Below are 48,097 nucleotides of genomic sequence, written 5' to 3'. Positions count from 1 at the left end.
TTTTATCCGCCAGTGACAGCGCCAGCTCCGCCGCCTGCGTCGCCATGGTGACGATAGGGTAGCGCACCGTGGTCAGGCGCGGTCGCACATAGCGGGAGATCAGAATGTCATCGAAGCCAATCAGCGAAATATCTCCCGGCACGTCAATGCCGTTATCGTTCAGCACCCCCATCGCTCCGGCGGCCATCGAGTCGTTGTAACAGGCGATCGCCGTAAAGTTACGCCCGCGTCCCAGCAGCTCGGTCATCGCCTGCTCGCCGCCGCGCTCGTCAGGTTCACCATAAGTGACCAGGCGATCGTTGCAGGGCAGGTCGTTCTCGCGCAGCGCATCGTAGTAGCCCTGCAGCCGATCTTCGGCATCCGAAATGGGGTGGTTGGAGCAGAGATAGCCAATACGGGTATGCCCCTGCTGGATCAGATGGCGGGTGGCAAGCCAGGCGCCGTAGCGATCGTCCAGCGCCACGCAGCGCTGCTCATAGCCGGGAATAATGCGGTTCACAATCACCATGCCGGGGATCTGCTTCATCAGATGCACCAGCTCCTCATCCGGCAGCTTTTTGGCATGCACCACCAGCGCCGCGCAGCGATGGCGGATCAGCTGCTCAATCGCCTGACGCTCTTTCTGCTCGTTGTGGTAGCCATTGCCGATCAGCAGAAAGTTGCCGGTCTGGTAGGCGACCTGCTCGACAGCTTTGACCATCGCGCCGAAAAAGGGATCGGAGACATCGCCCACCACCAGCCCGACGGTATCGGTGGACTGCTGAGCCAGCGCGCGGGCGTTGGCGTTGGGGTGATAGTTCAGGGATTCCATGGCAGTCAGCACGGCCTGGCGGGAGGTTTCACTGGCTTTTGGGGAGTTGTTGATCACACGTGAAACCGTGGCGACGGAAACACCCGCCAGTCGGGCCACATCCTTTATTGTCGCCATTCTCTACCTTCTTGTTAGGGTAAGCGTTTACACACTCAATAGTGTTGCGGAAAAGTGAGGTGTATTCAAGCGCAGGGCGGTGAGGCAATTCACAAAGGTGAGAAACGCTGGCGGAAACGGTGTAATCGTTACACAGCGAAGCGTGACAGAAGAGGGTGAATTTGAATCTTTGGTTACACTTTGCCTCAGGCTGTTGCGATTGTCTGCTGGCAGGGGTTTGGGCCGCGTTGCTACATTTGAGATCCCAGAGGTATTGATAGGTGAAGTTGACCCCGGGTTAACTGACACGCTTTACACCAGCCTGCGTTCTTACGCAGGTTTTTTTTGCTTGTTGTTCAACATGTAACAGCTATCGATAAAATTCACACCTGGTTGCACTTCGGCTCATTCCCTTGCTTTTTTGCGCTGGTGAAGTGGATTGCCCGGAGCCACAATCAAGATCCCAGAGGTATTGATTGGTGAGAATTCTTAGTACGTACTGCGTACTCATCTCTTGCACCAACCTGCGCAGATGCGCAGGTTTTTTTTTGTCTCTATCCGGTTGTCGCTCCCACCGCACTTCTCGTGTAATCTGCCACAATTTACCGTAACCCGGCTAATTGAAAGGCAAAGGGAGTTGAAATGTTATTTGGGTTTTTCCGCACGCTGTTTCGTATCCTCTTTCGCGTCCGTCTGACTGGCGACACCCAGGCTCTGCACGCAGAACGCGTTATTATTACCCCCAATCATGTCTCTTTTATTGACGGCATTCTGCTGGCGCTGTTTTTACCTGTGCGCCCGGTCTTTGCGGTCTACACCTCCATCAGCCAGCAGTGGTACATGCGCTGGCTGTCGAGCGTGATTGAGTTCGTTCCGCTCGATCCCACCAAACCGATGATGATCAAACATCTGGTGCGACTGATCGGGCAGGGACGCCCGGTGGTGATCTTCCCGGAAGGGCGCATCTCCATCACCGGCTCGCTGATGAAAATTTATGACGGCGCGGGCTTTGTGGCAGCGAAATCGGGCGCCACTGTGGTGCCGGTGCGCATTGAAGGCGCAGAACTCACCTTTTTCAGCCGCCTGAAAGGGCTGGTGAAGCAGCGCCTGTTCCCGCGTATTACCCTGCATCTGCTGCCGCCAACCACCTTGCCGATGCCCGATGCACCCCGCGCCCGCGACCGGCGTAAGATCGCCGGGGAGATGCTGCATCAGATCATGATGGAAGCCCGGATGGCGGTGCGTCCGCGTGAAACGCTGTATGAGTCGCTGCTGACGGCGATGTACCGTTATGGCGCGAAGAAAAACTGCATCGATGACATTAATTTTGCGCCTGATACTTATCGCAAGCTGCTGACCAAGACGCTGTTTGTCGGCCGTATTCTGGAGAAATACAGCCAGCAAGGGGAGAAGATTGGCCTGATGCTGCCGAACGCCGGGATCAGCGCGGCGGTGATCTTTGGTGCCGTCTCCCGTGGCCGTGTCCCGGCCATGCTCAACTACACCGCAGGGGTGAAAGGGCTCAGCAGCGCTTTCACCGCCGCGCAGATCAACACCGTCTTCACCTCACGCACGTTTCTCGATAAAGGCAAACTCTGGCATCTGCCGGAGCAGCTTACTCAGGTACGCTGGGTCTTTCTGGAAGATCTTAAGGCGGAGGTTACCCTCGGCGATAAGCTGTGGATCTTTGCTCACCTGCTGATGCCGCACCTGGCGCAGGTAAAACAGCAGCCGGAAGATGCCGCCGTGATCCTCTTTACCTCCGGCTCGGAGGGGAACCCGAAAGGGGTGGTTCATAGCCATAAAAGCCTGCTGGCTAACGTCGAGCAGATAAAGACCATCGCCGACTTCACCGCCCGGGATCGCTTTATGTCGGCGCTGCCGCTGTTTCACTCCTTTGGCCTGACGGTGGGACTGTTTACGCCGCTGCTGACCGGTGCCGAAGTGTTCCTCTACCCGAGCCCGCTGCACTATCGCATCGTACCGGAGCTGACCTATGACCGCAACTGCACGGTGATCTTCGGCACCTCGACCTTCCTCGGCAACTACGCCCGCTTTGCCAATCCGTATGATTTCCATCGCGTGCGCTACGTGGTAGCCGGAGCGGAAAAATTGCAAGAGAGCACCCGCCAGCTGTGGCAGGATAAATTTGGCCTGCGCATTCTGGAGGGCTACGGCGTCACCGAGTGCGCGCCGGTGGTCTCTATTAACGTGCCGATGGCGGCCAAACCGGGAACGGTAGGACGCATTCTGCCGGGAATGGATGCCCGTCTGCTTGCTGTGCCGGGCATTGAAGAGGGCGGACGTCTGCAGCTGAAAGGGCCGAACATCATGAACGGCTATCTGCGGGTCGAAAATCCGGGCGTGCTGGAAGCGCCAACGGCGGAAAACGCCAACGGCGAGGTGGAGACCGGCTGGTACGACACCGGCGATATCGTGCGCTTCGATGACCAGGGCTACGTGCAGATCCAGGGGCGGGCGAAGCGCTTCGCCAAAATCGCCGGTGAAATGGTCTCGCTGGAGATGGTGGAGCAGCTGGCGCTGGGGGTATCCCCTGACAAAATGCACGCCACCGCGGTGAAGGCCGACGCCAGTAAAGGTGAAGCCCTGGTGCTCTTTACTACCGACAGCGAGCTGAAACGCGAGCGACTTCTGCAACAGGCGCGCGAACATGGCATCCCTGAGCTGGCCGTGCCGCGTGATATTCGTTATCTCAAGCAACTTCCGGTGCTGGGCAGTGGTAAGCCGGATTTTGTCACCCTGAAAGGCATGGTTGAACAGGAGGAGCCGCATGATGAGTGAGTCAGTACCCACTAACACATCCATCTGGTCGAAAGGGATGATGGCGGTTATCGCCGCCCAGTTTCTCTCTGCCTTTGGTGATAACGCGCTGCTGTTTGCCACTCTGGCGCTGCTCAAATCCCAGTTTTACCCGGACTGGAGCCAGCCGATCCTGCAGATGGTGTTTGTGGGCGCTTACATCATTTTTGCTCCTTTTGTCGGCCAGGTGGCGGACAGCTTCGCCAAAGGGCGGGTGATGATGTTTGCCAACAGCCTTAAACTGCTGGGAGCGGCGAGTATCTGCTTTGGCGTCAATCCGTTTGTAGGCTATACGCTGGTGGGCGTCGGGGCGGCAGCCTACTCCCCGGCTAAATATGGCATTCTCGGTGAACTCACCACCGGCGATAAGCTGGTGAAAGCCAACGGGCTGATGGAGGCCTCCACCATTGCGGCGATCCTGCTGGGCTCGGTAGCCGGCGGCGTGCTGGCAGACTGGCACGTGCTGGCGGCGCTGGGGGTTTGTGCCGTGGTGTATGGCGGGGCGGTGATCGCCAATCTGTTTATCCCGAAACTGCCGGCGGCGCGTCCGGGGCAGTCCTGGCGCTTTACGCCAATGACCGCCAGCTTCTTTAACGCCTGTCGCGTGCTGTGGCGTAACGGCGAAACCCGTTTCTCGCTGATGGGCACCAGCATGTTCTGGGGCGCAGGGGTGACGCTGCGCTTCCTGCTGGTGCTCTGGGTGCCGACGGCGCTGGGCATTACCGATAACGCCACGCCGACCTATCTCAACGCCATGGTAGCGGTGGGGATCGTGCTGGGCGCGGGGGCCGCGGCGAAGCTGGTGACGCTGCAAACCGTTGCCCGCTGCATGCCTGCCGGGGTCCTGATCGGTCTGGTGGTGTTGATCTTCGCCCTGCAACATGCGCTGTTGCCTTCCTATGCGCTGCTCTTCCTGATGGGGATCTGCGGGGGCTTCTTTGTGGTACCGCTGAACGCGCTGCTCCAGGAGCACGGGAAGCATACCGTCGGCGCGGGAAATGCCATCGCGGTGCAAAATCTCGGCGAAAACGCCGCCATGCTGCTGATGCTCGGCCTTTACTCGCTGGCGGTGAAGGTGGGCGTACCTGTGGTGGGCATTGGCGTCGGGTTTGGCGGGCTGTTTGCGGTGGCGATAGCGGCGCTGTGGGTGTGGCAGCGTCGGCGGTGATGTGGTGGCGGCTACGAAATCCGCCTTTGTCCTTGTAGGCCCGGCAAGCGAAGCGCCGCCGGGCAACCATGCGACACCGGAGCGACTTGTCGAATGGCGGCTTCGCCTTACCCGACCTGTGAAACTAAAAAGGCAACTGTCGTTGCCTTTTTGCGTTTATTACGGTGCCGGATAGGTATATACCTGATGCACCGCCTCAATCTCCGCTAACACCTCTTCGCTCAACTCCAGATGGAAGCTTTCGATATTCGTTTTCAGCTGCTCCATGGTGGTCGCGCCCAGCAGGGTGCTGGCCACAAACGGCTGACGGCGCACAAAGGCCAGCGCCATCTGCGCCGGATCGAGCCCGTGACGTCTGGCGATATCGACATAGGCCGCCACCGCTTTTTGCGTCTGCTCGCCGCTGTACCGGGTAAAGCGGCTGAACAGGGTATTACGCGCTCCCGCCGGTTTTGCGCCGTTAAGATACTTACCGGTCAGCGTACCAAAGCCCAGGCAGGAGTACGCCAGCAGCTCAACGCCTTCATACTGGCTCACCTCCGCCAGACCCACTTCGTAGCTGCGGTTCAGCAGGCTGTATGGGTTCTGAATGGTCACGATACGCGGCAGGTCGTGCTTGTCTGCCAGGTGCAGATAACGCATCACGCCGAACGCCGTTTCGTTAGAGACGCCAATGTAGCGGATTTTGCCTGCGCGCTGGCACTCGGTTAACGCTTCCAGGGTTTCCAGCAGCGTGACAACGGGCGCACTGTCGCTCCAGCTATAGCCCAGTTTGCCAAAGCAGTTTGTTGCGCGCTGCGGCCAGTGAACCTGATAGAGATCGAGATAATCGGTCTGCAGACGCGTCAGGCTGGCGTCCAGCGCGGCGCGGATGTTTTTACGATCGAGGACCTGATTCGGGCGAATGCCGCTATCGTTATTGCGGGAGGGACCGCTGACCTTGGAGGCGACAATCAGCTTTTCGCGATTACCGCGCTTTGCCAGCCAGTTGCCGACATAGGTTTCAGTTAAGCCCTGTGTTTCAGGACGCGGCGGCACCGGGTACATTTCCGCGACATCAATCAGGTTAATGCCCTGGCTGACGGCGTAATCGAGTTGTGCATGGGCATCGGCTTCGCTATTTTGTTCACCAAATGTCATCGTGCCCAACCCCAGTTGGCTTATCTCAAGAGCGCTATGGGGGATACGGTGATAATGCATAGCCGGCTTCCTTATTTGACATGTTATCGGCGTCAGGAAATTCCCGACAAAGGACTATAAACATGACAGAGGGGAAGAGAAAAATCAAAAGGCCAGCAAGCCGCTGACCTTTACTATTATCTTTCTATAATCTGTGAAACTTCGTCGCGGTTAATCTGCATATTGTTACCCTGCTGATCGCGGTAGCTGACCAGCCCGGTATCATCGTCGACTTCGGGTTTGCCGTCGGTCAGAATCATACGACCATCTTTGGTCGCCATGACGTAGTCGCTGCTACAACCAGAAACGGCAAACGCTAAACCAACTGCCGAGATTATCACTGCCCATTTCTTCATTCTTGTTACCTCCGCCTGGCTCGTGTTAGTTATCAGTGTAGTAATAACTCTGCCGTTGTTTTTCTGAAAGTGGTCAATTCTGAAAAAACAGGGAAATATGTGATAAAAAGCAACATTCTGGCTAAAAAGTCAGGTATTCAACAGAAAGTGACGTGCCAGCAACGCGCCCGTGAAGTTTTTTTTCAGATAAAAGCCCCGGGGCAGGGTGAGGATCGGTTCGCCGCGTGCGCCAATGGCTTCGGTGAGCGCTTTACTGTTTGCGGCTTTTGGCCGTAGCTGGAGCACCTCGCCGTGGCGGGCAGTGATGCGCTCAACCTGACCCAGGACGATCATGTCCATCAACTCCTCCCAGTCCAGACGCAGCTGACGATCTTCTTCTTCGTTCGGGCTCCAGATCAGCGGGGCTCCCACGCGACGGGCGGCCAGCGGGATCGCGCGATCCCCCTCAACCGGGATCCACAGCACGCGTTTCAGCTTATGCCGCACGTGACTGCTCTCCCATGTGATCCCCGTATTGCCGGTTAGCGGCGCCACGCAGACAAACGTCGTCTCCAGGGGGCGGCCTGCGCTGTCGATGGGGATGGTCTTGAGCTCTACCCCCAGGGCGGCAAAATCCTGTTCAGGCTTACTGCCCGCGCTGGCACCCAGCCACAGCTCCAGCAGAACGCCTGTCCAGCCTTTATCGCGCTTAAGATCGGGCGGAATGGGCAGGCCTGCCAGGGCAGCGAGTTCACCCAGCGAATAGCCCGCCAGACGCTGCGCTTGTTGCAGTAACACCGCTTCTGTAGCAGGAGGCGAAGAGAGGGGAGCGAGGGGAAGCATGATAATTGCCTTTTGGTTAAAAAATGAACAGCAGTTTTCCACCGCACTGAGAGAGTTTATCTTTTTCTTTTTGCATGTGCCAGGTTAATGATTTATATGTATTTTTATGGCCACTTTCTACTGCGCTGCCGGTCGGTTATCCAGGTTGTCCAAATCTGGTCACTGACAATAAACAGGATCTTACACCCAGTTATCCACAGAAAAATGGGATAACTGGGAATAACCCCCACTACTGTTTCCATTTACAGCCTTGACGCGCGACGAAAATCGAAAATTCAGACAAAATGTGCCTAACTTATTGGCACAATCTGTGGATAAAACCGACGTTGCTCGATCTTTCATCAGCACAACGATCTTTCAGGTGACCTGCATCACACAATGCTGTGCATTTCACAGATAATCTCGTTTAAGCTAATGAAAAATAGAGAGTTGTAAAAAATGTCAATCTCTGCAATATTCAGAGTGATCTGGGTTGTCCATCGGTAATTCCATACTTCTTCACAACTCTATCCACAGAAAAAGTGTATAAAATTGCCCTTCCGGGCGGTCATCTGTTTATAACTCCGATGATAATTGTGAGTTATTCAAATGTTATTCGGCTCCAGGCCCGAAAGAGAGTGGTTTACCGCCTCACTGGAGTGTGAAACAATCATTTATATATAAGGTTTAGTTTGGGGTAGTCCGGTGATTGATGACGATGGCTACCGCCCGAATGTAGGTATCGTAATTTGTAATCGCCAGGGGCAGGTCATGTGGGCCCGGCGATATGGTCAGCACTCCTGGCAATTTCCCCAAGGGGGGATTAACCCTGGAGAGTCCGCAGAGCAAGCGATGTATCGGGAGCTGTTCGAAGAAGTTGGCTTAAGCCGCAAGGATGTTCGCATTCTGGCTTCGACCCGCAACTGGTTGCGTTACAAGTTACCGAAGCGTTTGGTGCGTTGGGACACAAAGCCGGTATGTATCGGCCAGAAACAGAAATGGTTTCTTCTGCAATTGGTGAGCAGCGATGCGGATATCAATATGCAAACCAGCAGCACGCCTGAGTTTGATGGCTGGCGCTGGGTCAGCTACTGGTATCCCGTTCGGCAGGTCGTGTCGTTTAAGCGCGATGTTTACCGCAGGGTGATGAAAGAGTTCGCAAGTGCCGTAATGATGCTTCAGGAGGTTCCTCCTAAGCCCCAGAGCGCACCTGCCTGGCGACGTAAAAGAGGTTAAGCTACGCACATTATGCTCACCCGCCTGCGCGAAATAGTCGAGAAGGTGGCCAGTGCCCCACGGCTCAACGAGGCGCTGGATATTCTGGTCACTGATATCTGCCTTGCGATGGAAACCGAGGTCTGTTCGGTCTATCTGGCCGACCACGACCGCAGGTGTTACTACCTTATGGCCACGCGCGGATTGAAAAAACCGCGTGGTCGCACCGTTGCGCTGGCGTTTGATGAAGGCGTTGTGGGTCTGGTCGGGCGTCTGGCCGAACCCATCAACCTTGCCGATGCGCAAAAACACCCCAGCTTCAAATATATCCCCTCCGTAAAAGAGGAGCGTTTTCGCGCCTTCCTGGGCGTACCGATCATCCAGCGTCGCCAGCTGCTGGGCGTGCTGGTTGTGCAGCAGCGCGAACTGCGTCAGTACGACGAAAGCGAGGAGTCATTCCTCGTTACGCTGGCCACGCAAATGGCGGCTATTCTCTCCCAGTCCCAGCTCGCGGCACTGTTTGGTCAGTACCGGCAGACGCGCATTCGCGCCTTGCCGGCCTCACCCGGCGTCGCGATCGCCGAAGGCTGGATGGACGCCACGCTGCCGCTCATGGAGCAGGTTTACGAAGCCTCCACGCTGGACACCGCCCTTGAGCGCGAACGTCTGACCGGCGCGCTGGAGGAGGCTGCCAACGAGTTTCGCCGCTACAGCAAGCGCTATGCCGCAGGTGCGCAAAAAGAGACGGCGGCGATCTTCGATCTTTATTCACACCTGTTGTCTGATGCCCGGCTGCGCCGGGAGCTGTTTGATGAGGTCGACAGGGGCTCGGTGGCGGAGTGGGCCGTCAAAAAGGTCGTCGAAAAATTCGCCGAACAGTTTGCCGCCCTGACCGATGGCTATCTCAAAGAGCGTGCCGGGGATCTGCGTACCTTAGGTCAGCGCCTGCTGTTCCATCTCGATGACACCATTCAGGCTGCCAATACCTGGCCGCCGCGCTTTGTGCTGGTTGCGGATGAGCTTTCCGCCACCACGCTCGCGGAGTTGCCGCAGGACAGACTGGCCGGGATCGTGGTTCGCGACGGCGCCGCCAACTCCCATGCCGCCATTATGGTGCGGGCGCTCGGGATCCCGACCGTAATGGGGGCCGATATTCAGCCCTCTGCACTGCACCGCCGAACGCTGGTGGTGGACGGTTATCGCGGCGAGCTGCTGGTTGATCCTGAACCGGTGCTGTTGCAGGAATATCAGCGGCTTATCAGCGAAGAGAACGAGCTGAGCCGTCTGGCGGAAGATGACGTCAACCAGCCCGCGGCGCTGAAAAGCGGTGAGCGCATCAAGGTTATGCTCAATGCCGGGTTAAGCCCGGAACATGAAGAGAAGCTCGGCAGCCGTATTGATGGTATCGGTCTCTACCGCACCGAAATCCCGTTCATGCTGCAAAGCGGCTTCCCCTCTGAGGAGGAGCAGGTAGCGCAGTATCAGGGCATGCTGCAGATGTTCAACGACAAGCCGGTGACGCTACGTACGCTGGACGTTGGCGCAGATAAGCAACTGCCCTATATGCCCATCAGCGAAGAGAATCCCTGCCTGGGCTGGCGCGGGATCCGCATTACTCTCGATCAGCCGGAGATCTTTTTGATCCAGGTGCGCGCCATGCTGCGTGCCAATGCGGCGACCGGCAACCTCAGTATTTTGCTGCCGATGGTCACCAGCATTGACGAAATCGACGAAGCCCGACGCCTTATTGAGCGCGCCGGACGCGAAGTCGAAGAGATGATCGGCTACGAAATACCGAAGCCGCGAATTGGCGTGATGCTGGAAGTTCCGTCGATGGTCTTTATGCTCCCGCAGCTGGCCACGCGCGTCGACTTTGTTTCGGTGGGCACCAACGACCTGACCCAGTACATGCTGGCGGTGGATCGCAATAACACCCGGGTGGCGAGCATCTACGACAGCCTGCATCCGGCGATGCTGCGCGCGCTGGCAATGATTGCCCGCGAGGCGGAAGCCAACGGTATTGATCTGCGTTTATGCGGCGAGATGGCGGGCGACTCAATGTGTGTAGCGATCCTGATTGGTCTCGGCTTCCGCCACTTGTCCATGAACGGACGTTCCGTTGCCCGCGTGAAGTATCTGCTGCGCCATATCGACTTTGAAGAGGCTCAGCAGCTGGCGAAACGCAGTCTTGAAGCCCAGCTGGCAACGGAGGTGCGTCATCAGGTGGCGGCCTTTATGGAGCGTCGCGGCATGGGCGGGCTGATCCGCGGCGGACGTTAGGCACCAGGTATCCCTCAGCGTCTGCGCCGGGGGATACAAACCCCTATACACATCTTTTACATCTCTGGCGCAACCTCCACGCTCGCTTGTGCTATGATTCGCAACTTTGGAGCGCAGGGTACTCCTCTGCGCGCTTCTCTACCGCTGTCCACTTTCAGCGGAATAACAACATCTTGTGGTGACAGATGAACAGTGGCTATCTGCATTTTCCGGAGTTTGATCCGGTCATTTTCTCAGTAGGACCCGTCGCGCTGCACTGGTACGGATTGATGTATCTGGTCGGTTTCGTCTTTGCCATGTGGCTGGCTGGCCGTCGCGCCAAACGCCCGGGCAGCGGCTGGACCAAAGACGAAGTGGAAAACCTGCTGTATGCCGGTTTCCTCGGCGTTTTCCTCGGTGGACGTATCGGCTATGTGCTCTTTTACAACTTCCCGGTCTTCCTGAACGATCCGCTCTACCTGTTCCGCGTCTGGGATGGCGGCATGTCCTTCCACGGTGGCCTGATTGGCGTCATTCTGGTGATGGTCATTTTCGCGAAGCGCACCAAACGCAGCTTCTTCCAGGTCTCTGACTTTATTGCCCCGCTGATCCCGTTCGGTCTGGGCGCAGGCCGTCTCGGTAACTTTATCAACGGCGAGTTGTGGGGCCGTGTCGACCCGAGCGTGCCGTTTACCATGCTGTTCCCGCAGTCCCGTGCCGAAGATATGGCCCTGCTGCCGTCGCATCCGGAATGGCAATCGATTTTCGATACCTACGGCGTCCTGCCGCGCCATATGTCGCAGCTGTATGAAATGGCGCTGGAAGGGGTGGTGCTGTTTATCATTCTGAACCTCTTCATCCGTAAACCGCGCCCGACGGGCTCTGTATCTGGCCTGTTCCTGATCGGTTATGGCGCGTTCCGCATTATCGTGGAATTCTTCCGCCAGCCGGATGCGCAGTTTACCGGGACGTGGGTCCAGTACATCAGCATGGGGCAGATCCTCTCCATTCCGATGATCGTCGCGGGTATCGCGATGATGGTCTGGGCGTACCGTCGTCCACAGCAACAGGTCTCCTGAGGAATCATGAAACAGTATCTTGAACTGATGCAAAAAGTGCTCGATGAGGGCACGCCAAAAAACGATCGTACCGGCACCGGTACCCTCTCCATTTTTGGGCACCAGATGCGCTTCAACCTGCAGGAAGGCTTTCCGCTGGTGACAACCAAGCGCTGCCACTTACGCTCAATTATTCACGAGCTGCTCTGGTTCCTGCAGGGCGACACCAACATCGCTTACCTGCGCGAGAACAATGTCTCTATCTGGGACGAATGGGCAGACGAGAACGGCGATCTGGGCCCGGTATATGGCAAGCAGTGGCGCGCCTGGCCGACGCCGGATGGCCGCCACATTGACCAGATCACCACCGTGATGAACCAGCTGAAAAACGATCCCGATTCACGCCGTATCATTGTGTCGGCCTGGAACGTGGGCGAACTGGATAAAATGGCCCTGGCTCCGTGCCATGCCTTCTTCCAGTTCTATGTCGCGGATGGCAAGCTCTCCTGCCAGCTCTATCAGCGCTCCTGCGATGTCTTCCTCGGCCTGCCGTTCAACATCGCCAGCTATGCGCTGCTGGTGCATATGATGGCCCAGCAGTGCGATCTGGAAGTGGGTGATTTTGTCTGGACCGGGGGGGATACCCACCTCTACAGCAACCATATGGAGCAGACCCATCTGCAGCTGACCCGCGAGCCGCGCGCGCTGCCGAAGCTGATTATCAAACGTAAGCCGGACTCCATTTTCGACTATCGCTTTGAAGATTTCGAAATTGAAGGCTACGACCCGCACCCGGGGATCAAAGCGCCTGTAGCGGTCTGATGCTGCAATCCTGACACAACCGGCGCACTCTGCGCCGGTTTTTTTATGCCTGTCGTCGCCTTTTGCGAGCCTGCGTCCGCGAGGATTGCAACGAGCTGCAATCCCTCATAAAGCGCGGAAAGTGCCTCGTAATTCGCTTAACGCCGCCTCGACCTGTTTCTTTCCCCCCGGCACACTGCCGCCATGAAAAAGGAAAAGGGGTTCACCCTCATGGAAATGCTGATCGCCCTCTCGCTCATCATGACGCTGAGCGCTGCGGGGCTGTACGGCTGGCGATCCTGGCAGCAGCAACAGCAGCTATGGCAGACGGCGCGCCAGGTGCGCGATTTTCTGGTGGTGCTACGCAATGATGCCTGGCGAAATAACCGCGACCATATCATCACACTCAAACAGGACGGCAAGCGGTGGTGCCTGTTAAAGACGGGGATTCCTGCGTGTGAGGCGGAGAGCGCCTTTGTGCTAATCCCGCAGTGGGCGGATATCAGCCTTACCGAGTTAACGCCGGGGTTGGGATTTTACGGTTTGCGGGATACCGCCTGGGCCGGAAGGGTGCGTCTGCAAAGCCAGGCCGGCGAGTGGCTTATTCTCATCTCCTCGTGGGGACGTATCCGGATGTGTAACGGCAAGGGGGCGTTCGCATGCCGGTAAAGCAGCGGGGATTTTCCCTCACGGAAGTGCTGATCGCGATGGCGATAAGCAGCGTGCTGCTGTTAAGCGCAGCGCGGTTTTTGCCCGCGCTCCAGCAGTCAGTCACGCGGCTCACGAAACAGCAGGAGCTTGAAGAAGAGCTTTGGCTACGTATAACCACTATCGGTAAACATCTGCAGCGGGCGGGGTATTGCGCGGGCGAGTGCACTGGCGAGGCGTTAAAAGTGGGGCAGGGTGGTGAATGTGTCATTGTGCAGTGGGACGAAAACAGCAATGGCCGCTGGGAAACCTCCCCGCCTGCTGCGGCGGAACAGACCGGGTTTCGCCTGAACGGCGGTGCGCTGGAAACAGTGCGCGGCGCGACAGAGTGTGGCGGCAAGGGGTGGGAGAGAATAACCGATCCCGACCGGATCACGGTCCTGCGTTTTCAGGTGCAGCGCATTGCCCGCTCAGACTTTGCGCCGGAACTGAGTCTGATGCTGTCGGCCGCCGTCAACGGAGAGCATGACGGCGGCGTTGAGATGCGCCACATCGTTACCGGGTTTAATTTATGAGCCGCGAGCGGGGAATGTCATCGCTGGCGCTGGTGCTCCTGCTGTTAATTCTGGGTAGCCTGATGCTGGCGGGACTTAACCAGCAGCTTGACGCGCTGCTGCGTATCGTCAGTGCAGAACGCCAGGCGATACAGCATCAGGCTGCCGCCCAGTCAGCGCTGGAGTGGGGAAGAACGCTCGACTGGCGAACGCAGGTGGACTATGCGTGCCAGCAGCATCCTCTGCACCCCTGGCGAGTCTGTTTGCGTCTGACCGGGGAGCGCGCACTGCTTATCGCCAGCAGCGACAGCATCACGTTGTGGCGTCTGGGCGAGGTAAAGGCAGACGGCGTACATTTTTTGCCCCACGGCTGGAGCGATTTTTGTCCCCTGAAAGAGAGAGCGTTATGTCAGCCACCGTAGCCAGACAGAAAGGGTTCAGCATCGTGGAGGTTCTGCTGGCAATGGTGCTGATGGTCATGGTCGTCACCGCGCTGGCAGGTTACCATCGTGTTTTAGCCAGTCGGTTTGTCGCGCTTGAGCAGTATCGCCAGCTCTGGCGTCATGCTCAGATGCTGTCCCAGCTGAGCGCCGGGGATGCGCCTGGCGGCTGGCAGGTAAACAGGATGCAGACAACACAGGCTGGATGTGTCAGCATCTCGGTCAAACTTATTTCTCCTCTGGGTCGGCAGGGTCAAATGACACGCCTGCACTGCCCGGTTAGCCAGTAGTTGGAGCAGCAATGTTAAGGGTCTACCACTCAAACCGTCTTGATGTGCTGGAAGCACTGATGGAATTTATTGTCGAGCAGCAGCGGCTCGACGATCCCTTTGAACCAGAGATGATCATGGTTCAGAGCACCGGTATGGCGCAGTGGTTACAGATGTCCCTTTCACAGAAGTTTGGTATCGCCGCCAATATTGATTTCCCGCTGCCGGCCAGCTTTATCTGGGATATGTTTGTCCGCGTACTGCCGGAGATCCCAAAACAGAGCGCATTCAGCAAACAGAGCATGAGCTGGAAGCTGATGTCGCTGCTGCCTGAGATGCTGACCCATGACGAGTTTGTCATGCTGCGCCACTATCTGAATGACGATACCGATAAACGGAAGCTGTTCCAGCTGGCGTCGCGTACGGCGGATCTCTACGACCAGTATCTGGTCTATCGGCCGGAGTGGTTAACGCGCTGGGAGGCGGGCGATCTTGTCGACGGTCTTGACCAGGCGCAAATCTGGCAGGCCCCGCTGTGGAAAGCGTTGGTCGCCCATACTGAAGCGCTGGGTCAGCCGCAGTGGCACCGCGCAAATTTATATGAGCGTTTTATCGCGACCCTGGAGTCCGCCTCTGAGACGCCTGCCGGTTTGCCGTCCCGGGTCTTTATCTGCGGGATATCCGCACTGCCGCCGGTCTACCTGAAAGCGCTGAATGCGCTGGGCAGGCATATCGACATTCATATTCTCTTCACCAACCCCTGCCGCCATTACTGGGGAGATATTCAGGATGCCCGCTGGCTGGCCCGCATGGTGACGCGCCAGCGTCGTCGCCTGTTTGACGACGGCACGGTACCGCTGTTTAAAGACAGCGAGACGGCCTCTGAACTCTTTGACGAACAGGGGATCCAGCACTTGCCGAACCCGCTGCTCGCCTCCTGGGGCAAGCTGGGGCGCGACTATATCTATATGCTCTCAGAGCTGACCGCCTCCGGTGAAGGAGATGTCGACGCCTTTGCGGATATCACCCCGGACAGCCTGCTGCATAACATACAGCGGGACATTCTGGAGCTGGATAACCGCGCGGTGACAGGCATCACCGCTACGGAGTTTGCCCGCAGTGACAGCAAACGCCGGCTCGATCCTGACGATCGCAGCGTGACCGTTCACCTGTGCCATAGCCCGCAGCGCGAAGTAGAGGTGCTACACGACAAACTGCTGGCGATGCTGGAGGAGGATCCACAGCTGACGCCGCGCGATATCGTGGTGATGGTGGCGGATATCGACAGCTACAGCCCCTATATCCAGGCCGTTTTTGGGAGTGCGACGGGCGACCGCTACCTGCCGTTTGCCATATCAGACCGTCGTGCGCGTCAATCGCACCCGGCCCTGCAGGCGTTTGTCAGCCTGCTTTCCCTGCCGGATAGCCGCTTCGTCCCGGAAGATGTGCTGGCCCTGCTGGACGTGCCGGTCCTGCCGGCTCGTTTTGATATTGACGAGGAGGCGCTGCGCTACCTGCGCCAGTGGGTTAACGAGTCGGGCGTGCGCTGGGGCATGGACGATGACAACGTGCAGGAGTTTGAGCTGCCCGTCACCGGCCAGCACACCTGGCAGTTTGGCCTGACGCGTATGCTGCTCGGGTACGCCATGGAGAGTAGCCAGGGGGAATGGAATGCCGTGCTGCCTTATGATGAGTCCAGCGGCTTAATTGCCGAGTTGGTCGGGCATCTGGCGTCACTGCTGATGCAGCTTAACCGCTGGCGTCGGGAGCTGATGAAAGCCCGCCCGCTCGACGAGTGGATGCCGGTATGTCGCGAGATGCTCAATGATTTCTTCCTGCCGGATCAGGAAACCGAAGCGGCGATGGCGTTAATCGAGCAGCAGTGGCAGGCGATCATCGATGAAGGGATCTCCTCGCACTATGGTGAAGCGATCCCCCTGTCATTGTTGCGGGATGAGTTAACCCTGCGTCTCGACCAGGAGCGTATCAGCCAGCGTTTTCTCGCCGGGCCGGTAAACATCTGCACCCTGATGCCGATGCGATCCATCCCTTTTAAGGTCGTCTGCCTGCTGGGCATGAACGACGGCATTTACCCGCGCGCGCTGGCGCCGCTGGGCTTTGATTTAATGAGTCAGAATGCGCAGCGCGGCGACCGCAGTCGTCGCGATGATGACCGCTATCTGTTCCTTGAGGCGCTGATCTCCGCGCAACAGCAGCTCTATATCAGCTATATCGGCCGCTCTATCCAGGACAACAGCGAACGGTTCCCCTCCGTGCTGGTGCAGGAACTCGTGGACTACATCGGGCAAAGCCACTACCTGCCGGGCGATGAGGCGCTCAACTGTGATGAGAGCGAAAAGCGCGTAAAAGCGCATATCACCTGTTGTCACAGCCGTATGCCGTTTGATGCGGAGAACTACAAGGCTAACGAGCAGCAGAGCTATGCCCGGGAATGGCTGCCCGCCGCGAAACGGGAGGGCGTAGCCCATGGCGACTTTATCCAGACGCTGAAGCCGTTGGCGCTTGATACCGTTTCCTTTGAACAGCTTCAGCGTTTCTGGGCGCACCCGGTGCGGGCGTTTTTCCAGATGCGGTTGCAGGTTAACTTCCGCTCCGAAGAGAGCGAGATCCCGGATGCCGAGCCGTTTACGCTGGATGGCTTAAGCCGCTACCAGCTCAATCAGCAATTGCTGAATGCGCTGGTGGAGCAGGAAGATGCCCAGAAGCTGTTCCGTCACTATCGCGCGGCAGGTCAACTGCCCTATGGCGCCTTCGGTGAGATCGTCTGGGAGGCTCAGTGTCAGGAGATGCAGGCCCTGGCTGGCCGGGTGATTGAGTGTCGTCAGCCGGGTACGAACATGGAGATCGATCTCAACTGCAACGGTGTGAACCTGACGGGGTGGCTACAGCACGTGCAGCCCGACGGGCTGCTGCGCTGGCGACCATCGATGCTTAGCGTTTCGCAAGGTCTGCAACTTTGGCTGGAACACCTTGTCTACTGTGCGAGCGGTGGCGAAGGTGAGAGCCGGTTATTTGTCCGCAAAGAGGGTGAATGGCGCTTCCCGGCGCTCTCTGCTGAACAGGCCATGAACTATCTGTCGCAGCTGGTTGAGGGTTACCAGCAGGGGATGAACACGCCGCTGCTGCTGCTGCCAGAAAGTGGGGGGGCATGGATTAAAACCTGTTATGACGCCTCAAATGATGCCATGTTAACGGATGAGGCGACCCTGCAAAAAGCGCGCAGCAAATTTTTGCAGGCCTACGAAGGCAACATGATCGTCCGCGGGGAAGGTGACGACGTCTGGTATCAACGCCTGTGGCGAACCCTTGAACCGGAGTACTTCGAGGCCATCACCAACGAGGCCCGACGCTACCTGTTACCGCTCTATAAATTTAATCAGTCCTGACGGCTGTATAAAAATTGCACGGATTTGGGCATTCATTTATGATGCGCAACTTGTCATGGACTGATGTACCAAAACAAAGAGATGCTGGCGTGTCCGGCACGAAGCTTGTTAATGATGATGTCCGTGATGAAGAGGTAGTGAATGCCAGGCAGCACCTTATTGAAAACGTTAGTTTTGTTCGTCGCTCTTTGGGCCCCCCTCAGTCAGGCAAATACCGGTTGGCAACCCGTTCAGGAAACGATCCGCAAAAGTGATAAAGATACCCGTGAATATCAGGCGATCCGCCTTGATAACGGGATGGTCGTGCTGCTGGTTTCCGATCCGCAGGCCGTAAAGTCACTGTCGGCGCTGGTGGTGCCGGTGGGCTCGCTGGAAGATCCTGAATCGCATCCCGGTCTGGCCCACTATCTTGAACATATGACCCTGATGGGCTCAAAGAACTATCCGCAGCCTGACAGTCTGGCCGAATTTTTAAAGATGCACGGTGGCAGCCATAACGCCAGCACCGCGCCGTACCGCACGGCTTTTTATCTTGAAGTGGAAAACGATGCGCTGGAAGGTGCCGTCGATCGTCTGGCGGATGCCATTGCTGCCCCGCTGCTGGATAAAAAATATGCCGATCGTGAGCGCAATGCCGTTAATGCGGAGCTGACGCTGGCGCGTACCCGGGACGGGATGCGGATGGCGCAGGTCAGCGCCGAAACCATCAACCCCGCGCACCCTGGATCGCGTTTCTCCGGCGGAAATCTTGAGACGCTGAGCGACAAGCCGGGCAGCCCGGTGCTTGATGCGCTGCACGCGTTTCGCGACAAATACTACTCCGCTAACCTGATGAAGGCCGTGGTCTACAGCAATAAGCCGCTGCCGGAACTGGCGCAGCTGGCTGCCCAGACCTATGGCCGGGTGCCGAATAAAAATATTACCCGCCCGGAAATCACCGTGCCGGTGGTCACCGACGCGCAGAAAGGCCTGATCATTCACTACGTTCCCGCGATGCCCCGCAAGGTGCTGCGCGTGGAGTTCCGTATTGATAACAATACGCCGCAGTTTCGCAGTAAAACCGACGAGCTGGTTAACTACCTGATTGGCAACCGTAGCCCGGACACCCTCTCCGACTGGCTGCAAAAGCAGGGGCTGGTGGAAGGTATTCGCGCCGACTCCGATCCCGTCGTTAACGGCAACAGCGGTGTGCTGGCGATCTCCGCCACCTTAACCGATAAAGGTCTGGCCCATCGCGATGATGTCGTCGCCGCGATTTTCAGCTACCTTTCCCTGCTGCGTGAAAAAGGGGTGGATAAACGCTACTTTGACGAGCTGGCGCACGTGCTGGATCTCGACTTCCGTTATCCTTCCATTACCCGCGATATGGACTATGTCGAGTGGCTGGCTGACACCATGATCCGCGTGCCGGTTGAGCACACACTGGATGCGGTCAATATCGCCGATCAATATGATGCCGACGCCGTCAAAGCCCGACTGGCGATGATGACGCCGCAGAACGCCCGTATCTGGTATATCAGCCCGAACGAGCCGCATAACAAGACCGCTTACTTTGTGAACGCCGACTACCAGGTGGACAAAATCAGCGAGCAAACTTTTGCCGACTGGCAGAAGCGAGCCGCCGGGATCGCCCTTAAGCTGCCGGAGGTGAACCCTTACATCCCGGACGACTTTACCCTTATCAAACCGACTAAAGATTATCCACAGCCGCAGCTGATTGTGGATGAGCCTGACCTGCGCGTGGTCTATACCCCGAGCCGCTATTTCGCCAGCGAGCCAAAAGCCAACGTCAGCATGGTGCTGCGTAACCCTGCGGCGATGAATACCGCTAAAAACCAGGTGATGTTTGCGCTGAATGACTATCTGGCCGGTATCGCGCTGGATCAGCTCAGCAACCAGGCCGCGGTAGGCGGGATCGGTTTCTCCACCAACGCCAATAATGGCCTGATGCTCAACGCCAACGGTTACACCCAGCGTCTGCCGCAGCTCTTTAAGGCGCTGCTGGAAGGCTATTTCAGCTACACCGCCACCGAGGAGCAGCTGGAGCAGGCTAAGTCCTGGTATGCGCAGATGATGGATTCCGCAGAAAAAGGCAAAGCCTTCGATCAGGCTATTATGCCGGTGCAGATGCTCTCGCAGGTTCCCTACTTCCAGCGCGAGGAGCGCCGGGAACTGCTGCCGTCCATCACGCTGGACGACGTAATGGCCTACCGTGCCGCGCTGAAGACCAATGCCCGTCCGGAGTTTCTGGTGGTGGGCAACATGAGTGAAGATCAGGCGAAAACCCTGGCGCAGGATGTGCGTACTCAACTGGGTGCGAAGGGGTCCGAATGGTGTCGTAACCAGGACGTGCTGGTCGAAAAACAGCAGAACGTGATTTTCGAAAAAGCGGGCAGCAGCACGGATTCCGCTCTGGCAGCGGTCTTTGTCCCGACCGGCTATGACGAATACGCCAGTTCAGCATACAGCGCCGTACTCGGACAGATCGTGCAACCCTGGTTCTACACCCAGTTACGTACCGAAGAGCAACTGGGCTATGCCGTCTTTGCCTTTTCGATGAACGTTGGTCGCCAGTGGGGGATGGGCTTCCTGCTGCAAAGCAGTGATAAACAGCCAGATTATCTCTGGCAGCGTTTCCAGGCCTTCTTCCCGCAGGCAGAAGCGAAGCTGCGTGCGATGAAGCCGGAAGAGTTTGCCCAGATTCAGCAGGCGGTCATTGCCCAGATTATGCAACCGCCGCAGACGCTGGCTGAAGAAGCATCAAAAATCAGCAAAGATTTTGATCGGGGTAATATGCGCTTCGATTCGCATGATAAAGTAGTGGCCGAGATAAAACAGCTCACGCCACAGAAAGTGGCCGACTTCTTCCACCAGGCCGTGGTCGCCCCGCAGGGGATGGCTATCCTGTCACAGGTTTCCGGTAGCCAGAGTAAGAAAGCCGATGTCACCCCGCCTGCGGGCTGGACGGTATGGAAGAGCGTGAGCGCATTGCAGCAATCTTTGCCCAGGAGTAAGAACGAATGACCGATACCGCTGAGTCCCTTAACCCCTTACGTTTACCGTTACAGGGGGAGCGACTGATAGAGGCCTCAGCGGGAACCGGAAAAACCTTCACCATCGCTGCACTCTATCTGCGACTGCTGCTCGGTCTGGGCGGCAGCGCGGCGTTTAGCCGCCCGCTCAACGTGGAAGAGCTGCTGGTGGTGACCTTCACCGAAGCCGCGACGGAAGAGCTGCGCGGACGTATCCGCGCCAACATTCATGAGCTGCGCATCGCCTGCCTGCGACAGAGTACAGATAACCCGCTGTATGCCAGCCTGCTGGATGAGATTGACGATAAACAGCAGGCGGCACAGTGGCTGCTGCTGGCGGAACGGCAGATGGATGAGGCTGCCGTGTTTACTATCCACGGCTTCTGCCAGCGCATGCTCAGCCTGAATGCGTTTGAATCAGGCATGCTTTTTGAGCAGCAACTTATCGAAGATGAATCCCAGCTGCGCTACCAGGCGTGCGCCGACTTCTGGCGTCGCCATTGCTACCCCCTGCCACGTGATATCGCCGAAGCGGTACACAATCTCTGGAAAGGCCCGGACGAGCTACTGCGGACCATCGATCGCTATCTGCAGGGGGAAGCCCCGGTCATCAAATCTGCCCCGCCTGCGGACGAAACGCTGGCTTCACGCCATGAGAAGATTGTCGGCCTGATCGCCGCCATGAAACAGCAGTGGTCTGACAGCGTGGCGGAAATCGAGGTGGTGATTGAACGCTCCGGCATCGATCGGCGTAAATTCAACCGCGGCAACCAGGCAAAATATATCGAGCGCGTTACGGCCTGGGCTCAGGAAGAGAAGCACAGCTATCAGCTGCCTGACGCGCTGGAAAAATTCTCCCAGTCGTTCCTTGCCGAGCGCACGAAAGCGGGCGGCGAGGTACCGGAACACCCGCTCTTTTCCGCCATCGATAACCTGCTGGCAGAGCCGTTAACCCTTAACGATCTGATGATCACCCGTGCGCTGTCGGAGATCCGCGAAGCGGTGGCGCGGGAAAAGCGCCGTCGCGGTGAGCTGGGCTTCGACGATATGCTCAGCCGTCTCGATGACGCCCTGAACAGCGACAATGGCGAGGCGCTGGCCGCCGCCATCCGGACCCGTTTTCCGGTGGCGATGATCGATGAATTTCAGGATACCGATCCCCAGCAGTACCGGATTTTCCGCCGCATCTGGCGCCAGCAGCCGGATACCGCCCTGCTGCTGATTGGCGACCCGAAACAGGCGATCTACGCCTTCCGTGGGGCGGATATTTTCACCTACATGAAAGCGCGTGGCGAAGTGGCCGCGCACTATACGCTGGATACCAACTGGCGCTCGGCCCCCGGCATGGTGGAGAGCGTGAATACGCTCTTTTCACAGATGAACGACGCTTTCATGTTCCGTGAGATCCCCTTCTTACCGGTCAAATCTGCCCCGAGAAACGCCACGCTGCGCTTCGAGTATAAAGGCGATTTCCAGCCCGCGATGCGCATCTGGCTGATGGAGGGCGAGGGGTGTGGCGTCGGAGATTACCAGACCTTTATGGCCCAGCACTGCGCGGCGCAAATCCGCGACTGGCTGAGCGCTGGCGTGCGCGGCGAAGCCATTCTGCACCGGGGCGACGATGCCCAACCGGTGAAGGCGTCAGACATTACGGTGCTGGTGCGCAGCCGTCAGGAGGCGGCGTTGATCCGTGATGCGCTGACCCTGCTGGGCATTCCTTCGGTCTATCTCTCCAACCGCGACAGCGTATTTGAAACGCTGGAAGCCCAGGAGATGCTCTGGCTGTTGCAGGCGGTGCTGGCGCCGGAGCGTGAAAGCACCCTGCGCAGCGCCCTGGCAAGCGCCATGCTCGGCCTTAACGCCCAGGATATCGATACGCTGAATAACAGTGAGACACTCTGGGATGAGGCGGTGGAAGAGTTTACCCGCTACCGTGAGCGCTGGCAGAAGCGGGGCGTAATGGCGATGCTGCGCGACCTCATGACCCAGCGCAACATCGCCGAAAATATGCTGGCGACCGCCGGAGGGGAACGCCGCCTCACCGATATTCTGCATATCAGCGAACTGTTGCAGGAGGCGGGGGCCCAGCTTGAGAGTGAATATGCCCTCGTGCGCTGGCTGGCGCAGCACATTGCCGAGCCGAACAGCAACGCCTCAAGCCAGCAAATGCGTCTCGAAAGTGACAAGCATCTGGTTAAAATCGTCACCATTCACAAATCGAAAGGGCTGGAGTATCCGCTGGTCTGGCTGCCCTTTATTGCCAACTACCGGGTTCAGGATCAGGCCTTTTATCACGATCGTAAGACCTTCGAAGCGGTGCTCGACCTCAGCAAGGCCGATGACAGCGTGGAGCTGGCCGAAGCTGAACGGCTGGCGGAAGATTTACGCATGCTCTATGTGGCACTGACCCGTTCGGTGTGGCACTGCAGCTTAGGCGTGGCGCCGCTGTTCCGTCGGCGTGGCGAAAAATCGGGTGACAGCGACGTCCACCTGAGCGCGCTTGGACGCCTGATCCAGCGCGGCGAGCCGAAAGATGCCGCCGGTCTGCGCCAGTGTCTGGAGGCGTTATGCAATGACCACATTGCATTGCAGGTTGCCGATGTGGCAGACGCCGCCCGCTGGCATATGCCGGATCCGGTGATGCCGGATCTGCAGGCGCGGCAGGTGGCTCGCATGCTGTATGACGACTGGCGTGTCACCAGCTATTCCGGACTTCAGCAGCACGGGCACAGTATCGCCCAGGATCTGATGCCGCGCCTCGATGTTGATGCCGCAGGCACCGGCGAAGTGCCGCAGGAGCCAGAGCTGACGCCGCATCAGTTTCCGCGCGGCGCCTCGCCGGGCACCTTTTTACACAGCCTGTTTGAAGCACTCGATTTTACGCAGCCCGTCTCCCCGGAGTGGGTGCTGGAGATGCTGCAAAAAGGGGGGTACGATGCCCGCTGGGAGCCGGTGTTAACCCGCTGGATCGCGCAGGTGCTGGAAACTCCGCTCAATGAGGAGGGGATCTCACTGAGCCAGCTGACAGCCGCTGATAAGCAGGTTGAGATGGAGTTTTATCTGCCCATCGCCGGGCCGCTCACCGCCGGGGCGCTGGATGCGTTGATCCGCGAGTACGATCCACTCTCCCGGGGCTGCCCGCCGCTCGATTTTCGTCAGGTACGCGGCATGCTGAAAGGCTTTATCGACCTGGTCTTCCGCCATAATGGCCGCTATTACCTGCTGGACTATAAATCCAACTGGCTGGGTGAAAACAGCGAGGCCTATACCCCGCAGGCTATGGCCCGGGCGATGCAGTCGCACCGCTACGATCTGCAGTACCAGCTCTACACCCTGGCGCTGCACCGATATTTACGTCACCGTATTGCCGACTATGACTATCAACACCATTTCGGTGGGGTGATCTACCTGTTTTTACGTGGCGTCGATGGCAGCTCGCCGGGCGCCGGTTGCTTTGCCACCCGTCCGGATGAAGCGTTAATCGAACAAATGGATAGCCTGTTTTCCGCCAGCAACGAGGAGCTAACACAATGACGATGCAGGAACACTTGCTGGAAGCCGTAGAGCAGCGCGTGCTGCGTCGTCTGGATGTACAGTTTGCGATGATGGTAGCAGGGAACGACGAACCGGCGGTGATGCTGGCGGCGGCAATCTTAAGCCGTGATGCGGGAGAAGGGCACGTTTGCCTGCCGTTGTCCCGGCTGCGTGCCGAGGCGAAAAGCGCCGCGCTGCAGGCCTGTTTTGCGCTGTTTGACCAGGAGCCGGACTGGACCGCTACGCTGCTGCGCTCCCGCGCGGTGAGTGCAGGGGATGAACCGACGCCGCTGGTGCTCACCGGCGAACGGCTCTACCTCAACCGGATGTGGCGCTATGAGCGGGCGGTGGCCCGCTTCTTTAGCGAAGCCAACCAGCCTTTGCCCCATGACAGCGCCGACGTTCAGCGCACGCTGAATGCGCTGTTCACCTCTGATGAATCCGTCAACTGGCAAAAGGTGGCTGCGGCAGTCGCGTTAACGCGGCGTATTTCCGTGATCTCCGGCGGGCCGGGGACCGGCAAAACGACAACCGTTGCCCGCCTGCTGGCGGCGCTGATCCAGATGGCGGGAGAGGAGAAATGCCGGATCCGGCTGGCGGCCCCCACCGGTAAAGCGGCCGCTCGTCTGACCGAATCCCTGGGCGGCGCGCTGCAAAAACTGCCCCTGACCGAGGCCCAGCGCGCGCGATTCCCGACGGAAGCGAGTACGCTGCACCGTTTGCTTGGCGCGCAGCCTGGCAGCCAGCGCCTGCGTTACCATGCAGGTAATCCACTGCACCTGGATGTGCTGGTGGTGGATGAGGCGTCGATGATTGATCTGACGATGATGTCGCGTCTGATCGATGCCCTGCCGCCTCATGCCCGGGTTATTTTCCTCGGCGATCGCGACCAGCTGGCCTCCGTCGAAGCGGGCGCGGTGCTGGGTGACATCTGTACCTGGGCCAGCGCCGGCTTTACGGTCCGGCGCGCGCAGGAGCTTGCCAGCATGACGGGATGCGAGATGGAGGGCAACGTCAGCCCGGTCGCGGGTGCGCTACGCGACAGCCTGTGCCTGCTGCAAAAAAGCTACCGTTTTGGCAGCGATTCTGGCATCGGGCAACTGGCGGCCGCGGTCAACCGGGGCGATCGCCACGCTATCCGCTCGGTATTTGATGGCAAATTCAGTGATATTGAGAAAAAGCAGCTCCAGAGCGGGGAAGAGTATCTGGCGATGCTGGAAGATGCCCTGCAGGGGTATCAACATTTTCTCGACAGCGTGCAGCAGCAAGCCTCCGAAGCGGAGATCCTGGCGGCATTTGGCCGCTACCAGCTGCTTTGCGCCTTACGGGATGGCCCCTTCGGCGTCGCCGGGCTCAATGAAAAGCTCGAGCAGGTCCTGGCGCAAAAAAGCCGTATTGGCCGTCAGCCGCATTCACGCTGGTATGAAGGCAGGCCGGTGATGATTTCACGTAACGACAGCGCGCTCGGCCTGTTTAACGGCGATATCGGGATTGCGCTGGACCGGGGTCAGGGACTGCGCGTCTGGTTCCAGATGCCGGATGGCAGCGTGAAGTCCGTGCAGCCCAGCCGCCTGCCGGAACATGAAACCGCCTGGGCCATGACGGTGCATAAATCCCAGGGCTCTGAGTTCGATCACGCGGCGCTGATTTTACCTAACCAGATGTCGCCCGTCGTGACCCGCGAGCTGGTCTATACCGCCATTACCCGCGCCCGTCGGCGGTTGTCGTTGTATGCGGATGAAGGGGTGCTGACCCAGGCTGTCACTACCCGTACAGAGCGACGCAGCGGCCTGAGCGCGATTTTTGAAGCCTTATAAGCGTGTGAAAAGCCGGGCGGCGTTTGCCCGGCCTGTGGGTGATGACCGTTATCCCAGGTCCGCCATCAGCACTTTTGAACGGCGCTGGTAGTTGTACATCTCTTTCTTGGTTTCCGGCAGCGAATCAATATCCACCGGCGTGAAACCCCGCTCCTGGAACCAGTGAATGCTGCGGGTCGTCAGCACAAACAGCTTGCTCAGCCCCATCTGCCGCGCCTGGAGGGCGATCCGCTCCAGCAACACTTCGCCGCGCGATGAGCTGCGGTAATCCGGATGTACCGCCACGCAGGCCATTTCACCGATCTTCTCTTCCGGGAAGGGGTAGAGCGCCGCACAGGCGATGGTGAGGTTATCGCGCTGAATAATGGTGAACTTGTCGATCTCCATCTCCAGCTGTTCGCGGGAGCGGCGCACCAGGATCCCCTGCTGCTCCAGCGGGCGGATGAGTTCCAGAATGCCGCCGATGTCGTTGATGGTGGCGCGACGGATCTGCTCGGCGCTCTCCATCACAATCTGCGTCCCGATACCGTCGCGGGAGAAGAGCTCTTGCAGCAGGGCGCCATCTTCCTGATAGCTGATCAGATGGCTGCGACGCACGCCGCTGCGGCAGGCTTTGATTGCGCCCCGCAGAAAACGCACGGTACCGGAGTAGTAGTCCCCCTGCGCCTCAAGGGCATCGACGCGTGCCTGAGCCTCGTTAGGGAACAGCTCAGAGACAATATTCCCGAGCTCGTTCATCACCCCCTGCGAGGAGCAGAAGCCGATCATTTTTTCTGCTTTCAGCTTGATCGCCAGCTGGGTGGCAATCTCTTCGGAGGTGAGGTTGAAACTTTCGCCCGTGACAGAGACGGCCACCGGGCCGGTCAGCACAATCGCGCCGCCATCGAGCTGACGGTGGATTGCCTCTTCATCAATACGACGAATACGTCCGCTGTGGCAGTAATCCACGCCATCATCCACGCCGAGCGGCTGGGCGATAATAAAATTACCGCTGACCACATTAATATGCGCCCCCTGCAGCGGGGTGTTGTTAAGGCTCATCGACAGGCGCGCGGTGATGTCCAGCTGCAGCAGACCGGCGGCCTGCTTAACCAGCTCCAGCGTTTTAGCGTCGGTGACGCGGGTATGTTTGTGGTAGATCGGCTTGTGATGATGCGCGGCCAGATTCGCCTCGATCTGCGGGCGAGCGCCATACACGACAACCAGACGAATACCCAGGCTATGCAGCAGGCCGATGTCATTGACAATACTGGAGAAATTCTCATGCTCAATGGCTTCGCCACCCAGCATGACGACAAACGTCTTTCCCCGATGGGCGTTGATATAGGGAACAGAATGGCGGAATCCCTGGACCAGTTCGATTCTACGTTCCTTCACCACGGCACAACCCCTTAATGAATGTTTATTCGTAATTTTTGTATTTTTATTCGATTATCGCTCTATGCGCAAGCCAAAATTTTCTGCGAAGCAAAGAAAAGATTCAGCTAAGTTATCGTTAACGCATGATTGTTTACCCTTTTAGGGATGACAGGTTATGCATCATTCGTTAAAGTTTTCGGTCAATTTGGACGTTATGAAAAGTTATTCGATATCTTTGCTCGGGAGAAGCATGTCGGGATCCAGTAAAGCATTAAGTCGTCGTCGCCTGTTACAAGGGGCCGGAGCAATGTGGTTGCTTAGCGTCAGTCAGGTCGGGTTTGCCGCTGTCAGCCAGGTTGTTGCGGTGCGCGTCTGGCCGTCTTCGACCTATACGCGCGTGACGGTCGAGTCAAACCGGGTGCTGAACTATAAGCAATTCGCGTTGAGCAACCCGGAGCGGGTGGTGGTGGATATCGAAGGCGTAAATCTTAACTCGGTGCTGAAAGGAATGAGCGCCCAGATCCGCGGCGACGATCCCTTCATCAAATCCGCGCGGGTAGGGCAGTTTGATCCGAAAACCGTGCGCATGGTGTTTGAGCTCAAGCAGAACGTCAAACCACAGCTGTTTGCCCTCGCACCGGTGGCCGGTTTTAAAGAACGTCTGGTTATGGATCTCTATCCTGCCAACGCGACCGATATTCAGGATCCGCTGCTGGCCCTGCTGGAAGATTACAACAAAGGCGATCTGGAAAAACAGGTACCGCCTGCGCAAAGCGGCCCGCAGCCCGGCAAAGCGGGACGCGATCGTCCGATTGTGATCATGCTCGATCCGGGGCACGGCGGCGAGGACTCCGGCGCGGTAGGCAAATACCGGACCCGGGAAAAAGATGTGGTGCTGCAAATCGCCCGTCGCCTGAAGGCGATGATCGACAGAGAAGGCAACATGCGCGCCTACATGACGCGCAACGAAGATGTCTTTATTCCGTTAAAAGTGCGTGTGGCGAAAGCGCAAAAGCAACGTGCGGATCTCTTCATCTCTATCCATGCGGACGCCTTTACCAGTCGCCAGCCCAGCGGGTCATCAGTGTTTGCCCTCTCCACCAAAGGGGCGACCAGTACCGCAGCACGCTATCTTGCCGATACCCAGAACGCCTCCGACCTTATCGGTGGGGTAGGGCGGAGCGGCGATCGCTACGTCGACCACACCATGTTCGATATGGTCCAGTCGCTGACCATTACCGACAGCCTGAAGTTTGGTAAAGCGGTGCTGGGCAGGCTCGGGCATGTGAACAAGCTGCATAAGAACAGCGTCGAGCAGGCCGGATTTGCGGTGTTAAAAGCGCCGGACATCCCGTCGATTCTGGTGGAAACCGCCTTTATCAGTAACGTGGAAGAGGAGCGCAAACTTAAAACGGCTAAGTTCCAGCAGGAAGTGGCGGAGTCGATACTGGCGGGGATTAAAGCCTATTTCTCTGACGGGGCGACGCTGGCGAGACGCGGATAAGATCAACACTGCCCGGCGGCGCTGCGCCTGCGCGGGCCTACGGGTGGGCTGACGACAAAAACAAAAAAACACCCGGAAGGGTGTTTATTGTTTTAAGAAGTGTTGGTTGCGGGGGCCGGATTTGAACCGACGACCTTCGGGTTATGAGCCCGACGAGCTACCAGGCTGCTCCACCCCGCGTCACCGTACTGCTTGTACTTCATCAAATTTTAATTGGTTGCGGGGGCCGGATTTGAACCGACGACCTTCGGGTTATGAGCCCGACGAGCTACCAGGCTGCTCCACCCCGCGTCCGTGGATGCGCACTATACTCTGCTGACTTTTTGTTGCAACCCTTTTTCGTAAAAATCACCAAATTAGACGTTGAATTGCCTGCTCTGCCGTCGATTTGGCTGTTTTTTACGCAAAATTTGCCTAAGGGGAGGCAATCGCATTTCAATACCTTTGCCGGTTTGTTATCTTCGTTGCGCAGAATGGGGCAACTTGAAGATGGGATATATGAAAGGACGTTGGGCGAAGTATCTGATGACAGGCGCAATGGTAGCAATCCTCGCCGCCTGTTCCTCCAAACCGACCGATCGCGGTCAGCAATATAAAGACGGGAAACTGACCCAGCCTTTCTCTTTAGTAAACCAGCCGGATGCCGTGGGTGCACCCATCAATGGCGGTGACTTCGCGGAGCAGGTAAGCCAGATCCGCACCGCATCGCCGCGGCTGTATGGCTCGCAGAACGCCGTCTATAACGCAGTACAGGACTGGCTACGCGCCGGGGGCGATACCCGCACCATGCGCCAGTTCGGCATTGATGCCTGGCAGATGGAGGGCACCGATAACTACGGTAACGTCCAGTTTACCGGCTACTACACCCCGGTGGTACAAGCCCGCCATACCGCTCAGGGTGAGTTCAAATACCCTATCTACCGCATGCCGCCAAAACGTGGCCGCCTGCCGTCCCGGGCCGAAATCTACTCGGGCGCGCTGAGCGACAACTATGTCCTCGCTTACAGCAACTCGCTGATGGATAACTTCATCATGGATGTGCAGGGCAGCGGCTATATCGATTTTGGCGACGGCAGCCCGCTTAACTTCTTCAGCTATGCGGGTAAAAACGGCCATGCCTACCGCAGTATCGGTAAAGTGCTGATCGATCGCGGAGAAGTGAAACGCGAAGATATGTCGATGCAGGCGATCCGCGAGTGGGGCGAGAAGCACAGCGAATATGAAGTGCGTGAGCTGCTTGAGCAGAACCCGTCGTTTGTCTTCTTCAAACCGCAAAACTTTGCCCCGGTGAAAGGCGCCAGTGCGGTGCCGCTGATTGGCCGCGCGTCGGTCGCCTCTGACAAGACAGTGATCCCGCCGGGTACCACGCTGCTGGCCGAAGTCCCGCTGTTGAATAACGAAGGCAAATTCAGCGGCCAGTACGAGCTGCGCCTGATGGTGGCGCTGGATGTGGGTGGCGCGATTAAAGGCCAGCACTTTGATATCTATCAGGGCATTGGCGCCGATGCCGGCCACCGCGCGGGCTGGTATAACCATTACGGCCGCGTGTGGGTGCTGAAAACCGCTGCAAGTACGGGCAACGTCTTTAGCGGCTGAGTGTGGTAATATTGACGCTATGTTTTCCGGGGTGAGGGGTAACTCTCACCCTTTTTACATCTGAGGTCTTATGTCTGTGGTAATGAGCGAAGCCTGGCGCCAGCGTTTTGGTGGCACCGCACGTTTATATGGTGAAAAAGCCCTGCAACTGTTTGCCGATGCGCACATCTGCGTGGTCGGCATTGGCGGCGTCGGCTCATGGGCAGCGGAAGCGCTGGCACGAACCGGGATCGGCGCCATTACGCTTATCGACATGGACGATGTCTGCGTCACCAACACTAACCGGCAGATCCACGCCCTGCGCGACAGCGTCGGGCTGGCGAAGTCAGAGGTGATGGCGGATCGCATTCGCCAGATCAACCCGGAGTGTCGCGTCACCGTCATTGATGATTTTGTGACCGCCGATAACGTGGCGCAGTATATGGGAGCTGGCTACAGCTACGTGATTGACGCCATCGACAGCGTGCGCCCGAAAGCGGCGCTGATCGCCTGGTGTCGCCGCAATAAAGTGCCGCTGGTGACCACCGGCGGCGCGGGCGGGCAGATCGACCCGACGCAGATCCAGGTGACGGACCTGGCGAAAACCATTCAGGATCCGCTCGCGGCCAAGCTGCGCGAGCGTCTGAAAAGCGATTTTGGCGTGGTGAAAAACAGCAAAGGCAAGCTCGGCATCGACTGCGTCTTTTCAACGGAAGCGCTGGTCTATCCGCAGGCGGACGGTTCAGTCTGCGCCATGAAAAGCAGTGCGGAAGGGCCAAAACGGATGGATTGTGCCTCCGGGTTTGGCGCGGCCACGATGGTGACCGCGAGCTTTGGTTTTATCGCCGTCTCTCATGCGCTGAAAAAGATGATGGCGAAGGCGGAACGTCAGGCCTGACGTGCCGCTTCCAGTACCGCGTCACTGAGCGCAGCCAGCCCCTGGCTGCGCGAGGCGCTAAGCTGGCCGCGTAGCCCCAGCGCATCGAACAGCGCCAGCGGGTTCTCCTCCAGGATCTGCGCGGCGCTTTTCCCCTCAATGGCCGTCAGCAGCACGGCCAGCAAGCCGCGAACAATCCGTCCTTCGCTGTCGCCATAAAAATGCAGCTTATCCCCAATTTTTGTAACGCCAAGCCAGACGCGGTTCTCGCAACCGGGGATCTCTTTCGCCTGCGTTTTGAGTTCATCGGACAGCGCAGGGAGCTGTTTGCCCAGCAGGATCAGCTGGCGATATTTGTCTTCCCACTGGGTCAGCGGGGCAAAGGTCTGTTTTAACGTCTCTTCAGTGATGACGGTGCCGAACGGATGTCCGGCCAGGGTTGGGCTTGTCATTAATCCACCAGTAAAGCTAGAGCGCGATCGACGGCGGCAACCAGCGCGTCGACATCGCTTTGGGTGTTATAGGGAGCAAACGAGGCGCGCAACGTGCCGTTGACGCCCAGCGCCGCCAGCAGCGGCTGGGCGCAATGCTGGCCGGCGCGCAGGGCAATGCCATACTCCGCCAGCAGCGTCACCATGTCGCTGTGATAAACCCCGGCAAAATCGAATGCCAGCAGGCTCGAATCCTGTACCCGGAAGGAGCGAAAACCGGGGCGTTGTTTCAGCGCCTCTTCCGCCAGCGTTGCCAGCCCGCGGCTCCAGCTCTCTGCCTGTTGCAGATCGATATCCGCCAGCCACTCCAGCGCCGCGCTCAGGCCAATGACGCCTGCGACATTTGGCGTCCCGGCTTCCAGACGATAAGGCACCTGCTGAGTTTTAAAGCCCTCGAAAGTCACCTCGGTGATCATCTTGCCGCCGCCGAGCCACGGGGTCATCTCCTCCAGCAGCGCCGCTTTGCCGTACAGTGCGCCAATACCGGTAGGACCGTATAGCTTATGTGCGGAGAAGGCATAGAAATCGATATCCAGCTGCTGTACGTCCGCCGGGAAGTGGACCACACCCTGGGCGCCATCCACCATCACCACCATCCCGCTCTCATGGGCGAGGCGGATGGCGCGGGCCAGATCCGGGCAGCCGCCGGTGACGTTGGACATCTGCCCGAGCGCGAGAATGCGGCTACGCGGGGTGATCAGCTCAGGCAGGCGAGCCACATCCGCCAGGCAGTCTGTGCCAATCGGGAGCTTAACCACCTTTGCGCCGGTCTGTTCGGCCACCATCAGCCACGGCACGAGATTAGCGTGGTGCTCCGCCTCGCTGACGATAATCTCATCGCCCGGCTGCAGGCGCGGGCGGGCATAACATTGCGCCACCATGTTGATGGCTTCGGTGGTGCCCCGCGTCCAGACAATATTTTTGCCGCTTTCAGCGTTAAGCAGACGGGCAACCTGATCGCGCGCCGCTTCATAGCGTGCGGTTAAGCGCTGCGCCTCGGCAAACTGGCTGCGATGCACATTGCCAGCGCTCAGGCTGTAAAACTGGTTGGTGGCCTCAATCACTGCCTGAGGCTTAAGGGCTGTCGCAGCGCTATCAAGATAGACACCGGCATCGGCCAGGGCCGGAAACTGGGCGCGAAAATGGGCAGGGCTGAATGCGTTCATGGAATTCCTCTTCGTGATGATGAGATCGTCGCGCAAATTCCGCAGCAGGGCAAGAAGGTTGATCTCTATCGGAATTGTCTGTTTATCCTGGCGCAACAGACGAAGCAGGTTATGCTGAAATAGAGTCAGGAGAATGTCTTAGCCTGTTAATAAACACGCTTGAAATAGCATTAATTGCTGAAGGAGAAGAAAATGAAAAAGACTATCGCAATCGCCTCTGCCTGTATGCTTACCTTTGCCCTGAGCGCCTGTTCTGGCAACAACTATGTCATGCACACTAACGATGGCCGCTCTATCGTATCAGAAGGTAAGCCGCAAACTGATAATGATACCGGCATGATCTCGTATAAGGATGCTAACGGGAATAAACAGCAGATTAACCGTAGTGATGTGAAAGAGATGGTTGAGCTGAATAAGTAAGGATACAGCAGACAAAAAAAAGCACCGCAATTGGGCGGTGCTACATTAATCACTATGGACAGACAGGGTAAATGTACAGGAAGTGAAAAGGTGGTAGTTTTCCTACCGTGGTCTGAATCGCAGACCAATTGCAAACACAACAACACAACATCACAACCGTAAGCCAAAAGCCCATCAGAACACGCATTCCAAAAAAAGCTTTTCGTTCCGGCTCAGGAAGTGCCGCCACTATAGGTATTTGCTGGTAGTTCCTCAACGGACAATTTATAATGGCTCAGATAAAAAAAACTAATAGGTTAAACGTTGTTTCCTGTTTGTTAAAAGCCGTTAACATCTAAGCCAGATAACCATGTCCAAGCGATTACCACCACTTAATGCATTACGTGTATTTGATGCTGCTGCGCGCCATCTGAGCTTCACGCGCGCGGCCGATGAGCTTTTTGTGACGCAGGCCGCAGTCAGTCATCAAATCAAGTCTCTTGAGGATTTTCTGGGCCTCAAGCTGTTCCGCCGCCGCAACCGTTCCCTGCTTCTGACGGAAGAGGGGCAGAGCTATTTTCAGGATATCAAAGAGATATTTTCCCAGCTTACCGAGGCTACCCGTAAGCTGCAGGCGCGCAGTGCCAAAGGGGCACTGACGGTCAGTTTATTGCCAAGTTTTGCCATTCAATGGCTGGTGCCGAGACTCTCAAGCTTTAACTCAGCTTATCCGGGAATCGACGTTCGCATCCAGGCGGTCGACCGTCAGGAAGAGAAGCTGGCAGACGATGTCGACGTAGCGATTTTTTATGGCCGGGGCAACTGGCCAGGGCTGCGTGTTGAAAAATTGTACGCAGAATATTTGCTGCCGGTCTGCTCGCCACTACTCTTAACAGGCGAAAAAGCGTTAAAAACGCCGGACAATCTGGCGCAACACACGCTTTTGCATGATGCTTCTCGCCGCGACTGGCAAACGTATACCCGGCAGCTTGGTCTTAACCATATCAATGTGCAGCAGGGGCCCATCTTCAGCCACAGTGCGATGGTGTTACAGGCTGCCATCCACGGACAGGGCGTGGCGTTGGCAAACAACGTGATGGCGCAGTCCGAAATTGAGGCTGGCCGCCTGGTCTGCCCTTTTAATGATGTTTTGGTCAGCAAGAACGCATTTTATCTGGTTTGTCATGACAGTCAGGCAGAACTGGGTAAAATAGCCGCGTTTCGCCAGTGGATCCTGGCAAAGGCGGCCAACGAGCAAGAAAAATTCCGCTTTCGGTACGAGTAACACTTTCTTTTGCGTGCAGGGCGCGCATAACTTCAGGACAGAAACATGACCAGCCGTTTTATGCTGATTTTCGCCGCGGTGAGTGGCTTTATTTTTGTTGCGCTGGGCGCCTTTGGCGCACATGTATTACGCAAATCCCTGGGTGTGGTGGAGATGGGCTGGATCCATACCGGTCTGGAATATCAGGCGTTTCATACCCTGGCAATCTTCGGACTGGCTGTGGCGATGCAGCGTCGCATCAGCATCTGGTTTTACTGGAGCAGCGTATTTATGGCGCTGGGCACCGTGTTGTTCAGCGGTAGCCTCTATTGCCTTGCGCTGTCGCATTTACGCCTGTGGGCGTTTGTTACCCCGGTGGGCGGCGTCAGCTTCCTGGTCGGGTGGGTATTAATGTTAATCGGTTCGTTCCGTCTGAAACGCAAGGGCGTTGTTCATGAATAAAGTTGTCTTATATTGTCGCCCGGGCTTTGAAAAAGAGTGTGCCGCGGAAATTACTGATAAAGCCGCGAAGCGTGAAGTCTTTGGTTTCGCTCGCGTGAAAGAGAATGCGGGCTACGTTGTTTTCGAATGCTATCAGCCCGAAGATGCCGATAAACTGGTTCGCGAACTGCCGTTCAGCTCGCTGATTTTTGCCCGTCAGATGTTTGTGGCCGGTGAGCTGCTGCAGGATCTGCCGCCAGAGGATCGTATTACCCCTATTGCCGGTATGCTGCAGGGCGTTGTGGAGAAGGGCGGTGAGCTGCGCGTTGAGGTGGCCGATACTAACGAAAGCAAAGAGCTGATGAAGTTCTGCCGCAAATTCACCGTGCCGCTGCGCGCCGCACTGCGTGACAGCGGCGTGCTGACCAACTACGAGACGCCAAAGCGTCCGGTGGTGCATGTCTTCTTTATCGCCCCGGGCTGTTGCTACGCCGGGTATTCCTATACCACCAACAATTCGCCGTTTTACATGGGGATCCCGCGTCTTAAGTTCCCGTCCGACGCGCCGAGCCGTTCCACCCTCAAGCTGGAAGAGGCGTTCCATATCTTTATTCCGGCCGACGAGTGGGATGAGCGTCTGGCAAACGGGATGTATGCGGTGGATCTGGGGGCCTGTCCGGGGGGCTGGACCTATCAGCTGGTGAAACGCAACATGTGGGTCTACTCCATTGATAATGGCCCGATTGCGCAAAGCCTGATGGACACAGGCCAGGTGACCTGGCTGCGCGAGGATGGTTTCCGCTATCGTCCGAACCGCAATAACATCTCGTGGCTGGTGTGCGATATGGTAGAAAAGCCGGCCAAGGTGGCCGCGCTGATGGCTACCTGGCTGGTCAACGGCTGGTGCCGCGAGGCGATTTTCAACCTCAAGCTGCCGATGAAAAAGCGCTACGAAGAGGTTTCCCAGAACCTGGCATACATCCAGACCCAGCTTGCAGAGCATGGCATCAATGCGGAGATCCAGGCGCGTCAGCTGTACCACGACCGCGAAGAGGTTACCGTGCATGTACGCCGCTGGTGGGCTGCCGTAGGTGGCCGTCGCGACGAGCGGTAATCTGTACAATGCCCGGAGGCGCTGCGCTTACCGGGCCTACAACACCCCTCGTCCCGTAGGCCCGGTAAGCGCAGCGCCACCGGGCATGACGTCACACTCGCTCTAACCTGAGCTGCTGCAAATTCCCGTCTAGCTGTAAATCCGTCTGCAATCGCGCCACGTCCCGGCAGATAAAGGCCATCTCTTTGTGCGCCTCCAGCTTTTTGCGCCACTTCTCCGGCACCTCATCCAGACGGGCGTAAATCCCTTCCAGATCCTGAAAATCAGCCAGCAGTTGGGCGGCACTTTTCGGGCCAATGCCCGCCACGCCCGGCACCCTTGAGCTGCTGATCCCCGCCAGTCCCCAGTAATCCGGCAGCTGCTGGGGTGATACGCCAAACTCACTGGCGATAAAGGGCGCGTCGAGCCAGCGTTTCTGAAAATAGTCGCGAATGCGAATGGTGGGGGAAAGCAGCTGACAATAGCCTTTGTCTGTCGAAACAATGGTAGCCTGATGGCCTGCACTGGCCACTTTGACCGCCAGAGTCGCCGCGAGATCGTCGGCTTCGTTGCCCTGAGCACCCCAGCAGGGAACCCCTCGCTGCTCAAAGGCGGCGCGTATCACAGGCATTTCGGCGTGCAGATCGTCCGGCATCGGCGCGCGGCCAGCTTTGTAATCCGGCAGACGCTGGTGACGCCAGCCGCTGTTGCGGGCTTCATCGTCAAAAACGGCAACCGCATGGCTGGGCTGGCTGTGACGAATAAGCTGCTCCAGAGCATGCAGGCAGGTATCCTTGCAGGGAGTGCCCTGTACCGCATGAATGCGGCGGATAAGATTCAGCGCGTCGACAATAAGCAAATGAACAGCCACAGATAATCCCTCTTATATCCAGTGGATTAAGGGTAACACCGTCGGCAGAATGAAACTACGAGAGGCGGGAAGAACGGGAAGGAGCCTCGCAAAACAAGGCTCCTTTTGAGGCTTAGTCGCAGGTCACGATCTTCATCGCCAGACCACCGCGAGAGGTTTCACGGTATTTGGCGTTCATATCTTTACCGGTTTCATACATGGTCTCGATCACTTTATCGAGGCAGACGCGCGGCTCGCTGGTGCGGCGCAGCGCCATACGTGCGGCGTTCACCGCCTTCACGGAGGCAATGGCATTACGCTCGATACAGGGCACCTGCACCTGGCCGGCAACCGGATCGCAGGTCAGACCGAGGTTATGTTCCATGCCAATTTCTGCCGCAATGCAGACCTGCGCCGGACTGCCGCCCAGCAGCTCTGCCAGACCCGCTGCCGCCATGGAGCAAGCCACGCCCACTTCGCCCTGACAGCCCACTTCGGCGCCAGAGATCGAGGCGTTCATCTTATACAGCGAGCCAATGGCGCTGGTTACCAGCAGATAGCGGGCCAGTGAGTTGGCGTTTACTTCGCGGATAAACTTGTCGTAATAAGCCAGCACCGCAGGAACGATACCGCAGGCACCGTTTGTTGGGGCTGTTACTACGCGGCCACCCGCGGCGTTCTCTTCGTTCACCGCCAGCGCGAACATATTGATCCAGTCCACGACCGCCATTGGATCGCTGGTGGTTTTATCGCTGCTCACCAGCATACGACGCAGGGCCGCAGCACGGCGTGGAACACGCAGTTTACCGGGCAGCACGCCCTCGGTGGTGATACCGCGCTCAATACCGCCGCGCATCACTTCCCAGACGTTAGCAAAGTGCTGTTCCAGTTCTTCTTTGCTGTGTAGCGCCAGCTCGTTTTTCATCATCAGGCCGGAGAGGGAGAGGCCGCTCTCCTGGCAATGACGCTGAAGGTCGGCAGCCGTTTTATACGGATACGGCACCGCGACAGGCGCGCTCTCTGGCTGCCCAAAATGGTCTTCGTCGACGATAAAACCGCCGCCGATAGAGTAATAGGTTTGGCTGTAAATCGCCTTGTCGCCTGCCAGCGCGGTGATGCGCATACCATTTTCGTGCAGCGACAGGTTGTCGGCGTGGAAATTCATGCAGCGATCAACCGGGAATTCAACTTCATGCTCACCGTTGGCCAGCAGCAGTCGGCCATGGGTGTTAACGTCCTGGATAAAGCCCGGGATGGCGTCAATATCAACACTATCCGGCAGGTTGCCCGCCAGGCCCATAATGATGGCGATATCGGTATGGTGACCTTTGCCGGTCAGCGACAGGGAGCCATAGACATCTACAACCACGCGGGTGGTGTCGTGCAGTATTCCGCGCGCAATAAGATCGTCCGTGAACTGTTTACCTGCTTTCATTGGCCCGACGGTGTGCGAGCTGGAAGGACCAATACCAATTTTAAAAATATCGAAAACGCTAATCATGATGCGTCCGTTGCTTTACGTCAGAGGAGTAGATTGCGCCATCCGAAGATGGCGCGGGAGGCATTACGCGAACAGCGAATAGAAGATAGCGGAGATAGCAATCAGACCCATAACCACAACGAAGACGTTGCTGATCTGGCCGCTGTATTTACGCATCGCTGGCACTTTCTGAATGGCGTACATCGGCATCAGGAACAGGATCATCGCGATGACCGGGCCGCCCAGGGTTTCGATCATGCCGAGGATGCTCGGGTTCAGGGTCGCAACCGCCCAGGTGGTCAGCAGCATGAACAGCGCAGTGATTTTGTTCAGCTTGTTGATTTCAATGCTCTTACCTTTGCCACGCAGAGATTTAATTACCATACCGTTAAAACCTTCACGTGCGCCCAGATAGTGGCCGAGGAAGGATTTAGTGATAGCGATAATGGCAATGATTGGCGCCATCCAGGCAATCACCGGGGCATTAAAGTGGTTCGCCAGGTAAGAGAGAATCGAGATGTTCTGCTCTTTCGCTGCCGCCAGATCCGCCGGGGAGAGGCTCAGTACGCAGCTGAAGACGAAGAACATAACGGTCAGCACCATCATCACGTGAGCGCGAGCCAGGATACTGGAGCACTTCTTCTCGGCGCCCTGGCCGTACTCTTCACGCTTCGCCACGGCGAAGGAGGAGATGATCGGCGAGTGGTTAAAGGAGAAGACCATTACCGGGATTGCCAGCCACAGGGTCATCCACAGGCCATTACCGGTGGCGGACGCGCTGCTCAGGGAGAGGGTTTCCAGCGCTGCGCCGTTCCACTGAGGGATCAGGTAGCAGGCCAGCACCATCAGGGCGATAACGAACGGGAACACCAGCACGCTCATCGCTTTTACAATCATCTGCTCACCGAAGCGCACGATAGTCATCATGCCGACAATCAGGATCAGCGACAGAATGGCGCGCGGTGGCGGCGTCATGCCCAGCTGGTGGGTCATAAAGCTGTCAACGGTGTTGGTGATAGCCACGCTATACACCAGCAGGATTGGGTAGATGGCAAAGAAGTAGAGCAGGGTAATCAGCTTACCTGCGCCAATCCCGAAGTGCTCTTCAACCACTTCAGTGATGTCTTCGCCCGGATTTTTGCCGGATAGCACAAAACGGGTCAGGCCGCGGTGTGCGAAGTAGGTCATCGGGAACGCAATGATTGCCATGATGATCAGCGGAATTAAGCCGCCAACACCCGCGTTAATAGGCAGGAAGAGAACACCAGCGCCGATTGCTGTGCCGTACAGGCCAAGCATCCACATGGTATCGGTTTTACGCCATCCGCTTCGGGTTTCAATCGAAGCAACGGTGCTGGTTTGAGTGGTTTCCATCTGTGTCTCCAGGAAGTAGCTAATGTCAGGTTTCTGGTCAAATTCGATGCAAAAAGGGCTAATCGTAATATGAAATTCGCTCAGTGACGGTTTTTATATAATTTTTCTCCGTAACTATCGGCGGGCGGAAAGATACATTTTCGTAATGGATCTATCAGTGATCCCGATCTCAAATGCAATAATCTACTTTTGAGGTGGATATCTTTAGACCATTTATCTGCTAATAAAACATCACAGCGAATTTCTGGGCGCGAAGGCTAACATTAACGATATGTAGCGTGATTGAGAGCCCGGTAATATAGGTGTCATACGCTGTAAAAGTGAGTTTTTAGAGGATTTTTTCGTGATTTAAGACGTTTGTAGCTAATAAATAACGCTTAGAAATTGTACGTAATCGTTTGCGTTTGGTTATCTAAACGCAAAAAGATAAGTTACGGTGATATCTCAAGCCACGCCATGTGGCTGAAGGGAATAAAAAAGCCGGGCGGCTGAAGGCGATTCCCGGCGGGGGAGAGTGAGAAGGTGCCCGACACGCAGCCGGGCACGGGTGTTATGCGCAAATCTCGTAGCAGGGGATGTAGGCGCTGCCCGGAAGTTTCATACGATGCTGAGCGACAAAGCCCTGGAGCAGATCGTCCATGCGGCGCATCATTTCGCGGTCGCCATGAATTTTATAGGGACCAAACTCCTCGATGGCCTGGATACCTACCTCTTTAACGTTACCGGCCACGATGCCCGAGAAGGCGCGACGCAGATCGGCGGCCAGCGTTTCAACCGGCTGATCGGGGTAGAGCTTCAGGTTAGCCATATTTTCATGGGATGGCTCAAACGGGATCTGCAGATCGGGCGAAATACGGATCGACCAGTTAAAGCTGTAGGCATCCCCGGTATCCCGGCGGTTCTCTTTCACCAGCGGCATGGCCTTTTTCATCTGGCGTGCCACTTCTGCGGCATCGTCAATAATAATGCGATAGTGACGACGGGCCGTTTCCCCCAGCGTATGCACAATGAACTCATCCAGGACGCGGAAGTAGTCGGCGCTCTCTTTCGGGCCGGTGAGGATCAGCGGCAGCACCTGATCGTGGTTTGCCGGATGCATCAGAATGCCCAGCAGATAGAGCAACTCTTCTGCTGTCCCTACGCCGCCCGGGAAGATGATAATCCCGTGGGCGATACGGACAAACGCCTCCAGACGTTTCTCAATGTCCGGCATGATGATCAGTTCGTTAACCAGCGGATTGGGTGGTTCAGCGGCGATAATAGACGGCTCGGTCATACCGATGAAGCGGCCCTCTTTGTAGCGCTGCTGCGCATGGCCCACTGCCGCTCCCTTCATTGGCGCCTCCATCGCACCCGGGCCACAGCCTGTGCAGATGTTCAGCTCGCGCAGACCCAACTGGGTGCCCACGCGACGGGCGTAGAGATATTCGGTTTCGTTAATGGAGTGACCACCCCAGCACACCACCATGCTTGGCGCTTCGCCCACGTGCAGAGCACGGGCGTTACGCAGAATAGAGAAGACCAGGTTGGTAATATGAACGGAGCTTTCCAGGTTCAGATGCTGAAAACGACCGGCGTTATTGATCTGGCCGTTCACAAACAGGATATCGCGCAGGACCGCAAACAGGTTGGCCTGCAGCGCACGAATGATGCGCCCGTCAACAAAGGCCTCTTCTGGCGGGTTAATCAGTTCCAGCTTTACGCCACGTTCGCGGCGCAGGACATTGATATCAAAGCTTTCAAAGCGCGACAGCAACTCTTTGCTGTTGTCGGTGAGGCTACCGGAGTTCAGAACGGCAAGTGAACAGTTGCGAAACAATTGATAAAGATCGCTGCTGGCCGTGCTCTTGAGCATGTCCACTTCCAGCTGCGACAACATATCCATTGAGCCAAGCGGGCTAATATGTGTAATCAAGTGAGCTCCTTACGGGACGTTTATCGTCTTTCCCCGTTGATTACAATAGCCCTGGCTTATGACCTTTCACAACCTAAAGCGCGGAACATACCGCGCATATTATGAATTTATTTATTTTACTGACGCACTAACCGACCGATGGCAGGAACAAAATCGGTATTGCTGCGCCACGGGTTGATATCCAGTCCGCCGCGTCGGGTATAGCGGGCATAGACGCTGAGCGCCTCCGGCTGGCAGAAATGAAGAATATCGTTGAAGATGCGCTCCACGCACTGCTCGTGGAACTCATTGTGGTTACGGAAGGAGACCAGGTAGCGCAGCAGCTTCTCACGATCGATTTTTGCCCCGCGATACTGGATCTGCACCGAACCCCAGTCAGGCTGATGGGTAATCAGGCAGTTGGATTTGAGCAGGTGGCTGACCAGCGTCTCTTCCACCACTTTGCCGCTGGCACTCTTTTCCAGCCACGCGGTGTCAAACTGATAGTTGTCGATCTCAATATCTTGATCGTCGATGCAGGTGCCGTGGAAGTGGGCGATGGGCTGGCCTTCAAGCTCATCAATCCGGTAGAGTGCCACCGTGACCTTGCCCTGGGCACAGGCGCTTAAATCCCTCTCCAGAGTGCGCTGTACCGCTTCCCAGCTCTCAAAGCGGGTCTGGTTAAAGCTGTTGAGGTAGAGCTTAAAGCTTTTGGACTCCACCAGATTGACGCTGGTGTAATCCAGCTCAACATGACCCACTGCCACCTGCGGTAAACCGCGGGCGTTAAGCCAGGAGAGCTCGTAGAGCGTCCAGATATCGCCGCCGTGGAAGGGCAGGGCATCGGCCTTCAGGCCCAGCGGATCGCGGTTGAGGCTGCGCGGCACACCCTGCAACAGGCTGGCATCGTAGATGTCGCGGTAGGCTGTGCTTTTGCCCAGCGTCAGGCCCGATAAGGCATCATGGTTTTCGTAAGACATGTTTCATTGTCACTTTAAAGGTAAACTATGGGCTGAGTGTATCCTGGCTTATATGAAGAGAGAAACCGGTGGATAAAGAGACTGCTGCTGCGTTAACCGCATTTACCACGCGTTACTGTGACGCCTGGCATGAACAGAAAGCGTCATGGCCGCAAAGCGAAGAGCTGTACGGCGTGCCTTCACCCTGCATTATCACCTCTTCCGGCGAGACCGTGACCTGGCAGCCGCAGCCGTTTACCGCTGAGCAGAGTGTAAAAGCCATTGAACGTGCTATGGACATTGTGGTACAACCTCCGGTTCACGCGTTCTATACCACACAGTTCGCCGGGGATATGTGCGCTCGCTTTGATAATGAAGCGATGACGCTGCTGCAAACCTGGAGCGAAGAAGACCTGCTGCGCGTGCAGGAGAACCTGATTGGGCACCTTGTTACCCAGAAGCGCCTGAAGCTATCGCCAACGTTGTTTATCGCCACGCTCGACAGTGAAATGGACGTTATCTCTGTCTGCAACCTTACAGGTAACGTGATAAAAGAGACGCTGGGTACGCAGAAGCGTCAGATCCTCTCCGCTTCCCTTGCGGATTTTCTTAATCATCTTCATCCCGTCGTGTAATCCTGCATACTACTGCGCGTGTGAGAGATCTCTTACAGAGTTTGTGAGAGATCGCCCTTATTAGTTGAATGCTTTAACCATCCCGCTATTTAATAATCACTAATTTATCAGTGACTTGTCTTTTTAAAACGCTTAGCACAGATACGCAAACTTTTTAATTTGGCTTACGTAGTACCTTGTAAGACGAAGCGGAATCATGGATTCTATCTCCGTCGACAGGAAGCCGACACAAGAAACGAACATCAGGATGATGACGTTTCTTAATAAGGACACGTCAGGAAGACGCTACAAGGAAGGCTTCAGGATGAAGCAAGAGGATCACGCAGGACGCGTTGAAGGACACCTCCAGGAAGGAGAATGAGAGCCGGTACAGATGTCCGGTGGGTCAGGAAGACCAGGACGCTTCAGGAAGAAGCAGTCACATCAGGACGATGTGCGCAGGATGCAGCGGTCAAGGGAAGACCAGGCCTTAGGGTCAGAGGAAAAGTTGTCACGGATGAGCAGGGAGCACTAAAAGTAGCTGGATTGCTACGAAACGAACCGGGAGCACTGTTTTTACAGTGCTCCCTTTTTTTATTTCTGCGTGGTCTTTGCTATGCTGCGCGCCGTTCACATTTTCAGTTGAGGTTTGTATGACCCATCACGACAACGTGCGCGCGCAACTGCACGCCATTGAAGCTTTACTGCGCGACCATCAGCTGTGGCAGGAGACGGCGCCGCAGCCAGAGGCGTTTGAGAGCACGCAACCTTTCTGTATGGATACCCTGGAGCCGTTTGAGTGGCTGCAATGGGTCCTCATTCCCCGCATGCATGCACTGCTCGATAGCGGCCATCCGCTACCCCAGAGCTTTGCCGTGGCGCCCTATTATGAAATGGCGCTGGACGCTGCCCATCCGTCACGCGACGCGGTGCTGGCCGTGCTGCTGGCCCTCGATACGCTCTTCGGCGACGAAGCATGATCGAGATCCTCTATCAGGATGAGTGGCTGGTCGCCGTTAATAAGCCCTCCGGCTGGCTGGTGCACCGTAGCTGGCTGGACCGGGATGAAAAAGTGGTGGTGATGCAGACGGTGCGCGACCAGATCGGTCAGCATGTCTTCACTGCCCACCGTCTGGACAGACCCACTTCCGGCGTTCTGCTGATGGGGCTCTCCAGCGAGGCCGGTCGACGTCTGGCGCAGCAGTTTGAGCAGCATCAGATCCAGAAACGCTACCATGCGATTGTCCGGGGCTGGCTGACAGAGTGCGCCACGCTCGATTACCCCCTGACGGAAGAGCTGGATAAAATTGCCGATAAGTATGCCCGCGACGACAAAGGCCCGCAGCCCGCGGTAACCGACTATCGCGGCATGGCGACCACTGAAATGCCGGTTGCCACCAGTAAGTTTCCCACCACGCGCTATAGTCTGATTGAACTGGAGCCGAAAACCGGGCGTAAGCACCAGCTGCGACGCCACCTTGCCCATCTTCGCCATCCGATCATCGGCGACAGCAAGCATGGCGACTTGCGGCAAAACCGCAGCGCCGCGGAGCATTTCGGCTGCCATCGTCTGATGCTACACGCCAGCCAGCTGCAACTTATCCATCCGTTTACCGGCAAGCCACTGACGATCCGGGCCGGGCTGGACGAGGTGTGGATGCAGGCGTTGTCACAGTTTGGATGGCGCGGACAACTCCCCGAAAATGAAAGGGTTGAGTTTGACGTAACCAACGTTCAGGATGATCGGAACGAGCGTTTAATCAGGGAGTAAAACATGGCGGTAATCGGAATTTTTGTCGGCACGATGTACGGTAACTCGCTGCTGGTGGCAGAAGAGGCTGAAGCGATTCTGGCAGGCATGGGTCATAAAGCCACGGTCTATGAAGATCCCGATCTGGCCGACTGGGAAAAATATCAGGGCCAGTATGCGCTGGTGGTCACCTCGACAACCGGGCAGGGCGATCTCCCGGACAGCATTGTTCCGCTGTTCCAGGGAATTAAAGATAAGCTGGGTTATCAGCCGGAAATGCGTTACGGCATTATTGCGCTCGGTGACAGCACTTACGCGAATTTCTGCGGTGGCGGTAAGCTGTTCGACGCTCTGTTACAGGAGCAAAGCGCGCAGCGCGTGGGTGAGATGCTGATGATTGACGCCTCTGAACACCCTGAGCCGGAAGGCGAATCCAATCCCTGGGTTGAACAGTGGGGCACATTGCTAAAATAAGTTCCTGCCCTCCCTGAGCGGAGGGCCAGAACCCTTTGCCAGTTAACAAAGCGACCATGCAGCCAGTATAAGTTAACTGAATCGAGTAAGCTTTGGGCAATCGCCCGTAAATCCTCATCTGAAGCGCGGTTATTAGCGGGCATTTTCACTGCGTCAAGCGACCTGTTTCACACTCCCGTTATTCCCTGGCACTGGCCTCCCCCTTACGGGCAGGCAGTTTTCATTTCCGTGAAGTCTCTTCCATTGTCCTGGGCTTTTGCCACAAACAACCGCACAGAGCCGTGCCAATGTTGTGTTGATGCACGGTGAGAGGGGCCAGGTTCCTTTCTTATACTTTTTCCGCCAGTTAATAAAAATGCAGTCAGTAAGGCGAAACGACCTACATGTTCGAACTGCAAAAACACATACACGTCATTCTGATTACCCTACGGTTGAGCTGTTCAGAATGAACGTAGCGAAAACGCTATGATTCAGGAGTGCAAGAATGAGTTCATTAAGCCAAGCGGCGAGCAGCGCTGAAAAGCGTACTAACGCCCGCTACTGGATAGTGGTGATGCTGTTTATCGTCACATCCTTCAACTATGGCGACCGCGCCACCCTGTCGATTGCCGGTTCAGAAATGGCAAAAGATATCGGTCTGGATCCGGTCGGCATGGGGTATGTTTTCTCCGCATTTTCATGGGCCTATGTTATCGGCCAAATTCCTGGCGGTTGGCTGCTGGATCGCTTCGGTTCAAAGCGCGTCTATTTCTGGTCCATTTTCATCTGGTCCATGTTTACCCTGCTGCAGGGCTTTGTCGATATCTTTAACGGCTTTGGCATCATTGTCGCGCTCTTTACCCTACGCTTCCTCGTCGGGCTGGCAGAAGCCCCATCCTTCCCCGGCAACAGCCGAATCGTGGCTGCCTGGTTCCCGGCTCAGGAGAGGGGAACGGCGGTCTCCATTTTTAACTCTGCACAATACTTTGCCACCGTCATCTTTGCGCCCATCATGGGCTGGCTGACGCACGAGGTGGGCTGGTCGCATGTGTTCTTCTTTATGGGCGGTCTGGGCATTGTGATCAGCTTTATCTGGCTGAAAGTGATCCACGAACCGAACCAGCATCCCGGCGTAAACCAGAAAGAGCTGGACTACATTGCCGCAGGCGGCGCGCTGATCAACATGGATCAGGCGAGCAGCAAAGCGAAAGTCCCCTTCAGCCAGAAATGGGGCCAAATCAAACAGCTGGTGGGTTCCCGCATGATGCTCGGGATCTATCTCGGCCAGTACTGCATCAACGCCTTAACCTACTTCTTTATTACCTGGTTCCCGGTCTATCTGGTGCAGGCGCGCGGCATGTCGATTCTGAAAGCCGGGTTTGTCGCCTCCGTTCCGGCAATCTGCGGCTTTGTCGGCGGTGTACTGGGCGGGGTAATTTCCGACTGGCTGATGCGTCGTACTGGCTCGTTGAATATCGCCCGTAAAACGCCAATCGTGCTGGGTATGCTGCTCTCCATGACGATGGTGATGTGTAACTACGTGAACGCAGAGTGGATGATTATCGGCTTTATGGCGATGGCCTTCTTCGGTAAAGGTATCGGGGCGCTGGGCTGGGCGGTGATGGCAGATACCGCGCCGAAAGAGATCAGCGGTTTGAGCGGCGGTCTGTTCAACATGTTCGGCAACATCTCCGGGATCGTCACCCCGATCGCCATTGGCTACATTGTCGGTACCACCGGTTCGTTCAACGGGGCGCTGATCTACGTCGGTATCCATGCCCTGGTAGCGGTACTGAGCTACCTGGTCCTGGTGGGTGATATCAAACGTATCGAGCTGAAACCTGTTACGGAGCGTTGATGATGAGTATGCAATCCAGCCCTGTCGTCACTGAAATGAAGGTTATCCCGGTTGCCGGCCAGGACAGTATGCTGCTGAACATTGGCGGCGCGCATAACGCCTGGTTTACCCGTAATATCGTGGTACTGACCGATAACGCCGGGAATACCGGCGTAGGTGAAGCGCCTGGCGGCGAGGTGATCTACCAGACCCTGGTGGATGCCATTCCGCAGGTGGTGGGTCAGGAGGTGGCGCGCCTGAACAAAGTGGTGCAGCGCGTACACAAAGGCAACCAGTCTGCCGATTTCGATACGTTCGGCAAAGGTGCCTGGACCTTTGAACTGCGGGTGAATGCGGTGGCGGCGCTGGAAGCGGCGCTGCTGGACCTGCTCGGCAAAGCGCTGAACGTGCCGGTGTGTGAACTGCTCGGCCCTGGAAAACAGCGCGATTCG

The 48,097-nt window shown here is 57.0% G+C and carries 38 protein-coding genes, 2 tRNA genes and 1 pseudogene; 27 read left to right on the top strand and 14 right to left on the bottom strand.

Annotated elements, in window-relative coordinates:
* The coding region (gene galR / locus WFM46_RS09010; protein ID WP_336997455.1) for an HTH-type transcriptional regulator GalR at positions 1 to 928 on the bottom strand (928 nt) is incomplete at its 3' end.
* 621 nt (positions 929 to 1,549) lie between these two features.
* Here galR and aas point away from each other — a divergent pair.
* Both aas and lplT read left to right on the top strand, forming a co-directional pair.
* The gene (gene aas, locus WFM46_RS09005) at positions 1,550 to 3,709 is read left to right on the top strand and encodes a bifunctional acyl-ACP--phospholipid O-acyltransferase/long-chain-fatty-acid--ACP ligase (RefSeq protein ID WP_336997454.1); all 2,160 of its coding nucleotides are present in this window, start codon (positions 1,550 to 1,552) and stop codon (positions 3,707 to 3,709) included.
* Positions 3,702 to 4,895 (top strand): lysophospholipid transporter LplT, encoded by a 1,194-nt coding sequence (gene lplT / locus WFM46_RS09000; RefSeq protein WP_336997456.1) that lies wholly within the window; start codon positions 3,702 to 3,704, stop codon positions 4,893 to 4,895. The genes aas and lplT overlap by 8 nt, the downstream gene beginning before the upstream one ends.
* Positions 4,896 to 5,054: 159 nt before the next feature.
* Here the strand turns inward: lplT and WFM46_RS08995 are convergent, their stop codons facing one another.
* The 3 genes from WFM46_RS08995 to mutH all read right to left on the bottom strand — a co-directional run bounded on the left by WFM46_RS08995 (position 5,055) and on the right by mutH (position 7,252).
* A complete protein-coding gene (locus tag WFM46_RS08995; protein WP_103180970.1) occupies positions 5,055 to 6,095 on the bottom strand; it encodes an NADP(H)-dependent aldo-keto reductase in 1,041 nt (346 codons plus the stop codon).
* 116 nt (positions 6,096 to 6,211) lie between these two features.
* Positions 6,212 to 6,430 carry a YgdI/YgdR family lipoprotein gene (locus WFM46_RS08990; RefSeq protein WP_039029896.1) on the bottom strand — a complete coding sequence of 73 codons (219 nt, stop codon included), beginning with the start codon at positions 6,428 to 6,430 and terminating at the stop codon, positions 6,212 to 6,214.
* A 129-nt stretch (positions 6,431 to 6,559) separates the two neighbouring features.
* Positions 6,560 to 7,252, bottom strand: coding sequence for a DNA mismatch repair endonuclease MutH (gene mutH / locus WFM46_RS08985; protein ID WP_103822739.1), 693 nt, complete (start codon positions 7,250 to 7,252; stop codon positions 6,560 to 6,562).
* 684 nt (positions 7,253 to 7,936) lie between these two features.
* Here mutH and rppH point away from each other — a divergent pair.
* The 12 genes from rppH (at position 7,937) to recD (ending at position 26,265) form a co-directional block, all read left to right on the top strand.
* Positions 7,937 to 8,467: an RNA pyrophosphohydrolase gene (gene rppH / locus WFM46_RS08980; RefSeq protein ID WP_103180968.1), complete on the top strand. Its 531-nt coding sequence runs from the start codon at positions 7,937 to 7,939 to the stop codon at positions 8,465 to 8,467.
* Between the two features lie 12 nt (positions 8,468 to 8,479).
* Positions 8,480 to 10,726, top strand: a complete 2,247-nt coding sequence (gene ptsP, locus WFM46_RS08975) for a phosphoenolpyruvate--protein phosphotransferase (protein WP_159339815.1) — start codon at positions 8,480 to 8,482, stop codon at positions 10,724 to 10,726.
* Positions 10,727 to 10,911: 185 nt separating this feature from the next.
* Complete coding sequence (gene lgt, locus WFM46_RS08970; protein WP_103180966.1) at positions 10,912 to 11,784, top strand: prolipoprotein diacylglyceryl transferase; 873 nt, start codon at positions 10,912 to 10,914, stop codon at positions 11,782 to 11,784.
* Positions 11,785 to 11,790: 6 nt separating this feature from the next.
* A complete protein-coding gene (gene thyA, locus WFM46_RS08965; RefSeq protein WP_103180965.1) occupies positions 11,791 to 12,585 on the top strand; it encodes a thymidylate synthase in 795 nt (264 codons plus the stop codon).
* A 183-nt stretch (positions 12,586 to 12,768) separates the two neighbouring features.
* Positions 12,769 to 13,233 (top strand): prepilin peptidase-dependent protein, encoded by a 465-nt coding sequence (locus WFM46_RS08960; RefSeq protein WP_103180964.1) that lies wholly within the window; start codon positions 12,769 to 12,771, stop codon positions 13,231 to 13,233.
* Positions 13,224 to 13,787, top strand: a complete 564-nt coding sequence (locus WFM46_RS08955) for a prepilin peptidase-dependent protein (RefSeq protein WP_336997453.1) — start codon at positions 13,224 to 13,226, stop codon at positions 13,785 to 13,787. The genes WFM46_RS08960 and WFM46_RS08955 overlap by 10 nt, the downstream gene beginning before the upstream one ends.
* A complete protein-coding gene (locus WFM46_RS08950) occupies positions 13,784 to 14,188 on the top strand; it encodes a DUF2509 family protein (protein WP_336997452.1) in 405 nt (134 codons plus the stop codon). Before WFM46_RS08955 ends, WFM46_RS08950 begins: the two co-directional genes overlap by 4 nt.
* Positions 14,173 to 14,496: a prepilin-type N-terminal cleavage/methylation domain-containing protein gene (locus WFM46_RS08945; RefSeq protein ID WP_336997451.1), complete on the top strand. Its 324-nt coding sequence runs from the start codon at positions 14,173 to 14,175 to the stop codon at positions 14,494 to 14,496. The genes WFM46_RS08950 and WFM46_RS08945 overlap by 16 nt, the downstream gene beginning before the upstream one ends.
* Positions 14,497 to 14,507: 11 nt before the next feature.
* A complete protein-coding gene (recC, locus tag WFM46_RS08940) occupies positions 14,508 to 17,882 on the top strand; it encodes an exodeoxyribonuclease V subunit gamma (protein WP_336997450.1) in 3,375 nt (1,124 codons plus the stop codon).
* Positions 17,883 to 18,023: 141 nt separating this feature from the next.
* The gene (ptrA, locus tag WFM46_RS08935) at positions 18,024 to 20,906 is read left to right on the top strand and encodes a pitrilysin (RefSeq protein ID WP_336997449.1); all 2,883 of its coding nucleotides are present in this window, start codon (positions 18,024 to 18,026) and stop codon (positions 20,904 to 20,906) included.
* A complete protein-coding gene (gene recB / locus WFM46_RS08930) occupies positions 20,903 to 24,448 on the top strand; it encodes an exodeoxyribonuclease V subunit beta (RefSeq protein WP_336997448.1) in 3,546 nt (1,181 codons plus the stop codon). Before ptrA ends, recB begins: the two co-directional genes overlap by 4 nt.
* On the top strand, positions 24,445 to 26,265 hold the full coding sequence (gene recD / locus WFM46_RS08925) for an exodeoxyribonuclease V subunit alpha (RefSeq protein ID WP_336997447.1): 1,821 nt from the start codon (positions 24,445 to 24,447) through the stop codon (positions 26,263 to 26,265). The genes recB and recD overlap by 4 nt, the downstream gene beginning before the upstream one ends.
* Before the next feature lie 48 nt (positions 26,266 to 26,313).
* On the opposite strand, the gene argA is transcribed toward recD, so the two are convergent.
* Complete coding sequence (gene argA / locus WFM46_RS08920) at positions 26,314 to 27,645, bottom strand: amino-acid N-acetyltransferase (protein WP_336997446.1); 1,332 nt, start codon at positions 27,643 to 27,645, stop codon at positions 26,314 to 26,316.
* A 229-nt stretch (positions 27,646 to 27,874) separates the two neighbouring features.
* Between argA and amiC the strand changes: the two genes are divergently transcribed.
* Complete coding sequence (gene amiC / locus WFM46_RS08915; RefSeq protein ID WP_103180955.1) at positions 27,875 to 29,128, top strand: N-acetylmuramoyl-L-alanine amidase AmiC; 1,254 nt, start codon at positions 27,875 to 27,877, stop codon at positions 29,126 to 29,128.
* A 103-nt stretch (positions 29,129 to 29,231) separates the two neighbouring features.
* On the opposite strand, the gene WFM46_RS08910 is transcribed toward amiC, so the two are convergent.
* Positions 29,232 to 29,308: transfer RNA gene (locus WFM46_RS08910), tRNA-Met, on the bottom strand.
* A 34-nt stretch (positions 29,309 to 29,342) separates the two neighbouring features.
* Positions 29,343 to 29,419 (bottom strand) — tRNA-Met (locus tag WFM46_RS08905).
* Positions 29,420 to 29,626: 207 nt separating this feature from the next.
* Here WFM46_RS08905 and mltA point away from each other — a divergent pair.
* Positions 29,627 to 30,724, top strand: a complete 1,098-nt coding sequence (mltA, locus tag WFM46_RS08900; protein ID WP_103180954.1) for a murein transglycosylase A — start codon at positions 29,627 to 29,629, stop codon at positions 30,722 to 30,724.
* Positions 30,725 to 30,794: 70 nt separating this feature from the next.
* The gene (gene tcdA / locus WFM46_RS08895) at positions 30,795 to 31,601 is read left to right on the top strand and encodes a tRNA cyclic N6-threonylcarbamoyladenosine(37) synthase TcdA (protein ID WP_103180953.1); all 807 of its coding nucleotides are present in this window, start codon (positions 30,795 to 30,797) and stop codon (positions 31,599 to 31,601) included.
* Here tcdA and csdE read toward each other — a convergent pair.
* Entirely contained in the window at positions 31,592 to 32,032 is a 441-nt protein-coding gene (csdE, locus tag WFM46_RS08890; RefSeq protein ID WP_103180952.1) for a cysteine desulfurase sulfur acceptor subunit CsdE, read from the bottom strand. The two genes, tcdA and csdE, sit on opposite strands and share 10 nt — an antisense overlap.
* Positions 32,032 to 33,237 (bottom strand): cysteine desulfurase CsdA, encoded by a 1,206-nt coding sequence (csdA, locus tag WFM46_RS08885; protein ID WP_336997445.1) that lies wholly within the window; start codon positions 33,235 to 33,237, stop codon positions 32,032 to 32,034. The genes csdE and csdA overlap by 1 nt, the downstream gene beginning before the upstream one ends.
* 192 nt (positions 33,238 to 33,429) lie before the next feature.
* Here csdA and WFM46_RS08880 point away from each other — a divergent pair, with 192 nt between their 5' ends.
* From WFM46_RS08880 to rlmM, 4 genes are all read left to right on the top strand, one after another.
* Positions 33,430 to 33,657, top strand: a complete 228-nt coding sequence (locus tag WFM46_RS08880; protein WP_039029916.1) for a YgdI/YgdR family lipoprotein — start codon at positions 33,430 to 33,432, stop codon at positions 33,655 to 33,657.
* Between the two features lie 349 nt (positions 33,658 to 34,006).
* Positions 34,007 to 34,921: a glycine cleavage system transcriptional regulator GcvA gene (gene gcvA, locus WFM46_RS08875; protein ID WP_103180950.1), complete on the top strand. Its 915-nt coding sequence runs from the start codon at positions 34,007 to 34,009 to the stop codon at positions 34,919 to 34,921.
* 45 nt (positions 34,922 to 34,966) lie between these two features.
* A complete protein-coding gene (locus WFM46_RS08870; protein WP_039029918.1) occupies positions 34,967 to 35,362 on the top strand; it encodes a DUF423 domain-containing protein in 396 nt (131 codons plus the stop codon).
* The gene (gene rlmM / locus WFM46_RS08865; protein WP_103180949.1) at positions 35,355 to 36,455 is read left to right on the top strand and encodes a 23S rRNA (cytidine(2498)-2'-O)-methyltransferase RlmM; all 1,101 of its coding nucleotides are present in this window, start codon (positions 35,355 to 35,357) and stop codon (positions 36,453 to 36,455) included. The genes WFM46_RS08870 and rlmM overlap by 8 nt, the downstream gene beginning before the upstream one ends.
* Positions 36,456 to 36,546: 91 nt before the next feature.
* Here the strand turns inward: rlmM and xni are convergent, their stop codons facing one another.
* The 5 genes from xni to queF form a co-directional block, all read right to left on the bottom strand.
* A complete protein-coding gene (gene xni, locus WFM46_RS08860) occupies positions 36,547 to 37,305 on the bottom strand; it encodes a flap endonuclease Xni (RefSeq protein WP_180210541.1) in 759 nt (252 codons plus the stop codon).
* Positions 37,306 to 37,417: 112 nt separating this feature from the next.
* Complete coding sequence (locus WFM46_RS08855) at positions 37,418 to 38,785, bottom strand: L-serine ammonia-lyase (protein ID WP_159339803.1); 1,368 nt, start codon at positions 38,783 to 38,785, stop codon at positions 37,418 to 37,420.
* A 63-nt stretch (positions 38,786 to 38,848) separates the two neighbouring features.
* Positions 38,849 to 40,138, bottom strand: a complete 1,290-nt coding sequence (locus tag WFM46_RS08850; RefSeq protein WP_103180946.1) for an HAAAP family serine/threonine permease — start codon at positions 40,136 to 40,138, stop codon at positions 38,849 to 38,851.
* A 550-nt stretch (positions 40,139 to 40,688) separates the two neighbouring features.
* Positions 40,689 to 42,053, bottom strand: a complete 1,365-nt coding sequence (gene ppnN, locus WFM46_RS08845; RefSeq protein WP_103180945.1) for a nucleotide 5'-monophosphate nucleosidase PpnN — start codon at positions 42,051 to 42,053, stop codon at positions 40,689 to 40,691.
* A gap of 116 nt (positions 42,054 to 42,169) precedes the next feature.
* Positions 42,170 to 43,012: an NADPH-dependent 7-cyano-7-deazaguanine reductase QueF gene (gene queF / locus WFM46_RS08840; protein ID WP_103180944.1), complete on the bottom strand. Its 843-nt coding sequence runs from the start codon at positions 43,010 to 43,012 to the stop codon at positions 42,170 to 42,172.
* A 68-nt stretch (positions 43,013 to 43,080) separates the two neighbouring features.
* Here queF and syd point away from each other — a divergent pair, with 68 nt between their 5' ends.
* The 6 genes and pseudogenes from syd to WFM46_RS08810 form a co-directional block, all read left to right on the top strand.
* The gene (gene syd, locus WFM46_RS08835) at positions 43,081 to 43,626 is read left to right on the top strand and encodes a SecY-interacting protein (protein WP_103180943.1); all 546 of its coding nucleotides are present in this window, start codon (positions 43,081 to 43,083) and stop codon (positions 43,624 to 43,626) included.
* Between the two features lie 632 nt (positions 43,627 to 44,258).
* Positions 44,259 to 44,585, top strand: a complete 327-nt coding sequence (locus WFM46_RS08830) for a YqcC family protein (protein ID WP_103180942.1) — start codon at positions 44,259 to 44,261, stop codon at positions 44,583 to 44,585.
* Positions 44,582 to 45,376 carry a tRNA pseudouridine(65) synthase TruC gene (truC, locus tag WFM46_RS08825; protein WP_159339802.1) on the top strand — a complete coding sequence of 265 codons (795 nt, stop codon included), beginning with the start codon at positions 44,582 to 44,584 and terminating at the stop codon, positions 45,374 to 45,376. The genes WFM46_RS08830 and truC overlap by 4 nt, the downstream gene beginning before the upstream one ends.
* A gap of 3 nt (positions 45,377 to 45,379) precedes the next feature.
* On the top strand, positions 45,380 to 45,829 hold the full coding sequence (locus WFM46_RS08820; RefSeq protein WP_180210545.1) for a flavodoxin: 450 nt from the start codon (positions 45,380 to 45,382) through the stop codon (positions 45,827 to 45,829).
* Positions 45,830 to 46,313: 484 nt separating this feature from the next.
* On the top strand, positions 46,314 to 47,666 hold the full coding sequence (gudP, locus tag WFM46_RS08815; protein WP_103180939.1) for a galactarate/glucarate/glycerate transporter GudP: 1,353 nt from the start codon (positions 46,314 to 46,316) through the stop codon (positions 47,664 to 47,666).
* Positions 47,667 to 47,668: 2 nt separating this feature from the next.
* A pseudogene (locus WFM46_RS08810) lies at positions 47,669 to 48,097 on the top strand (glucarate dehydratase); the annotation flags it as partial.

The organism is Leclercia sp. M50, assembly GCF_037150775.1.
Classification (GTDB): domain Bacteria; phylum Pseudomonadota; class Gammaproteobacteria; order Enterobacterales; family Enterobacteriaceae; genus Enterobacter.
The sequence above is the reverse complement of the archived record's forward strand: the minus strand, read 5'-3'. Positions and strand labels throughout refer to the sequence as shown.

What these genes read in the sequence shown, in the direction of transcription:
- csdA (WP_336997445.1), bottom strand. Translation starts at nt 33,237, where the DNA reads ATGAACGCATTCAGCCCTGCCCATTTTCGCGCCCAGTTTCCGGCCCTG.
- ptrA (WP_336997449.1), top strand. Translation starts at nt 18,024, where the DNA reads ATGCCAGGCAGCACCTTATTGAAAACGTTAGTTTTGTTCGTCGCTCTT.
- WFM46_RS08830 (WP_103180942.1), top strand. Translation starts at nt 44,259, where the DNA reads ATGACCCATCACGACAACGTGCGCGCGCAACTGCACGCCATTGAAGCT.
- recD (WP_336997447.1), top strand. Translation starts at nt 24,445, where the DNA reads ATGACGATGCAGGAACACTTGCTGGAAGCCGTAGAGCAGCGCGTGCTG.
- csdE (WP_103180952.1), bottom strand. Translation starts at nt 32,032, where the DNA reads ATGACAAGCCCAACCCTGGCCGGACATCCGTTCGGCACCGTCATCACT.
- WFM46_RS08955 (WP_336997453.1), top strand. Translation starts at nt 13,224, where the DNA reads ATGCCGGTAAAGCAGCGGGGATTTTCCCTCACGGAAGTGCTGATCGCG.
- lplT (WP_336997456.1), top strand. Translation starts at nt 3,702, where the DNA reads ATGAGTGAGTCAGTACCCACTAACACATCCATCTGGTCGAAAGGGATG.
- gudP (WP_103180939.1), top strand. Translation starts at nt 46,314, where the DNA reads ATGAGTTCATTAAGCCAAGCGGCGAGCAGCGCTGAAAAGCGTACTAAC.
- ptsP (WP_159339815.1), top strand. Translation starts at nt 8,480, where the DNA reads ATGCTCACCCGCCTGCGCGAAATAGTCGAGAAGGTGGCCAGTGCCCCA.
- WFM46_RS08990 (WP_039029896.1), bottom strand. Translation starts at nt 6,430, where the DNA reads ATGAAGAAATGGGCAGTGATAATCTCGGCAGTTGGTTTAGCGTTTGCC.
- WFM46_RS08880 (WP_039029916.1), top strand. Translation starts at nt 33,430, where the DNA reads ATGAAAAAGACTATCGCAATCGCCTCTGCCTGTATGCTTACCTTTGCC.
- WFM46_RS08950 (WP_336997452.1), top strand. Translation starts at nt 13,784, where the DNA reads ATGAGCCGCGAGCGGGGAATGTCATCGCTGGCGCTGGTGCTCCTGCTG.
- WFM46_RS08855 (WP_159339803.1), bottom strand. Translation starts at nt 38,785, where the DNA reads ATGATTAGCGTTTTCGATATTTTTAAAATTGGTATTGGTCCTTCCAGC.
- WFM46_RS08850 (WP_103180946.1), bottom strand. Translation starts at nt 40,138, where the DNA reads ATGGAAACCACTCAAACCAGCACCGTTGCTTCGATTGAAACCCGAAGC.
- thyA (WP_103180965.1), top strand. Translation starts at nt 11,791, where the DNA reads ATGAAACAGTATCTTGAACTGATGCAAAAAGTGCTCGATGAGGGCACG.
- amiC (WP_103180955.1), top strand. Translation starts at nt 27,875, where the DNA reads ATGTCGGGATCCAGTAAAGCATTAAGTCGTCGTCGCCTGTTACAAGGG.
- WFM46_RS08995 (WP_103180970.1), bottom strand. Translation starts at nt 6,095, where the DNA reads ATGCATTATCACCGTATCCCCCATAGCGCTCTTGAGATAAGCCAACTG.
- WFM46_RS08960 (WP_103180964.1), top strand. Translation starts at nt 12,769, where the DNA reads ATGAAAAAGGAAAAGGGGTTCACCCTCATGGAAATGCTGATCGCCCTC.
- queF (WP_103180944.1), bottom strand. Translation starts at nt 43,012, where the DNA reads ATGTCTTACGAAAACCATGATGCCTTATCGGGCCTGACGCTGGGCAAA.
- gcvA (WP_103180950.1), top strand. Translation starts at nt 34,007, where the DNA reads ATGTCCAAGCGATTACCACCACTTAATGCATTACGTGTATTTGATGCT.
- WFM46_RS08945 (WP_336997451.1), top strand. Translation starts at nt 14,173, where the DNA reads ATGTCAGCCACCGTAGCCAGACAGAAAGGGTTCAGCATCGTGGAGGTT.
- mutH (WP_103822739.1), bottom strand. Translation starts at nt 7,252, where the DNA reads ATGCTTCCCCTCGCTCCCCTCTCTTCGCCTCCTGCTACAGAAGCGGTG.
- WFM46_RS08870 (WP_039029918.1), top strand. Translation starts at nt 34,967, where the DNA reads ATGACCAGCCGTTTTATGCTGATTTTCGCCGCGGTGAGTGGCTTTATT.
- WFM46_RS08820 (WP_180210545.1), top strand. Translation starts at nt 45,380, where the DNA reads ATGGCGGTAATCGGAATTTTTGTCGGCACGATGTACGGTAACTCGCTG.
- truC (WP_159339802.1), top strand. Translation starts at nt 44,582, where the DNA reads ATGATCGAGATCCTCTATCAGGATGAGTGGCTGGTCGCCGTTAATAAG.
- recB (WP_336997448.1), top strand. Translation starts at nt 20,903, where the DNA reads ATGACCGATACCGCTGAGTCCCTTAACCCCTTACGTTTACCGTTACAG.
- recC (WP_336997450.1), top strand. Translation starts at nt 14,508, where the DNA reads ATGTTAAGGGTCTACCACTCAAACCGTCTTGATGTGCTGGAAGCACTG.
- rlmM (WP_103180949.1), top strand. Translation starts at nt 35,355, where the DNA reads ATGAATAAAGTTGTCTTATATTGTCGCCCGGGCTTTGAAAAAGAGTGT.
- lgt (WP_103180966.1), top strand. Translation starts at nt 10,912, where the DNA reads ATGAACAGTGGCTATCTGCATTTTCCGGAGTTTGATCCGGTCATTTTC.
- aas (WP_336997454.1), top strand. Translation starts at nt 1,550, where the DNA reads ATGTTATTTGGGTTTTTCCGCACGCTGTTTCGTATCCTCTTTCGCGTC.
- mltA (WP_103180954.1), top strand. Translation starts at nt 29,627, where the DNA reads ATGAAAGGACGTTGGGCGAAGTATCTGATGACAGGCGCAATGGTAGCA.
- tcdA (WP_103180953.1), top strand. Translation starts at nt 30,795, where the DNA reads ATGTCTGTGGTAATGAGCGAAGCCTGGCGCCAGCGTTTTGGTGGCACC.